The sequence below is a fragment of the Tepidibacter formicigenes DSM 15518 genome (assembly GCF_900142235.1).
Lineage (GTDB): Bacteria > Bacillota > Clostridia > Peptostreptococcales > Peptostreptococcaceae > Tepidibacter > Tepidibacter formicigenes.
The window spans coordinates 1-57,671 of sequence record NZ_FRAE01000004.1 but is presented as its reverse complement, the minus strand read 5'-3'; the positions used below and the strand labels follow the sequence as shown (position 1 = coordinate 57,671).

The 57,671-nt window shown below is 26.9% G+C and carries 63 protein-coding genes, 1 pseudogene and 2 riboswitches (1 of these 66 running past the window's edge); of the genes and pseudogenes, 2 read left to right on the top strand and 62 right to left on the bottom strand.

The features are described from left to right. The 44 genes from BUA77_RS00345 to flgB form a co-directional block, all read right to left on the bottom strand. Window positions 1–480, bottom strand: partial view of a phosphatidate cytidylyltransferase gene (locus BUA77_RS00345; RefSeq protein ID WP_072886421.1) — the 5' portion only. The gene continues 297 nt to the left of window position 1, outside the view; 480 of the gene's 777 nt are visible here — the first part of the coding sequence; it begins with the start codon at window positions 478–480; its stop codon lies beyond the left edge, outside the window. Between the two features lie 10 nt (window positions 481–490). After that, window positions 491–1,225 (bottom strand): isoprenyl transferase, encoded by a 735-nt coding sequence (locus tag BUA77_RS00340; protein WP_072886420.1) that lies wholly within the window; start codon window positions 1,223–1,225, stop codon window positions 491–493. A 33-nt stretch (window positions 1,226–1,258) separates the two neighbouring features. Then, entirely contained in the window at window positions 1,259–1,459 is a 201-nt protein-coding gene (locus BUA77_RS00335; protein WP_072886419.1) for a hypothetical protein, read from the bottom strand. A 1-nt stretch (window position 1,460) separates the two neighbouring features. Then, window positions 1,461–2,018, bottom strand: a complete 558-nt coding sequence (gene frr / locus BUA77_RS00330) for a ribosome recycling factor (protein WP_072886418.1) — start codon at window positions 2,016–2,018, stop codon at window positions 1,461–1,463. A gap of 2 nt (window positions 2,019–2,020) precedes the next feature. Continuing rightward, window positions 2,021–2,734, bottom strand: coding sequence for a UMP kinase (gene pyrH / locus BUA77_RS00325; protein WP_072886417.1), 714 nt, complete (start codon window positions 2,732–2,734; stop codon window positions 2,021–2,023). Between the two features lie 60 nt (window positions 2,735–2,794). Continuing rightward, window positions 2,795–3,709: a translation elongation factor Ts gene (gene tsf, locus BUA77_RS00320; RefSeq protein WP_072886416.1), complete on the bottom strand. Its 915-nt coding sequence runs from the start codon at window positions 3,707–3,709 to the stop codon at window positions 2,795–2,797. A 56-nt stretch (window positions 3,710–3,765) separates the two neighbouring features. Beyond that, window positions 3,766–4,479, bottom strand: a complete 714-nt coding sequence (rpsB, locus tag BUA77_RS00315) for a 30S ribosomal protein S2 (RefSeq protein WP_072886415.1) — start codon at window positions 4,477–4,479, stop codon at window positions 3,766–3,768. Window positions 4,480–4,717: 238 nt separating this feature from the next. Continuing rightward, on the bottom strand, window positions 4,718–5,077 hold the full coding sequence (locus BUA77_RS00310; RefSeq protein WP_072886414.1) for a hypothetical protein: 360 nt from the start codon (window positions 5,075–5,077) through the stop codon (window positions 4,718–4,720). Window positions 5,078–5,091: 14 nt separating this feature from the next. After that, a complete protein-coding gene (locus BUA77_RS00305) occupies window positions 5,092–6,489 on the bottom strand; it encodes a DUF342 domain-containing protein (RefSeq protein WP_072886413.1) in 1,398 nt (465 codons plus the stop codon). A 22-nt stretch (window positions 6,490–6,511) separates the two neighbouring features. Continuing rightward, entirely contained in the window at window positions 6,512–7,255 is a 744-nt protein-coding gene (locus BUA77_RS00300) for a sigma-70 family RNA polymerase sigma factor (protein WP_072886412.1), read from the bottom strand. After that, window positions 7,248–7,565, bottom strand: coding sequence for a hypothetical protein (locus BUA77_RS00295; protein ID WP_072886411.1), 318 nt, complete (start codon window positions 7,563–7,565; stop codon window positions 7,248–7,250). The genes BUA77_RS00300 and BUA77_RS00295 overlap by 8 nt, the downstream gene beginning before the upstream one ends. Before the next feature lie 16 nt (window positions 7,566–7,581). Further along, the gene (locus BUA77_RS00290; RefSeq protein ID WP_072886410.1) at window positions 7,582–8,070 is read right to left on the bottom strand and encodes a chemotaxis protein CheD; all 489 of its coding nucleotides are present in this window, start codon (window positions 8,068–8,070) and stop codon (window positions 7,582–7,584) included. Beyond that, window positions 8,063–8,686: a chemotaxis protein CheC gene (locus tag BUA77_RS00285; protein ID WP_072886409.1), complete on the bottom strand. Its 624-nt coding sequence runs from the start codon at window positions 8,684–8,686 to the stop codon at window positions 8,063–8,065. Before BUA77_RS00285 ends, BUA77_RS00290 begins: the two co-directional genes overlap by 8 nt. 34 nt (window positions 8,687–8,720) lie before the next feature. After that, window positions 8,721–9,152, bottom strand: a complete 432-nt coding sequence (locus BUA77_RS00280; protein ID WP_072886408.1) for a chemotaxis protein CheW — start codon at window positions 9,150–9,152, stop codon at window positions 8,721–8,723. A 14-nt stretch (window positions 9,153–9,166) separates the two neighbouring features. Beyond that, entirely contained in the window at window positions 9,167–11,506 is a 2,340-nt protein-coding gene (locus BUA77_RS00275; RefSeq protein WP_072886407.1) for a chemotaxis protein CheW, read from the bottom strand. 3 nt (window positions 11,507–11,509) lie between these two features. Beyond that, on the bottom strand, window positions 11,510–12,583 hold the full coding sequence (locus BUA77_RS00270) for a protein-glutamate methylesterase/protein-glutamine glutaminase (RefSeq protein ID WP_072886406.1): 1,074 nt from the start codon (window positions 12,581–12,583) through the stop codon (window positions 11,510–11,512). A gap of 1 nt (window position 12,584) precedes the next feature. Then, complete coding sequence (locus BUA77_RS00265; protein ID WP_072886405.1) at window positions 12,585–13,235, bottom strand: flagellar brake protein; 651 nt, start codon at window positions 13,233–13,235, stop codon at window positions 12,585–12,587. 7 nt (window positions 13,236–13,242) lie between these two features. Continuing rightward, a complete protein-coding gene (locus BUA77_RS00260; protein ID WP_159428922.1) occupies window positions 13,243–14,142 on the bottom strand; it encodes a MinD/ParA family protein in 900 nt (299 codons plus the stop codon). A 6-nt stretch (window positions 14,143–14,148) separates the two neighbouring features. Next, window positions 14,149–15,303 (bottom strand): flagellar biosynthesis protein FlhF, encoded by a 1,155-nt coding sequence (flhF, locus tag BUA77_RS00255; protein ID WP_072886403.1) that lies wholly within the window; start codon window positions 15,301–15,303, stop codon window positions 14,149–14,151. A gap of 2 nt (window positions 15,304–15,305) precedes the next feature. Beyond that, on the bottom strand, window positions 15,306–17,345 hold the full coding sequence (flhA, locus tag BUA77_RS00250) for a flagellar biosynthesis protein FlhA (RefSeq protein ID WP_072886402.1): 2,040 nt from the start codon (window positions 17,343–17,345) through the stop codon (window positions 15,306–15,308). A gap of 10 nt (window positions 17,346–17,355) precedes the next feature. After that, a complete protein-coding gene (flhB, locus tag BUA77_RS00245; RefSeq protein ID WP_072886401.1) occupies window positions 17,356–18,444 on the bottom strand; it encodes a flagellar biosynthesis protein FlhB in 1,089 nt (362 codons plus the stop codon). 11 nt (window positions 18,445–18,455) lie between these two features. Then, a complete protein-coding gene (gene fliR, locus BUA77_RS00240) occupies window positions 18,456–19,235 on the bottom strand; it encodes a flagellar biosynthetic protein FliR (protein ID WP_072886400.1) in 780 nt (259 codons plus the stop codon). 12 nt (window positions 19,236–19,247) lie between these two features. Then, window positions 19,248–19,517: a flagellar biosynthesis protein FliQ gene (fliQ, locus tag BUA77_RS00235; RefSeq protein WP_072886399.1), complete on the bottom strand. Its 270-nt coding sequence runs from the start codon at window positions 19,515–19,517 to the stop codon at window positions 19,248–19,250. Window positions 19,518–19,532: 15 nt separating this feature from the next. After that, window positions 19,533–20,282 carry a flagellar type III secretion system pore protein FliP gene (fliP, locus tag BUA77_RS00230; protein WP_330389926.1) on the bottom strand — a complete coding sequence of 250 codons (750 nt, stop codon included), beginning with the start codon at window positions 20,280–20,282 and terminating at the stop codon, window positions 19,533–19,535. Then, window positions 20,269–20,550 carry a flagellar biosynthetic protein FliO gene (locus BUA77_RS00225; protein ID WP_072886398.1) on the bottom strand — a complete coding sequence of 94 codons (282 nt, stop codon included), beginning with the start codon at window positions 20,548–20,550 and terminating at the stop codon, window positions 20,269–20,271. Before BUA77_RS00225 ends, fliP begins: the two co-directional genes overlap by 14 nt. 7 nt (window positions 20,551–20,557) lie before the next feature. Further along, the gene (locus BUA77_RS00220; RefSeq protein ID WP_072886397.1) at window positions 20,558–20,920 is read right to left on the bottom strand and encodes a response regulator; all 363 of its coding nucleotides are present in this window, start codon (window positions 20,918–20,920) and stop codon (window positions 20,558–20,560) included. Window positions 20,921–20,968: 48 nt separating this feature from the next. Next, window positions 20,969–22,132, bottom strand: coding sequence for a flagellar motor switch phosphatase FliY (gene fliY, locus BUA77_RS00215; RefSeq protein WP_072886396.1), 1,164 nt, complete (start codon window positions 22,130–22,132; stop codon window positions 20,969–20,971). Then, entirely contained in the window at window positions 22,122–23,123 is a 1,002-nt protein-coding gene (fliM, locus tag BUA77_RS00210; RefSeq protein WP_072886395.1) for a flagellar motor switch protein FliM, read from the bottom strand. The genes fliY and fliM overlap by 11 nt, the downstream gene beginning before the upstream one ends. 15 nt (window positions 23,124–23,138) lie before the next feature. Continuing rightward, the gene (locus BUA77_RS00205) at window positions 23,139–23,555 is read right to left on the bottom strand and encodes a flagellar basal body-associated FliL family protein (protein WP_072886394.1); all 417 of its coding nucleotides are present in this window, start codon (window positions 23,553–23,555) and stop codon (window positions 23,139–23,141) included. A 3-nt stretch (window positions 23,556–23,558) separates the two neighbouring features. Continuing rightward, window positions 23,559–24,320 carry a flagellar motor protein MotB gene (locus BUA77_RS00200; RefSeq protein ID WP_072886393.1) on the bottom strand — a complete coding sequence of 254 codons (762 nt, stop codon included), beginning with the start codon at window positions 24,318–24,320 and terminating at the stop codon, window positions 23,559–23,561. A 1-nt stretch (window position 24,321) separates the two neighbouring features. Further along, window positions 24,322–25,095 (bottom strand): flagellar motor protein, encoded by a 774-nt coding sequence (locus tag BUA77_RS00195; protein ID WP_072886392.1) that lies wholly within the window; start codon window positions 25,093–25,095, stop codon window positions 24,322–24,324. A gap of 3 nt (window positions 25,096–25,098) precedes the next feature. Next, entirely contained in the window at window positions 25,099–25,308 is a 210-nt protein-coding gene (locus BUA77_RS00190) for a flagellar FlbD family protein (protein ID WP_072886391.1), read from the bottom strand. A 12-nt stretch (window positions 25,309–25,320) separates the two neighbouring features. Next, a complete protein-coding gene (locus BUA77_RS00185; RefSeq protein WP_072886390.1) occupies window positions 25,321–26,838 on the bottom strand; it encodes a flagellar hook protein FlgE in 1,518 nt (505 codons plus the stop codon). Window positions 26,839–26,860: 22 nt separating this feature from the next. Beyond that, window positions 26,861–27,343, bottom strand: coding sequence for a flagellar hook capping FlgD N-terminal domain-containing protein (locus tag BUA77_RS00180; RefSeq protein WP_084605344.1), 483 nt, complete (start codon window positions 27,341–27,343; stop codon window positions 26,861–26,863). 10 nt (window positions 27,344–27,353) lie between these two features. Then, on the bottom strand, window positions 27,354–28,742 hold the full coding sequence (locus tag BUA77_RS00175) for a flagellar hook-length control protein FliK (RefSeq protein WP_072886389.1): 1,389 nt from the start codon (window positions 28,740–28,742) through the stop codon (window positions 27,354–27,356). A gap of 12 nt (window positions 28,743–28,754) precedes the next feature. Then, on the bottom strand, window positions 28,755–30,020 hold the full coding sequence (locus BUA77_RS00170) for a MotE family protein (RefSeq protein ID WP_072886388.1): 1,266 nt from the start codon (window positions 30,018–30,020) through the stop codon (window positions 28,755–28,757). Between the two features lie 9 nt (window positions 30,021–30,029). Then, complete coding sequence (fliJ, locus tag BUA77_RS00165) at window positions 30,030–30,470, bottom strand: flagellar export protein FliJ (protein WP_072886387.1); 441 nt, start codon at window positions 30,468–30,470, stop codon at window positions 30,030–30,032. An 11-nt stretch (window positions 30,471–30,481) separates the two neighbouring features. Beyond that, entirely contained in the window at window positions 30,482–31,798 is a 1,317-nt protein-coding gene (fliI, locus tag BUA77_RS00160; RefSeq protein WP_072886386.1) for a flagellar protein export ATPase FliI, read from the bottom strand. Continuing rightward, a complete protein-coding gene (locus BUA77_RS00155; protein WP_072886385.1) occupies window positions 31,795–32,601 on the bottom strand; it encodes a FliH/SctL family protein in 807 nt (268 codons plus the stop codon). Before BUA77_RS00155 ends, fliI begins: the two co-directional genes overlap by 4 nt. Further along, window positions 32,594–33,586, bottom strand: coding sequence for a flagellar motor switch protein FliG (gene fliG, locus BUA77_RS00150; protein ID WP_242939058.1), 993 nt, complete (start codon window positions 33,584–33,586; stop codon window positions 32,594–32,596). The genes BUA77_RS00155 and fliG overlap by 8 nt, the downstream gene beginning before the upstream one ends. A gap of 43 nt (window positions 33,587–33,629) precedes the next feature. Then, entirely contained in the window at window positions 33,630–35,186 is a 1,557-nt protein-coding gene (gene fliF / locus BUA77_RS00145; protein ID WP_072886383.1) for a flagellar basal-body MS-ring/collar protein FliF, read from the bottom strand. Window positions 35,187–35,217: 31 nt separating this feature from the next. Further along, window positions 35,218–35,517, bottom strand: coding sequence for a flagellar hook-basal body complex protein FliE (gene fliE / locus BUA77_RS00140; RefSeq protein ID WP_072886382.1), 300 nt, complete (start codon window positions 35,515–35,517; stop codon window positions 35,218–35,220). A 14-nt stretch (window positions 35,518–35,531) separates the two neighbouring features. Further along, window positions 35,532–35,969, bottom strand: coding sequence for a flagellar basal body rod protein FlgC (gene flgC / locus BUA77_RS00135; RefSeq protein ID WP_072886381.1), 438 nt, complete (start codon window positions 35,967–35,969; stop codon window positions 35,532–35,534). Between the two features lie 2 nt (window positions 35,970–35,971). Continuing rightward, a complete protein-coding gene (gene flgB, locus BUA77_RS00130; RefSeq protein WP_072886380.1) occupies window positions 35,972–36,370 on the bottom strand; it encodes a flagellar basal body rod protein FlgB in 399 nt (132 codons plus the stop codon). Between the two features lie 339 nt (window positions 36,371–36,709). On the opposite strand from flgB, the gene BUA77_RS00125 reads away from it, so the two are divergent. Further along, window positions 36,710–37,870 carry an MFS transporter gene (locus tag BUA77_RS00125; RefSeq protein ID WP_159428921.1) on the top strand — a complete coding sequence of 387 codons (1,161 nt, stop codon included), beginning with the start codon at window positions 36,710–36,712 and terminating at the stop codon, window positions 37,868–37,870. Window positions 37,871–37,897: 27 nt separating this feature from the next. Here the strand turns inward: BUA77_RS00125 and BUA77_RS00120 are convergent, their stop codons facing one another. Continuing rightward, on the bottom strand, window positions 37,898–38,209 hold the full coding sequence (locus tag BUA77_RS00120; protein ID WP_072886379.1) for a YerC/YecD family TrpR-related protein: 312 nt from the start codon (window positions 38,207–38,209) through the stop codon (window positions 37,898–37,900). A gap of 497 nt (window positions 38,210–38,706) precedes the next feature. Between BUA77_RS00120 and yjeM the strand changes: the two genes are divergently transcribed. Then, window positions 38,707–40,227 carry a glutamate/gamma-aminobutyrate family transporter YjeM gene (yjeM, locus tag BUA77_RS00115; protein WP_072886378.1) on the top strand — a complete coding sequence of 507 codons (1,521 nt, stop codon included), beginning with the start codon at window positions 38,707–38,709 and terminating at the stop codon, window positions 40,225–40,227. A gap of 58 nt (window positions 40,228–40,285) precedes the next feature. Here the strand turns inward: yjeM and BUA77_RS14770 are convergent. The 17 genes and pseudogenes from BUA77_RS14770 to BUA77_RS00030 all read right to left on the bottom strand — a co-directional run. After that, window positions 40,286–40,435, bottom strand: a pseudogene (locus BUA77_RS14770) (cupin domain-containing protein); the annotation flags it as partial. Between the two features lie 168 nt (window positions 40,436–40,603). Next, the gene (gene dapD, locus BUA77_RS00105) at window positions 40,604–41,311 is read right to left on the bottom strand and encodes a 2,3,4,5-tetrahydropyridine-2,6-dicarboxylate N-acetyltransferase (protein ID WP_072886377.1); all 708 of its coding nucleotides are present in this window, start codon (window positions 41,309–41,311) and stop codon (window positions 40,604–40,606) included. 118 nt (window positions 41,312–41,429) lie between these two features. Next, on the bottom strand, window positions 41,430–42,629 hold the full coding sequence (locus BUA77_RS00100) for an aspartate kinase (protein ID WP_330389931.1): 1,200 nt from the start codon (window positions 42,627–42,629) through the stop codon (window positions 41,430–41,432). Window positions 42,630–42,656: 27 nt separating this feature from the next. After that, window positions 42,657–43,958 (bottom strand): diaminopimelate decarboxylase, encoded by a 1,302-nt coding sequence (lysA, locus tag BUA77_RS00095; protein ID WP_072886375.1) that lies wholly within the window; start codon window positions 43,956–43,958, stop codon window positions 42,657–42,659. A gap of 129 nt (window positions 43,959–44,087) precedes the next feature. Then, a riboswitch (Lysine riboswitch) is annotated at window positions 44,088–44,257 on the bottom strand. A gap of 120 nt (window positions 44,258–44,377) precedes the next feature. Next, a riboswitch (Lysine riboswitch) is annotated at window positions 44,378–44,547 on the bottom strand. A gap of 90 nt (window positions 44,548–44,637) precedes the next feature. Beyond that, entirely contained in the window at window positions 44,638–45,537 is a 900-nt protein-coding gene (locus BUA77_RS00090; RefSeq protein WP_072886374.1) for a tRNA 2-thiocytidine biosynthesis TtcA family protein, read from the bottom strand. Window positions 45,538–45,652: 115 nt separating this feature from the next. After that, on the bottom strand, window positions 45,653–46,591 hold the full coding sequence (locus BUA77_RS00085; protein ID WP_072886373.1) for a M15 family metallopeptidase: 939 nt from the start codon (window positions 46,589–46,591) through the stop codon (window positions 45,653–45,655). A 346-nt stretch (window positions 46,592–46,937) separates the two neighbouring features. Beyond that, on the bottom strand, window positions 46,938–47,756 hold the full coding sequence (speD, locus tag BUA77_RS00080; protein WP_200773894.1) for an adenosylmethionine decarboxylase: 819 nt from the start codon (window positions 47,754–47,756) through the stop codon (window positions 46,938–46,940). A gap of 368 nt (window positions 47,757–48,124) precedes the next feature. Continuing rightward, the gene (locus BUA77_RS00075; RefSeq protein WP_072886372.1) at window positions 48,125–50,128 is read right to left on the bottom strand and encodes a DUF6449 domain-containing protein; all 2,004 of its coding nucleotides are present in this window, start codon (window positions 50,126–50,128) and stop codon (window positions 48,125–48,127) included. Further along, window positions 50,103–51,002 carry an ABC transporter ATP-binding protein gene (locus BUA77_RS00070; protein WP_072886371.1) on the bottom strand — a complete coding sequence of 300 codons (900 nt, stop codon included), beginning with the start codon at window positions 51,000–51,002 and terminating at the stop codon, window positions 50,103–50,105. The genes BUA77_RS00075 and BUA77_RS00070 overlap by 26 nt, the downstream gene beginning before the upstream one ends. Window position 51,003: 1 nt before the next feature. Next, complete coding sequence (locus BUA77_RS00065) at window positions 51,004–51,384, bottom strand: GntR family transcriptional regulator (protein ID WP_072886370.1); 381 nt, start codon at window positions 51,382–51,384, stop codon at window positions 51,004–51,006. A 123-nt stretch (window positions 51,385–51,507) separates the two neighbouring features. Beyond that, window positions 51,508–52,155: an alpha/beta fold hydrolase gene (locus BUA77_RS00060; RefSeq protein ID WP_072886369.1), complete on the bottom strand. Its 648-nt coding sequence runs from the start codon at window positions 52,153–52,155 to the stop codon at window positions 51,508–51,510. 240 nt (window positions 52,156–52,395) lie between these two features. Then, window positions 52,396–53,157 carry an ABC transporter permease gene (locus BUA77_RS00055; protein WP_072886368.1) on the bottom strand — a complete coding sequence of 254 codons (762 nt, stop codon included), beginning with the start codon at window positions 53,155–53,157 and terminating at the stop codon, window positions 52,396–52,398. Continuing rightward, window positions 53,147–53,845: an ABC transporter ATP-binding protein gene (locus BUA77_RS00050; protein WP_072886367.1), complete on the bottom strand. Its 699-nt coding sequence runs from the start codon at window positions 53,843–53,845 to the stop codon at window positions 53,147–53,149. The genes BUA77_RS00055 and BUA77_RS00050 overlap by 11 nt, the downstream gene beginning before the upstream one ends. 12 nt (window positions 53,846–53,857) lie before the next feature. Continuing rightward, complete coding sequence (locus BUA77_RS00045) at window positions 53,858–54,217, bottom strand: GntR family transcriptional regulator (RefSeq protein WP_072886366.1); 360 nt, start codon at window positions 54,215–54,217, stop codon at window positions 53,858–53,860. Window positions 54,218–54,330: 113 nt separating this feature from the next. Further along, window positions 54,331–55,950: an ABC-F family ATP-binding cassette domain-containing protein gene (locus BUA77_RS00040; RefSeq protein WP_072886365.1), complete on the bottom strand. Its 1,620-nt coding sequence runs from the start codon at window positions 55,948–55,950 to the stop codon at window positions 54,331–54,333. Between the two features lie 175 nt (window positions 55,951–56,125). Further along, a complete protein-coding gene (locus tag BUA77_RS00035; protein WP_072886364.1) occupies window positions 56,126–57,238 on the bottom strand; it encodes a 4-hydroxybutyrate dehydrogenase in 1,113 nt (370 codons plus the stop codon). 138 nt (window positions 57,239–57,376) lie between these two features. Next, the coding region (locus tag BUA77_RS00030; RefSeq protein ID WP_072886363.1) for a hypothetical protein at window positions 57,377–57,671 on the bottom strand (295 nt) is incomplete at its 5' end.

Here is a 57,671-nt window from a genome sequence, read left to right as displayed (position 1 = left end):
TTCAGGTATTAATTTATTCTTGCCAAAAAAATATCCGCTAAAATATGCAAAAGTGTCAGTCATCCAAGCTATTATAAAAACTAACCAAATATAATTATAATTTTTAAAATTTGTAATTAATGTTATGTGATTTAATAAATATGGTATATATATTACACCTAAAAAAGTTACACTCATATCCATAATATTATATTTTCTTAAAACTACTAATATGCATGCTATGAAAAATAAAATAAAACTTAAACCTAGCATATACTGATTATTAATTTTAAAAGTTGAAAACATAAAAAATAATAAACTTATCATATATCCAACTATGTTAATTGAATTTATTTTTTTTTCTTTAAAAGCATCATAAAATTCCTTAAGAGCTATTAAAGAAACCACTGAAACACCTAAATAGAGGGGAATTCCTCCATTTATCAATATAAATATCAAAACTGGTAATAGTATTATTGATGATAATATTCTAATAAACATACAATTCCCCCTATTTAAGTCCTCCAAATCTTCTTTCTCTATTTTGATAATCTAAAATAACTTTATGTAAATTCTCTTTTTTAAAATCCGGCCAATATATCTCTGAAAACCAAAATTCCGAATAAGCTATTTCCCATAATAAAAAATTGCTAACTCTATACTCTCCACTAGGTCTGATTAAAATATCAGGATCTGGTATATCTCTAGTACTTAAATAATTTTTTATAAAATCTTCATCTATATCTTCTATGCATACATTTCCTTTATCATATTCTTTTAATATATTTATTATAGCATTTTTTATATCATTTCTACTTCCATAGTTTAATGCTAAAGTAAGAACTAATCCATCATTATTTTTTGTAAGTTCTTTAGCTTTTTTTAACTCTTCTTGAGCAATTTTAGGAAGACAAAAAACATCTCCTATTGTATTTAAAATAACATTATTCTTATGAAGTTCTTTAACTTCTTTTCTTAAATATTCAACTAGCAAGTTCATCAAAGCATTTACTTCATCTTTAGGTCTTTTCCAATTTTCTGTTGAAAAAGCATATAGTGTTAAATACTTGACACCTAAACTACTACATTCCTTAACAATCTCTCTTATAGTTTCAACTCCTGCTTTGTGACCAAAAGTTCTAGGTAAAAATCTTTTTTTAGCCCATCTTCCATTTCCATCCATTATTATAGCTATGTGATTTGGAATATTATTTTTATCTATATTTTCTATTTCTCTTTTGTTCATTCTTTTCCTCCAAGTAAATATTTTTCCAACTCCTTATTCTAAGGAGTCGGAAAAATATGTGATAACAAGTTCTATATTATTATCTTTTTCTTTTACCATTATTACTCTAGGAAGTTTTAGTATTTCTTTATCCTTATATCCTTTAGTTTCATTAACAATATATTTTATATTTTTACTTTTAAGTATATTTTCTGCTTTTTCAAGTTCAAGTCCTAATAGCTCATTATAATCCAACTTAAACCTCCATTATTTCTTTTTCTTTCTTAGCTAAAAGTTCATCAACTTTCTTTATATGACTGTCAGTCATTTTTTGAACCTCATCTTGAGCCTTTTTTAAATCATCTTCTGTAATTTCACCATCTTTTTGCATTTTCTTTAGCTTATCATTAGCATCTCTTCTTTCATTTCTCAGAGCTACTTTAGAATTTTCTGCTGTTTTGCTAGCAAGTTTAAATAACTCTTTTCTTCTTTCTTCTGTAAGTTGCGGAATAACTATTCTTATCATTTTTCCATCATTAGTCGGGTTAAATCCTAAGTCTGCTAATTGAATAGCTTTTTCAATACTTCCTAAAGCCGACATATCCCATGGTTGAATTACTAAACATCTTGGTTCTGGAGCAGATACTGTAGCTAATTGCTTAATTGGAGTTGGTGATCCATAATAATCTACAATAACTCTATCTAGCATTCCTGGATTTGCTCTTCCAGCTCTTATAACTCCTAACTCTTCTTTTAAAACTGAAATAGTTTTTTCCATTTTTTCTTCTAAAACCTTATGAACTTCTAATCTCATAATTACTCCTCCTCTACAATAGTTCCAATGTTTTTTCCTAAAACAACATCAATAATATTTTTAGAGTTATTTAACCCAAATACCCTTATAGGTATTTTATTATCCATACACAAAGAAGTTGCTGTTGAATCCATAACTTTTAATCCTCTTTTTAAAACTTCTATGTAAGAAAGTTTATCAAACTTTTTAGCATCAGGATTTACCATAGGGTCACTATCGTACACTCCATCAACTTTTTTAGCTAAAAGTATAACCTCAGCTTCAATTTCAGCTGCTCTTAATGCCGCTGCTGTATCTGTTGAAAAGTATGGATTTCCTGTTCCAGCTGCAAATATAACTACCCTATCTTTTTCTAAATGTCTCATTGCTTTTCTTCTTATATACGGTTCTGCTATTTGTCTCATTTCTATAGCGGTCTGAACTCTAGTTAAAACCCCTATATTTTCTAAAGCGTCCTGCATAGCTAAAGAATTCATTACAGTAGCAAGCATTCCTATATGATCTGCAGTAGTTCTATCCATTCCTTCACTAGTTCTCCCTCTCCAAAAATTACCTCCACCTACTACTATAGCAACCTCTATGCTCATTTTTTGTAATTCCTTTATAGATACAGCAATTTCATTTACAACTTCATTATTTATTCCAAATCCTTTTTCTCCAGCTAAAGCTTCTCCACTTAATTTTAATAATACCCTTTTATATATAGGTTTATCCATAAAAAATCCTCCATTCAATATTCTTCTAAAAAAGAGAACACACAAGTGTTCTCTTTTTTATTATTTAAGTTGCTTAGCAACTTCTTCTGCAAAGTTTTCTTCTTTCTTTTCTATACCTTCTCCAACTTCAAATCTAACTACTTTAGATACTTTAATTTCAGTACCTAATTTACTAGCAGTTTCTTTAACAAGTTTTTCAACTGTTAAATCTGGATTTTTTACGAATGGTTGATCAAGTAAACACACTTCTTTTAATTGCTTATTTAATCTTCCAACTACCATTTTTTCAACTATCTCAGCTGGTTTTCCTTCATTTAATGCTTGTTGCTTTAATATTTCTGTTTCATGAGCTATGTACTCTTGATCTACATCTTCTCTTGAGATATATTTTGGATTCATAGCAGCAACTTGCATAGCAATATCTTTTCCTAAAGTAAGTAATTCGTCACTATCAGATTCTGTTTCCATTGCTACTAATACTCCTATTTTTCCACCAGCATGAATGTATCCTGCAACTTTCCCACTATCAACTACAAATTTTTCAAATCTTCTTACATTCATATTTTCTCCAATTGTAGCTATTTTAGAATTTAGAGCTTCTTGAACAGTTGCATCAGCATCTAAATATTTTTCATTTAATAATTCTTCAACAGTTGTTTTATCTGATTTTAAAATTGTAGTAGCTACATCCTTTACAAAGTTTTTAAAATCTTCATTTTTAGCAACAAAATCAGTTTCAGAATTCACTTCAACTATAGCAGCTTTTTTGCCATCTTCAGTCATACATATATCTACTAACCCTTCAGCTGCTACTCTACCTGATTTTTTAGCAGCTTTTGCTAAACCTTTTTCTCTTAATAAATCTATAGCTTTTTCCATATCTCCATCTACTTCAGTTAATGCTTTTTTACAATCCATCATTCCTGCGCCAGTTTTTTCTCTTAGTTCTTTTACCATTGCAGCTGTAATTGCCATATAATCGCCTCCCTATATATTATTAAAGGTAAGGGATTTTATCCCTTACCAATTTATTATTCTTGTACCTCTTCTACTTCGTCTTCAACGCCTTGCTTACCTTCTGCTACAGCGTTAGCTACTGTACTAGTAATTAGCTTAACCGCTCTTATAGCATCATCATTTCCTGGAATTGCATAATCAACTTCTTCTGGATCACAGTTAGTGTCAACTATAGCAACAACAGGAATACCTAATCTATGAGCCTCTTGTATTGCTATTTTTTCTTTTCTTGGATCTACAATAAATAAAGCTCCTGGTAATTCAGGCATATCCTTAATACCATTTAAATACTTTTCTAATTTTTCTTTTTCATGTCTTAATTTTATAACTTCCTTTTTAGGTAGAACATCAAACGTTCCATCTTCTTCCATTTTTTCTAATTCTCTTAATTTCTGAATTCTGTTTTTGATAGTTTTGTAGTTAGTCAACATACCACCTAACCATCTCTCATTTACATAAAACATTCCACATCTTTCAGCTTCTTCTTTAATAGCATCTTGAGCTTGTTTTTTAGTACCAACAAATAATATTGGTTTTCCAGTTTCAGCAACTTCTTTAATGAATTTGTAAGCTTCTTCAATTTTCTTTACTGTTTTTTGTAAATCAATAATATAAATTCCATTTCTCTCAGTAAATATGTACTGAGCCATTTTTGGATTCCATCTTCTTGTTTGATGTCCAAAATGAACACCTGCTTCTAATAATTGTTTCATTGATATAACTGCCATTTAAAATGCACCTCCTATGGTTTTCCCTCCGATTTGGGCATCTTCTTAAAAGACCCTTTGGCACCATTTTAAGAATTCCAAATCGTGCGTATTATTTTCGCCTCTGATAGTATATCACAAGGAATTTAAATTTACAATATTTTTTTCCATTTTAATTTACTAATATTTTCATTATATTTACAATTTCATTAAAATTGTGTCCATTTTCACCTTTAATATACATAAATTATCTTAATTATTATTCTCTTTTCAATTTTAAAATTAAATCAACTTCACGTATACTTTTATTTGTCATTTTAGCAATTTCTTCTTTTGAATATCCTAATAAACTCAGTCTTTCAATTTCATTTGAATAGGTAACTTTTAAATTTTTAGAATTTATAACACTTGTTTCATTTTTTATATTATTATTTATAATTTTAATATTTTTATCTAATTCATTTAATTTATTTATTACTAAATCATCAGTAAAATTGCTTTTAGATTCATTTGCTATCTTAATTACATGTTCAAATCTAGAAGAAAATTTAACTAAGAAAGATAAACTTATAATACACGTAATAAATCCGATTAAAATGATTACGTAATTTATATTCATACTTTCCTCCTACATTACAACTTTCTCGTAACAATATCTTTATCTTCAATATAAAACTTAACTCTACTTATTTCTTCTCTTATATACTTTGTTAATTTTCCTATATTTATCTTAACTCCAGGATATATTTTTTTCTTAACAGTTAAAATTCCTCCTTTTGAATCTTCAATTTCACTACTAATTTTTTGTATATTAGCATTCAAAAATTCTAATCTTTCAGAAAATTCATTGTATGATTCTAATTTTTTTAAAAACATATCTCTTGTTTCTCTGCTTAATGCTCTTTTTTTCAATAGGTTTTTATAAGAATTTATAGTAACTGTTAAAATTTTTAGTTTTTTTTCAATATCTTTTTTTTCATCCAAAAAATATTTTATCTTAATTTTAAGTTTAGGATCAACACCAATTTCTAAATATGTTCTTGTCCCCATTGGAGATCCTATTATATTTGCAGTTATATTTTGTCCAACATTTAATTCTCCTCCTGCTATTAAACCTTTTTTTCCATTTACTGTTATACTGCCTACGCACATTATATTACTATGAACTATAAAATCTGTAACTATATCTCCTTCACAAATTACTTTAGCATTTTCTATATACTTACAAATCAAATTTCCCTTACAAAATATAACTTCTTTATCACTGCCTTGTATCCCACTTTTTACAATCAAATCTCCCTCTGTTTTTACTGTAGCACTTTCTATTACCCCATTAACCTCTATGTCCCCTTGTGATTCTACAAAAAATCCAGATTTAATATCTCCATAAACTAAAACATCTCCACTAAACCTAATATTTCCAGTAGAAGAATCTACATTTCCTTTTATATCTAAAAGTGTATTAATACTTATTCTTCCATCTTTAAATTCAACTCTTCCCTTACATTTACTTATAACCTTTAATCCATCTTCACTTATTTCTACATTTTTACCTAACTTAAAGTTTATATCTTTACCTTTATTAGCTCTTATTTTCTCACCTTTCAAATTTATTCCGTCTATGCCTTCCTTTGGTGGAATTTTTTCAGCCAAAACCTGTCCTTTTTCTATACTTTCTACAAAATTAAGTTCTTTAAAATCTATTTTCCCATTTTCATCAATTTTAGCTTTCTTTTCTTTGTTATTATTAAAATAATATTTAATAAATGCATTTTCACCAGACACAGGCTTTAATCCTTGTGCTATCTCAACTGGTTTATTTAGATTATTCCCTTTAATAATATCATCTATATATCTTTCATTTATCCCATATACAATATTATTTTTTTTTAAAAATTCTAATATATATTGTTTGCTCAAATTTACCTCTTCTTTACTAGTTTTTATTTTTAAGTAAGCTTTCATGAAATCATTTGTTATATTAAGTATTATCTCTCCATCATCAAATTTTTGATAAATGTCTTTTGCCATTAATCCCACCCCCAATACCTACTTAAAAATTTTCTAGCCTTGCTTTTATTTTCAATATAGATTTGCTGTGAATTTGAGATATTCTTGACTCAGATATATTAAGGATTTTTCCAATTTCTTTATAGGTAAAACCTTCATAATAATACAAACTAACTATAAGTCGTTCTCTTTCATTTAGTGCATCTAAAGATTTCTTTAAGCTTTCTATAATATCTTTTTTTATTAAAGATTCTTCTGGGTTTATATCAGAAGAAGTATCTTCTATTTGAATTTTAAAATTATCATTTAATTCCTCTTCTAAAGAAACTACATTATATATATTTGTTTCCTCTAAAAGCTTTAAAACTTCACTTTCACTTTTATTCAGTTCACTTGCTATTTCACTTGTTGTAGGCTCTCTTCCTAATTTATTTTCTAATTTTGAATAAACATCTTTTATCAATTTGGATTTTTGACGTATAGACCTAGGTATCCAATCTAAATTTCTTATTTCATCAATTATAGCACCTCTTATTCTAACTGACGCATAAGTTTCAAATTTTATATTTTTGCTGTAATCATATTTTTCTATTGCATCTATAAGCCCTATTATTCCATAGCTAACTAAATCATCATATTCTATATTTGACCCATAATAATTATAAAGTCTTCCTGAAATTATTTTAACTAATTTTATATATTTTAAAATAATTTCTTTCTTTAACTCACTTTTCAAATTTTTATCTTTTAGACTTTTATATTTAACCCATATATCTGATTCATTCATCTAAATGCCTCCAATTTAATTCTTCAAATTCATCATTATTTTCTTCTACTTGTCCACTAGGATCATTTAATATGTCTTTTATATCAGACTCTATAGGAGGTATAGCTATATCTATACTATTTTTCACTTTGTTTATATTTTTCAAAATTATATTAAAAAATATAAACAAAGCTATATTTAATGCTATCAATAAAAAGATAGATCTATTAATAAACTCAGAAAAGCTTATTTTTTTTATTATTACACTTAATGTGTATATAAAAAATACTAAATAATTTATTATAAGTGTATATAATATATTTTTCTTCATATTTTAACACCTTAATCTATATTATTTTCTTACCTTTACCTATAGTCTTAATTGATAATTCTCCATTATTACAATTAAACTCTATAGTCCTTCCATGATTACCCAAAACATCTTCTCCTTTAATTGCTATTCTATACTCAGAAAGCTTTTCTTTTACAGCAATTACATTTCTTTTTCCTATATTAAGAGTATTACTCTTTATAGAAATATTAAACATTTGAGCTCCTCCAGCAATTTTAGCTATTAAACTACTTTTTGATGCTCCCATTTTTATCAATTCTTTCAAAAGCTCTTCAAGAGCTGTATCTGCAAATTTTGCCTTATTTGAATTGTTTTTTATTTCTTTACTTGAAGGTAACATTATATGTGCCATTCCTCCAATTTTTCTAAACTTATCGTATAAAACAATGCCAACACACGACCCTAAACCTAATGTTATTAAAACATCATTTTCTTTTCCCGTTTTATATTCTGCCATTCCTACTTTTATAACATTATTATTCATCAATTAACACTCCCAGACTTTTGAATAACACTCTATACGAATCTATGTCTGGCATTAAAAAGAATTTTCCTACAATCTCATTGTTTCCTTCTTTCAATTTATTTTCTATTAATATTATTTTATCACTTATTTGTCCATATTCTATAGCTGGTACACTTAATATAGAACCAGCCATATCTATACTTACAGAAGGAACAGATATATTTATTTTTAAATTAGAAAATGCAGATATAGAGTTTATATACGAACTTGATAGTATATTTCCTATTTCTTGCAAGGCAGAAATTTCCATATCATTATAAAATTCATTTTCTGGTTTTTTCCCAAATAAAATTTTCAATAAATTATCACTAGATTCTTTATCTAAAATTAATAACATGGTTCCATTTATGTCTTTGAAAAAACTAATATACACACCTACTACAATTAACTCTTCTCCTCCTAAAATTTCCACTATTCTCTCTGTATCCAGTATTTCTATAGATGGAACTTCCATATCCACTTTTGTGTTAATCATTTTAGAAAGAGATGTAGCCGCATTACCAGCTCCTATATTTCCTATTTCTTTTAAAACATCTATATATATACCTTTTAAATCATTTATTTGAAAGCCCATAACCTTTCTTTCTCCCTCCGCCCTTAAATTATAGTTAATTATTCATATTTAATATTTTGTACACATCTATTAATATGATAACTCTATCTTCAATTTTGCCTATTCCTTTAATAAAACCTTCATTAAAACTATCATCAACTACATTGTAATCAACATCTTCTTGATTAATATCCTTTACTTCAGAAGCAGAATCTACTATAAACCCTATTAAAACATCATCAATTTTATTAACTATTATTCTAGCATCTTTATCATATTCTTTATCATCAAGATTAAATCTTTTTCTCAAATCAATTACTGGTACTATTTCCCCTCTTAAATTAATAACTCCTTTTATATAACTTTCAGTTTTAGGAACTCTAGTTATTTCTATCATTTTTTCTATAGTTTGAACATAATTTATGTTTATCCCATAAAACTCTTCTTCTAACTTGAATATAACGTATTGATTATCATTATTTTTCAATTCTTTCACTCCCCTTAAAATAGAGAATTTGTATCTATAATTAATGCTACACTACCATTACCTAATATAGTAGCCCCAGCTATAAAATTAATTCCACTCAAATACTTTCCTAATGATTTTATAACTATTTCTTGTTGTCCTATTAGACTATCTACTATTATACCTAAGTCTTTATCTCCTTTTTTTACTATTACAACAGTTACTTCCTCTAAGTTATTTTCTCTTTCTTTTTCTAAGTCAATTACATCTGCTAAATTTATTAGTGGAAGTGTTTTTCCTCTATATAAAACAATATCCTTTCCTTCTACCTTTCTAACTTTGTTTTTTTCTATATTTGTTATTTCTTTAATATTATTTAAAGGTATAGCATATTTTTCACTACCAACCATTACCAATAAAGCTTGTATTATAGCAAGAGTTAGTGGAAGTCTTATTATAAATTTAGTTCCTTTATTTTGTTCAGTTTCTATTTCTACTTCCCCTCCTAGTGCTTCTATCTTTGTTTTTACAACATCAAGACCTACACCTCTTCCGGAGATATCTGATATTTTATCTGCTGTACTAAAACCAGGAGCAAATATTAAATAACTAGCTTCTTTATCGTCTATTAAGGCTCCTTGCTCTTTGCTCATTACTCCTTTTTCTATAGCTTTCTTTTTTATTTTTTCTACGTTAAGTCCAGCCCCATCATCACAAACTTCTATAACAACATTATTTCCATCTGGATAAGCAAGAAGTTTAACTGTTCCTACTTCATTTTTGTTTAGTGATTTTCTTACCTCTGGAGTTTCTATCCCATGATCAATAGAATTTCTAAGAAGATGAATTAGTGGATCTCCAATCTCATCTATAACAGTTCTATCAACTTCTGTTTCTTCACCTTCCATTATTAAATTGATTTCTTTATTTAATTCTTTAGAAAGATCTCTAATCATTCTTGGAAATCTATTAAATACTCTTTCAATAGGAACCATTCTAACTTTAGTAACTGCATCATGAAGATTTGTGGTAATTCTTTCTAAATACTCTATAGCTTCATTCATATTTTGTGTTTTAGAAGATATATCTATATCTTCTAATCTAGTCTTAACTATTATAAGCTCACTTACTAAATTCATAAGATTATCTAATCTGTCAATATCTACTCTAACAGTTTTTCCTGTTTTTCCTTTTCTTTGTTTATTTTGATTTTTCTTATTATTTTCTATTTTTTTTACTTCTTTTTCACTCTTATTCTTTTGTAAACTTAGTTCATTTCCAAAGACTTTATCATCTATATTTTTTTCTGTAAGTGAAACATCCTCTATAAAATCTTCTATAATTACATGATTTATTTCCGATATATTTTTTATTTTTTCTTTCAATACTTCTTTGTCTAGCTTTGTTACAATTATAAGATCAAATTCTTCCCCAAAATTTTCATCCTCAATATCCTCTACAGATGGATTTGAGTATATTACTTCTCCATCTTCTTCTATTGATTTAAATACTAAAAAAGCTCTTGCAGATTTTAGCATACAATTTGAATCCAGCTCTATTTTAAGACTGTATGAATTTAAGCCACCTTCTTTTGCTTTAATAACTACATCATTTATATATTTAAATTCTTCATTATTTAAATTTTTATTAATCTTTTCATTATCTTGAATAAAATCATTTACAATTACTTCATTTATTTCTGATATGTTTTTTATCTTTTCTTGTAAATTTTCTTTTGTTAATTTTGTTACAACTACTATATCAAATTCTTTATCAAAATTCTCATTTTCAATATCCTCTGCCGAAGGATTTGTTTGTATTATTTCTCCATCTTCTTCTATTGATTTAAATACTAAAAAAGCTCTTGCAGATTTTAGCATACAATTTGAATCCAGCTCTATTTTTAAACTATAAGTATTTAGTCCACTTTCATTTGCTTTAGATATTACATCATTTATATATTCTAATCCTTCATTTTTTTCTGCATCTTTTATATTTTCTACATTTTCCAATCTATATATTATATCTTCTATTGATCTATCTGATTCTTTGCCTTCAATCTCTATATTTTTTATAAACTCTTCTAAAATGTCTAATCCTTCAAATAATATATCTATTATATTAGAATCTATTTTTAATTTTCCACCTCTAATATCATCTAAAATATTTTCCATTTTATGTGTAAGATTAGATACTTTTAAGAACCCCATAGTAGATGACATTCCTTTAAGAGTATGTGCAATTCTAAATATTTCATTCACTATTTCCATATTTGAAGTATCATTTTCAAGTTCTAATAAACTTTGGTTTAAATTTTCTAGGTGCTCTTTAGATTCATCTAAAAACATATCTAAATATTGTTCTAAATCAAGCATTAACTACACCCCCATTAACTTATTAATTTCTTTGCTAATAAAATTAACTGGAAGAACTTTATCTGCTAGTCCTAAATTTATAACTGATTTTGGCATTCCGAAAACTACACATGTTGATTCGTCTTCTGCTATTGATATAACATTACTTTTCATTTCTTTCAATTTTTTTAATCCTTTTGTTCCATCAGAACCCATTCCTGTCATTACAACAGCAATCATTTTTTTTAAATCAATCTCACATAAAGAATAAAACATTGCATCTACAGAAGGTTTATGACTTGAAACCTTTTGCCCATCATCTAAAACTATTTTAATACGCTTCCCTTCATTTTTAAATTTAATATGTCTATCACCAGGAGCAATATATGCTACCCCATTTTTTATAATTTCTCCATCTTCAGCCTCTTTTACAAAAATTTGAGAAATATTATTCAATCTTTCTGCTAATGATTTTGTAAAGCCAGGAGGCATATGTTGGACTATTACAATTGGTGCATTAATATTTTTTGATATATTAGTTACAACTTCTTGAAGTGCTCTAGGCCCTCCTGTAGAAGTTCCTATTGCAATTATATATTCTACTGTGTCAGATCTTATGTTTATGTCTTTTTTATTCAAATTTTCCTTATTTATTTTTTTTATTTTTTTCTCTACTGTATAAGGCTTTTTAGAAACTTTAACCCTTGAAGCAATCTTTATTTTATCTGTAATCAAAGATTTTATTTCTTCATCATTTATCTTAAAAATATTTGAAGGTTTAGTTATAAAATCTACAGCACCTAAATTTAAAGCTTGTATTGTCAAATCTGCTCCACTCTTAGTTAAACTGCTTAGCATAACTACAGGAGTTGGTTTTTGATTCATTATTTTTTCTAAAGTTAATATTCCATTCATTATTGGCATTTCAACATCTAGAGTTATTACATCCACTTCATTTGTCATTAGCTTTTCTATTGCTTCTTTTCCATTTTTCGCAACATCTACTACTTGAATTTGTCTATCAGCAGACAGAATATCTCTAATTATTTTTCTTATAAAAGCTGAATCATCAACTATTAATACTTTTATTTTATCCATTCTAAATCAACCCTTTTTGCCTTAATATTCTTTGTTGTTTAAATAAATAACCAACTATATAATTTCTATCCTTTTCTTCTATTTCTAAAAACTTAATGCCAATTTCAAATTGCTTAATATTTTTTTCATATATTTTTGTTCTTATTACTTGAACTTTCATTTCTAATTCTTTTCCTTCTATTGTTATCCTGCACAATACATTTTCATTATCTTCTAATTTTTTATCAGATATTAATTTGAGTCCCCCACCGCTTAAATCTTTTGTATATCCAGTTGTAATAGTTTCATTTTCATTATTGTAAATTTCTACTGGAATACTGACATCTAGTCTAAAATAATTTCTTCTTTGTATAGTTTTTGTCTCAGTTAGCTGCTTTATCATAAAATAAGGAACTCTATTCTTTTTTCTATTCATTAATTTTGCTGTAAAATAAAATATACCCTTGTTATCAACACTATAATACACCAATATTTTACTTCCAATAGATATTGGTACTAAATTTCCTTCATGTATAGGTATTGCTATAAAATACTCATCTTCTGATGCTATTTCAAGGAGTTGACTGATTAAACTTTTATCTTTATCTATATAATCATCAGACACCTGAATTTCTAGTTTATCACCTACTTTAAAATAATTCTTGTACTTCATTTAATTTCTACCCCCTATTGCTGAAAAATAAATTAGATAATTTTTTTACAAAACTAGTAAATACTTTATCTTTCTCTTTTTTTCCTAATAATTTATTACAGATAATATCTATATTTTGACTTGCTAAACTATTAGGAGACCCTAAATAAAATGGTGTTTGCTTTTTTACACAAACTTGAACATTTTTATCATTGTTTATATATCCCAAACATTCTAAGTTTTTATATAAAAATTTTTTAGCTACTAAACTTAGTTTATTGAATGTAATTTCAGCTTCTTGCTTTGTATCAGCTTTATTTATAACTAAATTTATAGTTTTACTAGAAGATTCTTTATTAATAACTTTAATTAAAGCATAGGCATCAGCTATTGATGTAGGTTCAGGAGTTGTAACTACAATTATTTCCTCTGAAGAAGATATAAAGGACATAACTGATTTTGATATACCTGCTCCTGTATCTATTAATATAAAATCTGCATAATTTTTTAGATAAGCTATATTATTTAATATTTTATTTAACTTATACAGTGGTAAATCAACTATATCACTTATTCCTGCTCCTCCTGAAATTATTTTTAACCCCAAAGGTCCTTCTATAATTATATCTTCAATATTTATATCATCTTTTACTAAGTCTATAAGTCCTAATTTCGGGCTAATTCCAAGAAGAATCTCTATATTTGCAAGACCTAAATCAGCATCAATAATTAAAACTTTGTTACCCTTTTTTCTTAAAGCTAAAGCTAAATTCAAAGTGAAGTTACTTTTTCCTACTCCACCTTTTCCACTAGATACGCAAATCACCCTTGGTTCATTTTCACTATTTTGCTGCTTATCTTTCCCATCTGAATAAGTATAACTATTTTTTTTTAGAATGGCACTTCTAAGTTTTGAGGCTTGATCCATAAGCATTTACCTCCTGAGAACTTCATTTACTACTTTTTTAATATCAAATTTTTCTATATCATCTGGTACATTCTGCCCAAAGGTAGTATAAGCTATAGGCTTATTAGAGCTGTTTAAAATATCTAGTACTATACCAATTCTATCTGTTTCATCTAATTTAGTTACTATGATTTTATAATCTTTTAAAAAGCTATATTCATTTATAATATTTTTTATATCATCTATATTCCAATTTGCACTTAATACTAAAAATATTTCTTTATCTTCAAAACAATCTAAAAAAACTTTTAATTCCTTCATATGTTTTTTATTTTTATGACTTCTTCCAGCTGTATCTACAAATATTAAATCTCTATTTTTTAATTTTTCTATACAGTAACTTACATCATTTATATCATACGCTACCTCAATTGGGGCATTCAATATATCTGCATATGTTTTTAGTTGATCAACAGCTGAAATTCTATAAGTGTCTAATGTTAAAAATCCAACCTTCTTATTCTTTTTTAATACAACTTCTGAAGCAAGTTTAGCTAAGGTTGTAGTTTTTCCAACACCAGTTGTTCCAATAAATATATTTACTTTTTTATTAAAATTAAAATTGTCAAAGTTATATATTTTAAATTTATCTAATAAATATTTTTCTACATAAACCTTAAATTCACCATCATCCATTTCTACAGATTCAATGTTACATAAAATATTTTCTATTAATTCATCTGATAGTCCTTTTCTTTTTAATTTTTTATAATAATTTTTAAATTTAATTTTTATACTTTCTTCACTATTAAAATTAATATCTACCTTGTTATTTATTTTTCTTATCATTTTTTTAAGTTCTTGTATTTCTTTATTTAATGCATTCACTTCTTCATTTTCACGTTCAATTTTATCTATTTTGTTTTTTACTTGAGTCTTAAACTCTATTTTCTTTATATATTTATTATCCAAGTTTTGTTCTTCTAAATCAATACTTTTATTTGATAATTGTTGTTTCTCTAAAGCTGCTAATACTTCCACTTTTTCTTTTTTAAAAAGTCCAAATACTCCTCCTGTTTTAATTTTTTTAGTATGAAGTATTACTGCATTATCCCCTAGTTCATTTTTAGCATTTTTGATAGCTTCTTGTGCATTATCTGCAATAAATTTTTTTATTTGCATTACTATATACTCACCATCCCTATAGATTTAATTTTAACTTTAGGGTCTACTTCATTATATGATAATACAATTATATCATCACTAATTTGTTCTATAAAACGTTTAAAATAAAGTCTTATTATTGGAGGTGTAACTATTATAGGTTGTTCTCCTATAGATAAAAGCTTTTCTACTTCCTTACTTAAACTTGAAACGAGTCTTTGAGAAATTTGAGGATCTAATGCTAAGTAATTACCTGTCTCTGTTGGCTGAAGAGAATCCATAATTATTTTTTCTAAATTTGGATCTAGGGTTATAACTTTGGCTTCATTGTTAGGAATAAACTGTTTAGTTATTGTTCTAAATAAAGATTGTCTTACATATTCTGTAAGAGTATCTGTATCTTTTGTTATAGCCCCATAATCTGCTAAAGTTTCCATTATAGTTGATAAATTTCTAATAGTTACTCCTTCTTTTAAAAGATTTGATAATACCTTTTGAATATCTCCTAAGGACAGTAAATTAGGTATTACTTCTTCAACTAGAGCTGGACTACTTTCTTTTAAATTATCAATTAACATTTTCACCTCTTGTCTTCCTAAAAGTTCATGTGAGAATTTCTTTATAACCTCTGTTAAATGAGTAGAAATAATTGAAGGAGGATCAACTACAGTATAGCCTAATATTTCAGCTCTTTCTCTTTCTTTTTCGTCAATCCACTTAGCCGGAAGCCCAAATGCTGGTTCTATAGTATCAATACCGCTTATTTCCCCTTCTGCCATTCCTGGATTCATAGCCAAATAGTGATCAAATACTATTTCTCCTTTAGCTATTTCCACTCCTTTTATCTTGATAATATACTCATTTGCTTCAAGCTGTATGTTATCTCTAAGTCTTATCATAGGAACAATTATTCCCATCTCAATAGCACATTGCCTTCTTATCATGACAAGCCTATCAAATAAATCTCCACCCTGTGACTTGTCAGCTAGAGGTATTATCCCATACCCAAATTCAAGCTCAATAGGATCTACTTGAAGAAGAGGTAATACATTTTCAGGTTTCCTTATTTCTTCTACATCTACATCTGTACCTTCCTTTTCTATTTCTTCTTCTCCTACTTCTGAAATGTCAGCAGATTTTCTAAGATAAAAGCCTAAGATAAGAAAAATTACTGACAAAGCAAAATAAGGAATAAACGGAAGAGGAGTTATAGCTAAAAAGAACAATACTCCTGATATTATAAACATAATTTTGGGCTGTTTAAAAAGCTGATTAATAACATCTTCACCTAAATTTGACTCAGAAGCTGCTCTTGTAACTACTATTCCAGTAGCTGTAGAAATAAGAAGAGCTGGGATTTGAGATACTAAACCATCTCCTACAGTAAGAAGTGTAAATCTAGTAATAGCTTCTTGTATAGAAAGTTTTTGAAAAGCTATTCCCATTATAAATCCAGCTAATATATTAATAACCGCTATAATTATCCCCGCAATAGCATCTCCTTTTACGAATTTAGATGCTCCATCCATTGCTCCATAAAAATCTGCTTCCATTTGTATTTTTTTTCTTCTATCTCTAGCTTCTTTTTCATCTATAAGACCAGAATTTAAATCTGCATCTATTGCCATTTGCTTACCAGGCATAGCATCAAGAGTAAATCTGGCTCCTACTTCTGATACTCTTTCTGCTCCTTTTGTAATAACCATAAATTGAATAATAACAATTATGATAAATACTATAAATCCAACCAAGGCATTTCCACCCATTACAAAGTTGCCAAAAGCTTCAATTACATCTCCAGCACTTCCTGTTCCTAATATATATCTTGTACTTGTTATATTAAGAGCAAGCCTGAACATAGTAGTAATTAGTAATAAAGATGGAAATATAGAAAACTCTAATGCTTCTTTATTATATATTGCAATTAAAAGTATCAATAATGAAAAAGATATATTTAAACTTAAAAGAATATCAAGTGCAAAAAGGGGTACTGGTATTATTATCATTAAAATTATACCTATTATCCCTATAGTTACTATAATATCTCCTGATTTTTTCATTCTCATCCCCCTACTTACTTCCATTTTTTAATGAATACACATAAGCAAGTATTTCTGCTATAGCTTCATAAAGCTGAGGAGGTATTAAATCTCCTATATTTACCAAAGCATATAATTCTCTTGCTAAAGGTTTATTTTCTACTATTGGTATATTGTTTTCTTTAGCTTTTTCTTTAATTTTTAATGCAACTAAATTTTTTCCCTTTGCAATTACATAAGGGGCATCATATTCCATTTCATCATATCGTATGGCAATAGCAAAATGAGTTGGATTTGTAATAACAACATCAGCTTTTGGAATATCCTGCATCATTCTCTTCATTGCAGACTGTCTTTGCTTTTCTTTTATTTTTGATTTTATTTGAGGATCTCCTTCTGATTGCTTAAATTCCTCTTTTATTTCTTGTTTAGACATTTTTAGGTTTTTTTCATGTTCATGCCATTGATACAAATAATCAAAAATAGATAAAATAAAAAGTACAACAGATAATCTTATCCCAAGATTTATAGATAAATCAAATAACGCATAGGAAAATTGAACTTTACCTAAATACATTGGTTTTAGTAAATAAGAGATATTTTTTTTTACATAGCTATAAGATATAATCGTAAGTATTAAAAGCTTAAAACTAGACTTTGAAAATTCAAAAAAAGCTCTTAAAGAAATCAGTTTTTTAAATCCTTCAATAGGATTTAATCTTTCAAATTTAAACTTTAAAGTTTCTGTTGTAAATAATTGTCCTACTTGAATCCGACTACTTAAAATAGCAATTATAGCATTTATTAATACAACTATACTAGCTCCTTTAATTGCAAAATAAAAAATATATATAAAAACTCTGTATCCCACTAAAGTATTTTCAAACTCGGCATCAAAAAAGTTATCTTTAAAAAACAATATACTTTCATATAAATTATTAACTATATGTTTACCAAAATATTTTAAAATTAGTAAAGAAAAAATTAGGGTTACAGAAGAAGTTATTTCTTTACTTTGAAGTACTTGACCTTTTTTTCTAGCTTCTTGTTTCTTTTTAGGAGTTGGTTTTTCTGTTTTTTCATCCCCTGCAAAAAGCTGTAAATTTATATATATATTCATTTATCTCATCCTTAAAATAATTTTATACTTTGAAATATAAATTCATACATGTCTTTAAATATTGTTTTTATTATAGGTATATAATAAGGAAATGTGATAGACATAATAGCAAGTCCAAATATTATTTTAAGAGGCATACCAACTACAAATACATTCATCTGAGGCATAGTTCTAGCTAATACACCCAATATTAAGTTAGTTAAAAATATAGATATAATAACCGGTATAGCAATTTTTAATGAATATATAAAAATATAATCCAATAATTTTATTATTAGTATAAAAAAATTGTCATTAACTTTTATTAAACTATTAACAGGCAATAAATAAAAACTATTGATCATACCCCTTATTAAATAGTGATGTCCATTTAGTATCAAAAAAATCAATGTAGAAAGTATATAAATAAAATTTCCTGAAATAGAAACTTGAGATCCATACTGAGGATCTAAAACATTTGCCATACTAAACCCTAAATCCCTATCTATAAAGGACCCTGCAAGAAAAAATATTGAGAATATCACAAATGCAATAAATCCAATAATTAGTCCTATTATTAATTCTTTAATAGCCAAAAATAATAACTGCAAAAATGGAATATCACTTAAATTCGAAGCACTTATATATGGTAAAATTATATATGCTAATATCATAGAAAACCCTAATTTAAAAATATTCGGAAGGTTCTTCCTTCCGAATACAGGTGATGCTATAAATAGCCCTATACATCTTGATAAAACAATCATATATAAATTTAAATAGGTTACTATTTGACTTAAAGCCTCATTCATATTATCATCTCTTTACTTTATAAACTTCTCTATATTTAAAAATAAATTTTCTGTAAAATTAACAATAGTGGCTATCATCCAATGCCCAAACAATACTAAAGATATAAATGTAACAACAATTTTGGGTACAAAAGATAGTGTAGCTTCTTGTATTTGTGTTGTAGCTTGAAATATACTAACTAAAAGCCCTACTATAAGGCTTAATATAAGTATAGGTGAAGCAATTAATAAAATCATAGTTAATGCTTGCTGCCCTAAATTAATAGCAGAATTAACATCCAATTTTTCACTTCCTTTTTATTTGAAACCCATTACAATAGATTTTATCACTAAATTCCATCCATCTACCAATATAAAAAGTAATATTTTAAATGGAAGAGATATCATTACAGGTGGTAGCATCATCATACCCATAGACATCAATGTACTTGCTACCACCATATCTATTATTATAAACGGAATAAAAATTATAAATCCTATTTGAAATCCTGTTTTGAGTTCGCTTATCAAAAAAGCCGGAATCAAAACTCTATTAGGTATATCTTCTAAAGTTTTAGGCTTTTCTATTTTAGAAATTTCTATGAAAAGAGAAATGTCTTTTTCTCTTGTTTGTCTAAACATAAAACTTCTTACAGGCTCCATGGCTAGGCCAAAAGCTTCCTCTTGAGTTATCTCTTCATTGAAATATGGATTTAGTGCATTATTATAAATCTCATTTCCAACTGGAGCCATTATAAAAAATGTTAGAAATATAGCAAGACCAACTAAAACCTGAGTAGGTGGATTTTGTTGAGTAGCTAAAGCATTTCTTAAGAAAGATAATACTATTATTATTCTAGTAAAAGAAGTCATCATTATTATTATTGTTGGAAGTAATGAAAGTACAGTGAATAACAATATTAGTTCAATTGTACTACTTAAATTCCTAGGGTCTGTAGTTCCATTTAACTCCAAAGAAATATTTGGTACTTGTGGTTGAGCCCATGATAAATTTGTACTAAGTAAGCATATTGTTATAAACAAAAATACTATTTTAAATTTTTTCATTATTATCATCCTTAAGCTTAAAAGTATCTATTTTGGTGAATTTATCTTGAGAAATACCTAGTAAATATTCTTTCTCTTTATATTGTAATAAAATGACTTCTTTATCTTTTCCTAAAAATAGCCTTTCTACAATCTTAATTTTTTTATTTTTATGCAAAAATTCATTTTTTCTTGCTAAATATTTCGATGTCCATTGAGCCAAATATAGTATTATTAGAAAAACACATATATATCCAATTATTTTTAATATTTCTAATAAAATACCCATTTTAAAATTAACCTAAAACTTTTTTAACAGCCTCTAATACCCTATCAGCTTGAAAAGGCTTTACTATAAAATCCTTAGCTCCAGATTGAATAGCTTCAATTACCATTGCTTGTTGTCCCATTGCCGAACACATTATTATATTAGCATTAGGATCCATTTTCTTTATTTCTTTTACTGCTTGTATACCATCAACCTCTGGCATAGTAATGTCCATGACTACAAGATTTGGCTTTAATTCCTTGTACTTTTCTATTGCCTTTGCTCCATTTTCAGCTTCACCAACAACTTCATATCCATTTTTTACTAAAATATCCTTAATCATCATTCTCATAAATGCTGCATCATCAACTAATAATATGCTCTTTGACATTTTGTAATTCCTCCTTATAATTTGAATAAATATTATATTTAAATTTTACTAAATATTTCTTAATCTTCTTTCTGGCTTAATAATATCAGTTATTCTTATGCCATAATTTTCATCTATAACTACTACCTCTCCTTTAGCTACCTTTTTGCCATTAACTAATATATCCAATGGCTCTCCTACTAATTTATCCAACTCTATTATTGTTCCAGGAGCAAATTCTAATATATCATCAATGCTTTTTCTAGTTTTTCCAAGCTCAACTGTTACATTCAAAAGTACATCTTTAATTATATCTATATTTTCAGGCATATTAGTTTTATAAGAATCATTTGTTTCAAAGCTTTCAAATTTCACTGGTTGAACATTTACAGAAGACTCTTGTCTTATCTCTTCCTTTTTACTTGAATAACTAGTATTTTGTGCTACATAATCTGTATCTGTAACTTCTTTTTTCACATCAGAAGGTGGCACTAATTCTTTAGAAGGATAATCTTTTGGTTCCTCATATGAATTAGAATTATTTGACTCCCCATATAACATATTATCAACTAAAGTCTTAGCAAAGTCAATAGGCATAAGTTGCATAATATTACTATCAATTAAATCTCCAATAGTCATTTTAAAAGATATTCTAACTATTTTTTCATCTCTTTTTATAAATTTAAGATCATAATCTTCATTTCCTAAATCAACCTTATAAACATTAGGTGGAAGTATATCTATTTTTTTAGAAATCATATCAGAAAGTGCAGTAGCAGATGATCCTATCATTTGATTCATAGCTTCACTTATAGCACTTAAATGTATTTCATCTAATGTATCAGGTAGATGACTCTTACCATCTCCTCCCATCATTAAAGAAGTTATAATTTTAACATCATCCTCTTTTAAAACGAGTAAATTACTTCCTGTTAATCCTTCTTTATATCCTACTTCTACCGCTACAAATGGTAGGGGATATTCATCAGCCATTTCATTAAGTGTAACTAAGTCCACTCTAGGTGTAGTTATATTAACCTTTTGGCCTAATAATGTAAATAAAGTGGTAGCAGATGTTCCCATGCTTATATTTCCAATTTCACCAATTGCATCTTTTTCTATATCATTTAATAATAAATCCGTGTCATTATCTGAATAATCTGAAGAAAAACCTCCCGAATCTCCTTTCAAAAGAGCATCAATTTCTTCTTGTGACAACATATCATTCATCATACTCATCATCACCCTTTTCAAAGACTTTAGTAATCTTTACAGCATATTTATTTTTTTTACTTCCTGGGTTACCTAAAAACTTAACCTTATTTCCAACTTTTATTTCAAGTCCTTCTTTTATATTTTTATTAAGGCCAATTACGTCTCCCACCTGAAGATTTAAAAATTCTTCAACAGTTATATTTGTTTCCGCAAGTATTACAGATAATTGTATATTTGCTCTTTTAAGCCTTTTTTGTAGCATATTTTTTTCTTCATCTGTAATTGTTTTGTTAGTTGTAGTAGAAAACCAAAACTTAGTGCTTAATTTTGGTAAAATAGGTTCTAATACTATGTGAGGTATACATATATTAATAAGTCCTTCTATTTCACCTATTTTTGCTTTTAATGTAACTAAAGCTACAGTTTCATTAGGAGAAACTATTTGTGCAAATTGAGAATTGGTTTCTATTTTATCAAGTTTTGGTAAAAGCTCTATTACATTCTCCCAAGGTTCAATAAAAAGCTTTATTATTTGCCTAATTAATTTATTTAATATTGTAAGTTCTATTTCTGTAAAACTTCTTATTTCCCCTTGATAGTTTCCATTTCCACCTAATATTCTATCAATTATGCAAAAAGCCAATGAAGTAGAAACCTCAAATATTATTTGTCCTGGCAATGGATTAAAATCAACAATAGAAAGCATTGCTGGATTAGATATCGAATTACTAAACTCATAATATGAAAGTTCCTCAACAGATAATACATCTATTTGAATATAACTTCTCAAATATCCTGATAAAAAAGTATTTAATATTCTTGAATAATTTTCATGTATTATGTGAAGAGTGCGTAATTGATCTTTTGCTAATTTTTTAGGACTTTTAAAATCATATTTTTTTATTTTCTTTTCCTTAGTTTCTTCTTTAATTTCTTGAACATCTACTTCTCCAGTATTCAAAGCTTCTAATAAGGCGTCTATTTCACTTTGAGATAATATTTCAGACAATTACGCCACCTGCCTTTACTGAACTATATAATTAGTAAAATATATATTTCTTATAGATTTAACATTTACAGACTTTGATAATTTAGATATTAATTCTCTTTCTATTTTATCCATTCCTTCATTAGTTGTCATTTGTTTAGGATCTTGAGATATTATAACTTTTAACACTGTATCTCTTACTATAACATTTTTCTCTGTTAATTTTTCAACATCCTTTTTGTCAGTAGTTTCAATTACTATATTTCCTTTAAAGTAATGATTTGAATCCCCCATATTAGTAGAGAATTCTCCTGCATCATAATTATATGTCTTTATATCTTTAGCTTCTTTAGATGAGCTTTTAAAAACAGTTAAATATAGAGTTCCTGCAAATATAAATAAGGATAACACAAATCCTATAATAGAAAAAATCATTATTTTTTTTGTATCCATCTACTAATCCTCCAATCTTGTAGGCTCATCCTTGACGAACTGAGTTTTTAATATAAGTATGTCTACTCTTCTATTTTTAGCTTTATTTTGAGGAGAATCATTTGGTGCTACAGGATGATATTCACTATATCCTGAAGCTGAAATACGTTTAGGATCTATATCTGTGCTTTCAACTAAAAATCTAACTACATTGCTAGATCTGGCAACAGATAATTCCCAGTTTGTAGGATATTTACTATTATATCTTATGGGGTCATTATCAGTATGTCCCTCTATTCTTATAAATTTATCTTTAAATTCATTTTTATTCAAAAGAGTAGAAATATACCTTAAAGTTTTTTGAGAATTTGACTTTAAATCTGCCTTTCCAGAGTCAAATAAAATATTATCTTGAAATCTTAGTAAAAGTCCTACACTCTCATTCATAACAGAAACATCTTTATCTAGTCCATTATTATTTAAATAATCTTTTATTTGTTTTTCTAAGTTATTAAAATTTTCTGTTTCTTGTTTTTGATCTATACTTTTATCATTCCTTAATCCTTTATCTATATACTGTTCTTCAACTAATGTTTTTCCTCCATCAAGAAATCCTAACGATCCATTAAAAGATTGTATAATCGCTTGAAATTTTTGAGCATCAACAGATGACATTGAAAAAAGCAAAACAAAAAAACAAAGCAGTAATGTTACCATGTCTCCATAAGTACCCATCCACTCTGGAGCACCTTGTTTGACCTCTTCTTCTTTTTTCTTTCTAGGCATATTATGCTTCTCCTTCCTGCGCTTCTCTTCTCATTGAAGGAGGTAAAAATGCTTTTAGCTTTTCCTCTATTATTCTTGGATTTTCTCCTGCTTGTATAGACAGTAGTCCTTCTACTACTATTTCTTTTTCCAGTGTTTCTTCTCTACTCTTTAACTTTAACTTATTTGCAATTGGTATAAATATTAAATTTGCAAATAACGACCCATAAAATGTTGTAATTAATGCAACCGCCATGGATGGACCTATACTTGATGGATCATCTAGCTTTTGAAGCATGTTAATAAGCCCAATAAGTGTACCAACCATACCAAAAGCCGGACATAAAGATCCCATAGTTTCAAATAATCCTTGACCACCTTTATGTCTTTCTTCTAAAAATGCTAATTCTGTTTCAAGTAATGTTCTAACAAGTTCTGGATCTGTTCCATCTACAACAAGCATTATACCTTTTTTTATAAAATCATCTTCTAAATTACCTGATGATTCTTCAAGAGCCAAAAGCCCTTCTTTTCTAGCTTTATTTGCAAGTTCTATTATATTATCTATCATATCATTTGGATTATTTGGTCTTTGTTTAAATGCTATTTGTGTTAATTTTATTATCTCTTTAACTTTGGGAAGGGGATATGCAACTAAAGTTGCAGCAATTGTTCCCCCTAACACTATCATTAAAGAAGGAAGATCAAAAAACGAACCCAAACTTCCTCCTAGAAGAATACTTACTATGATTAATACAAACCCCAATACTATACCAATGAGTGTTCCTAAATCCAAGTGCTACACCTCTTTTCTGCGTACTACAATGCTTGCATTTATATCTTTTTTAAATTCCTTTATTTTTTTAATTACTGTATCTACATTATCTATTACTACAAATTTATGTCCTGTAGTTAATGTTATTACTGTATCTGGATTTCCTTCTATAGTTTCTATTAATTCACAATTTATTACAAACTCTTCTCCATTAAACCTCTTAACCTTTATCATAGTTTCACCTTATTATCTCTTTAGATTTACAAGTTCTTCAAGCATTTGATCAGTTGTGGTTATAACTCTTGAATTAGCTTGAAAACCTCTTTGAGTTGTAATCATATTTGTAAATTCCTGACCTAAGTCAACGTTAGACATTTCAAGTGAACCTGGATTAAGCCCTGCAAATCCATCTTGACCAGGTTTTCCAATAACTGCATTACCTGAGTTTCTAGTTTCTAAAAACATATTAGATTGAAATCTTTGAAGCCCAGACGGGTTTTTAAAATTAGCTATTGCAACCCTACCCAAAAGCCTTCTTTGTCCATTATCAAACATACCTATTACTTCACCATTTGGTGCTATAGCATATTCACTAAGTGAACCTTGCTTATATCCTTTTATAAAACTCGCATCAGCATTAGATTTATCTGCAAATTGAGTTAAGTTGCTTAAATCCATGTCAAAGACTAATGCATCAGCACCATCAGTTAAATCCTTACCAATATTGAAAGTCATTTTACTATCCCCAACTACTTTTCCGTTTTTATCGAATTTAAGTATAAATGAATTTCCTCCATTATAGTTAAATCCATTAGAAACATCTGTAGTGTCAGGTTTACCATCTGCAGTATATTTATTTGTAGTATTATTTGCTATCATAGCTCCATCTTGATCCATATATATTGCATCTACTTTCCATACACTTTGATCGTTAGTTGAATCAACACCTATTTTAGTAAATAACATTTTTAATTGATGAACATTCCCAAAATCATCAAAAACTTCTATTGTAGTTTCTCTTGCAAGAGACTGACTTAAATCTTCATTTTTTTGTGCATATATTGGTTTTCCAGCAGCTTTTGAAAGTTCTGTATCAAAGCTGTAGATAGCAGCTCCACCATTCGAGTCTCCCACTATAGCTCCCTTTTCATTTTGGATATTACCACTTGCATCAATTTCTCCAAATGATGTAGTATTAGAATCTAAATTACCTTTAAATGTAACTATTTCCTCACCTGGTATAGGTGGATCTGATGGTCTTGTTGCTTGAGGAGGATATACTAAAGATTTATCTATTTTAAGTCCTTCTAAGCTACTTTTAAGTCTTCCTGTTTCATCAGCCATATATCCAAGTACTTTATATCCATCTTGAGTGACCAAACTACCACCTTCATCAAGCATAAAGTTACCTGCTCTTGTATAATATCTATTTAAAAAGTTAATATCATCAGATACCATAAAATATCCATCTCCATTTATCATTAAATCTGTTGGATTATCAGTTCTCTCAACTGCTCCTCTTCTTTGAATGGTATCAATAGATGCCACGTCTGCTCCAAGTCCTATTTGCATAGGATTTGTTCCTCCACGTCCATCTTGAGCTCCACCTGCTCCTTTTACAGTTTGAGCAAATGTTTCTTTAAATGTAACTCTAGAACCTTTAAACCCTACTGTATTGACATTTGCAATGTTATTTCCTATAACATCCATTTTAGTCTGATGTGCTCTCAAACTTGATACAGCAGAATACATTGATCTCATCATAACGAATTACCTCCCCCAAATTTTATGCTAATTCAATTTTACTTTCACTATTTTCATTAGAAGATTCTGTTTCATCAGTATCTTCTAAAAGTTCTTTTTTTAAAGATTTAATTTCATTTATAAGCTCATCTATTTGTTCTTCTAAATTCTTATTGGCAACTACAAAGTTATTGTTTAGCGATACAATTCCTTTAGATACATCTTGAAATGCAGTATTTAAGTTTTGCATTTGCTCCAATGAACTAAACTGAGCCATTTGAGATATAAATTCTTTATCCTCCATAGGATTTAATGGATCTTGATATTTAAGCTGAGTTGTAAGAAGCTTTAAAAAATCATCTTTTCCCATTTGAGTCTTCATACTTTTTGTTAATGCATTTGATTTATCATTTACACTACTTGTATTTTGTGTTGTAGTAGTTGTTTTCTTTTCATCTTTTGGAATTACTTTCCCTGAGCCTGTATAGTTTGTAAAATTATTAGGCAGTACTCCATTTATGCTCATAATCTCCCTCCTAGGCTAATCCATTGAAATTATCATCAATAGATAAATAAGGATTTTCTTTTTCTTCTTCAATAACATCATTTATGTTTATGTTCTTACTATTTTTTTTATTATAAGCCATGGCTTCTAAAATATTTTTGTGTCTACTTAAATCACCTTGACTATCAACAGATACGCTTAAGCTTTGTATATTGAGTCCTTGTTCTAAAAGGTTATTTTTAAGTTCCTCCATGTTATTTTCTATTACTGATTTTACATCATCATTTTCAGCTATAAACTTTGCACTTAAAATACCTCGTTCAAGAACTACCTTTAAAGTTAATTTCCCTAAATGCTCTGGTTCTAACTTTATTTCCATACTAGAATTATCTTTATCAATAATTAATTTACTTTTTTTGGTTATTTGTTCTAATATATCATTAGGATTTATATTACTTACTTGTTTTAAGTTTAAAGAAGAAGATATATTCTTAATACCTTGTGATGATTTTAATACATTAAAATTTTGTAAGTTTATGCTTGACCCATTTTCATTCATTTCGTTCATACCAAAAAACTCTTTTTCTAGCTTTTGCAAATCTTCATCTTCATATTGAGTAAAATCTAAGTTTAAATTTTCTTCTAAGCTAGAATTTTTATTAACCTTTTGTACTTTTGAAAATTCAATTTCTATGTTTTCTTGGTTTATCCTATCTTCTTTTATTTCTATTATATTTTTTTTATGTGTATCTAAATTATTGTCATTATTTATATCATTTTTATTTAAAGAAATATTACCAGCTATTTTTCCATCATTAATTCTTTTAATATCATTTAATATTTTATTTTTTATATCTTCTGGTATAAAATCAGCCTCTTCTAACTTTACAAAAAGTTTTTCAATTTCTTCATTATTTAAATTATTATTAGATATGTCATTATATATTTTTGTTAAAATTTCTTTTACTTTATTAACTTCATTTTGATTGTTAATTCCTTCTAAATCTATATCCTGTAAAAAAACTATTATCGATTCTAATTTTTTTATTAATTCATCTTTGTTATAATCCTCTTTTAATTCTACATCTAATGTTTGTTCTTCTTTTTTCATTCTTTTACTTACTTTTACTTCATCTACAACATCATGTTCTTCAACTTTTGTTTCATTTTCTCCTTGATTATAATCTTTATTTTTTATATTCTCTTGATTTTCAATATTTCTATCTTTTTCATATTCTTTTTTATTACTAATATTTTTATTTTTTTTGTTTTTATTTCTTATTTTATCATTACTATCATTTTTAGAGAATTTATCTATTGCTTTTTTAAAACTATCTGCATTTTGTGTTTTTAAAAACTTTTCCCTCTTTACAGAAAAAGAACTTTGCAAATTAAAATTTATAGGCAACAAGTTATTCAATAATCTCCCCCCTTAATTTTGCTGCTTTGGCAAACCTATTTTTCTGCTTATTTCAGCTCCTTTTTCATCATCTAAGTTTGCTATTACTTGAGATAATAATTTTGGCTTTAACCTTTTTAAAATTTCTATCATAAGTTCTTCTTCACTTATGGTAAAGCTTTTTCCTTCATCAATTTTATATTCCTTAAATTTTGGCTTACTACTAGTCATTTGGTTTACTAAATTTACTATCTCTCTTGGAGTCATTTTTTCGTAAGAGCTTTTTAAAGTATCTAAATCTCTTTTGTACATATCTAAAATTTTTAAAGTATTGTTTATATCACTAAATATATTTGTAAAGTTTTCATTATCTTTATTCAACTGCTCTACATCTTTTATTTGACTTAAAACAGAATTTAGATGCTCTCTATCTTGAAATTCTGAAAGTATCTTAGCTGCTGTTAAGTAGTCCATATTTGCAAATATTATTCCTAAATCCTCTGATGAATACATATCTTTATTTTGTAGTTGCGTTGCAGATTCTTCTTGTTTTTTATTTTTATAAATTGCAGCTAACTTTTCTTTTTCTTTTACATATTCTTCATATTTAATTATTTCTTTTTCTAATTCCTTATTGTATGTTTTAGAAATGTTTTCTTTTATTGTTAATGCTATATTTTCGTCCATATAATAAAATACTTTAGCAGCATATTCAGGTTTAAAGTTTTCCATAATTTTAGCAGCATCTTCAAAATCTAATTTTAAATCAATTATATCTTCTTCTAAATTATTTATCGTACCAACTAAACCTAATTTTAAATAATTATTTGATATATCTTTAATTTCATTTAATTTTTCTTCATTCATAGTATCTATTTCTCTTTGAAGAATATCTTTTTTAAGTTCCTTGTTTCTTATTTCTTCTAATATAGTTTTTGTATTAGACAAATCTATTTTATTCATCTGTAAAACTACATCATCATATAATTTTTTATCTTCTTTCTTTAAAATCATAAGCTTGTCTACAGTTCTATCATTATCTAAAGATAAATAATACTTAGCAAGAACTCTTTTTCTTTCTTCATTTTCCTCTTCAGATGGAATACCTTCAAAAGTAGTTCCTACTATTGGAGCTTTTTTAAGTAAATTATTAGTCATTGTATTTATATCTGAGTTTGTAAAGTAGAGGATAATAAAAGCTATACATAATATTGAAATTATAAATAATATAATTTTAAATTTTTTCTTTTTTGGTTTAACTTCATTTTCCTCTATACTTTCATTTATATTCTCCTTCATATTCTCCTCCTAGTTACTAATGCTATGTTTAAATGTAACTATTTGATCTACAAACTGCTCTTCTTGCTTTTTTAATTTCTCATTGAATTTTTGAATATCCTTTTCTTTAAGTTTTTCAAATGTTTTTTTCTCCTTCATTACTTCTATATATTCTTTTTTCTTTATTTCTAATTCTCTTTCTAATAAATTTAGTTTTTTAGTTATACTTTTTATCTTTAAATCAATAGAATATATAAATTCATTCATAGATTTTATTGTATTTATATTTGTACCTACTGTCATAACATTTTTTATTTCCATATTCTTAGATTCTTTACTTTTACTTAAATACTCTAGTTCCTCTTTTACTTTATTTACATCATTAAGAATATTACTTATTTCCATTTTCTTATTTTCTTCTAATTTATCTTTTATATCTAAAATTTTTTGAAATCTGAATTTATACTTCAAAATATACACCTCTAATCTTCAAATATTTTGAATAGAGTTTGTATAACTTCTTCATACTCAAACTTGTCATGAGTCCACTGTCTTAAAAAAGAGTTAATTTCATCTATTTTTTCTATAGCTAAATCTATTTTAGGATTAGACCCCTTTGCATAAGCTCCTATATTTATTAAATCTTCAGCTTCTCTATAGGTAGCCAAAAGATCTTTTAATTTGTTAGCTGTTTCTACATGCTTTCTATCTGTAATATTTGCCATTACCCTACTTGCACTAGATAATACTTCAATAGCAGGATAGTGATTTTTATTTGCAAGATTTCTTGATAGAACAATATGTCCATCAAGTATACCTCTTACTGCATCGGCTATAGGCTCATTCATGTCGTCTCCATCTACAAGAACTGTGTATAATCCTGTAATAGAGCCTTTATCTGAATTTCCAGCTCTTTCTAAAAGTTTTGGTAATACTGCAAATACAGAAGGTGTATATCCTTTTGTAACAGGAGGTTCTCCTATTGCAAGTCCTACTTCTCTTTGAGCCATAGAAAAACGAGTTAAAGAATCCATCATTAATATAACATTTTTTCCCGCATCTCTGAAATATTCTGCTATTGACGTTGCAAGCAGTGCTCCTTTCATTCTAACTAAGGGTGGTTGGTCTGATGTTGCTATAACTAGAACAGATTTTTTTAATCCTTCTTCCTGAAGATCATTTTCAATAAATTCTCTAACTTCTCTTCCCCTTTCTCCAATTAAAGCAATTACATTTATATCAGCTTTTGTGTTTCTTGCAATCATTCCTAAAAGTGTAGATTTTCCTACCCCTGAACCTGCAAATATTCCTATTCTTTGACCTCTTCCACAAGTTAAAATTCCATCTAATGCTTTTACTCCCAAAGGTAGCGGCTCAACTATTTTATCTCTTTTCAATGGATCTGGAGGTTGATTCATTACTGGATATGATTCTTTAAGATTTAAATCTTCTCCACCATCTATAGGATTTCCTAATCCATCTAAAACTCTTCCTAAGAGCTCTTCTCCAACTTTAACTTCTAAGCCATGGCTACTTGCTACAACTTTGCTTCCTGGTCCTATCCCATCCATTTCTCCAAGTGGCATTAAAAGAACTTTTTCTTCTTTAAATCCAACAACTTCAGCTAATATTGGTGTATCTGATTTTATTGGATATATAAAGCACATTTCACCTAACTTTACAGCAGGTCCTTTTGACTCAATTGTAAGTCCTACTACTTGAGATACCCTTCCTGTATATTGAATTAAGTTCATTTCTCTTAATTTGTGAAAATATCTACCTATGTCTATAGCCTTCATATTTCATCATCACCTTGAATTAGGTTTAAAAACTCTTCCTTTAATATTTCTAGTTGATTTTTAATACTTGGATTTATACTTCCTGAATTAGTATCAATAATTACTTCTCCTTTTCCTAGAGAATTATCTACTTTTATTTCCATATCATCTATATGAGCTGCCATGGCAAGTATTTTACCCTTTGAAAAGTTAACTGTATCAAAATCATTAGAGCTCACTCTAATAATAAGCTTTTCTGTGAAAGTAAACTTGTCTAATCCTTCTTTTAGAACATTTAAAATTAATTCATCATCTTCTTCTAATTTAATCCGAATTATTTTTTCTATAGATTGTATAACTAAATTTATTACATCTTTCTCAAGTCTATTTATTTCAGATTTTTTCCAATTCAAGACAGAATTTTTAACACTTAACGCTTCCTGTATTATAGAATTATACTCTTCTATACTTTTTTTGTATCCATCTTCATATCCTTGTTTATATCCTTCTTCTCTTCTATCATTAAATAATATTTGAGATTCCTCTTGTGCCCTTTTTATTATATTTTCATATTCTGATTTTGCCTTGTTTACTATTTCTTCTTTTTCTCTTTGTGCAATTTCCTTTTCCCTTTGGATTTGATTATTTATTTCTTCTTTTTTTATTAATAACTGCTCAATTTGAGCAGTTATTTTATCAATATCTATATTTTTTTCAATATCTACATTATAAGAATTGCTTTGCTGTGCTCCTTTTGTTGAATCGAATTTTACTACCTTTTGCTCAACAAGTTTAACTTGATTAGATTTTATTACTCTAGACAATCAATTCATCTCCTCCACCTCTTGAGATTACTATTTCTCCTGATTCCTCTAGTTTTCTTATTATATTAACAATTTTTTGCTGAGCTTCCTCAACATCCTTAAGTCTAACAGGCCCCATAAACTCCATATCTTCCTTAATCATTTCAGCTAAACGCTTAGACATATTAGAAAATATAATATCTGCAACCTCTTGCGTTGCTCCTTTAAGAGAAATCGCTAAATCGTTATTATCAATTTCTCTAATGAATCTTTGTATAGATACATTATCAAGAGTGATAATATCTTCAAATACAAACATTCTCTTCTTAATTTCTTCAGCAAGTTCTGGATCTGACATTTCAAGATCTTCCATAATATATTTTTCAGTACCTCTATCCACTGAGTTTAATATATCAACTATAGATTGAACTCCTCCAACAGTTGTATAGTCTTGTGTTACTAAATTAGATAATTTATTTTCAAGAACCAACTCAACTTCTTTTATTACTTCTGGATAAGTTCTATCCATTGTAGCTATTCTTTTTGCAACCTCAGCTTGTTTATCATTAGGAAGACTTGACAATATCTGACCTGATTTTTGAGAGTCTAAATACGATAATATAAGTGCTATTGTTTGAGGATGTTCATTCTGTATAAAGTTTACTATTTGAGCTGCATCAGCTTTTCTGGCAAAATCAAAAGGCTTAACTTGTAGTGATGCTGTAAGTCTATTAATAATTTCAATTGCTTTATCAGTTCCTAAAGCTTTTTCTAATACATCTTTTGCATATCCTATTCCGCCTTCCGAAATTACTTCTTGTGCTAAACAAATTTCATAAAATTCTTGTAAAATTTTATCCTTAACTTCTGGTTCAACTTTTTTCATATTAGCAATTTCTAAAGTAATTTCTTCAATTTCTTCTTCTGATAAATATTGAAACATCTTAGCAGAATACTCTGGACCTAAAGTAATTAAAAGTATAGCTGCTTTTTGCTTTCCTGTCATTTCATTTTTATTTTTAGACCCTTTTGGCAATATAATCACCTCTTTAATTCTCATCTAGCCAACTTTTTAGTAATTGAGATACAATTTCTGGATTTTTATTAACGAGATTTTCGATACTCTTTTTATACCCTGACTCTTTTATATCTAACTCTAACTCTTCTATTTCTTGTTCCATATTATTTATACTCTCAGCTTCTGTTTTAGTTACATTTTGATTTTTCTCTTTTTCTTTTCTATTTCTTATAATAATATAAATGATAAATCCTAATATTGGTATTAAAACAAGTATTATTAATAAAATAATCATCCACATAGGTAAAATAGTTCCTTGATCTTTAGAAGCATCATTAAGCGCATCAGCTATATCAGTATTAAATGATTGAGCATATACTTCAACCCTTTTTGTATCTAGTCCTGTAGCACTTGAAACTAAATTAGATATTTCTTTTTTCTTATCATCACTAAGCTCTTTTCCTTCTAATACCTCACTGTTTAATATTACAGCAACTGTAATATCTTGTATCTGCCCTTTTGATCTTTCAACTTTTCTTACTATCTCATTCATTTCATAATTTACTATCTTATTAGATTTATCATAAGCAGACTGAGTATTTTCCTCTTGCTGATACTGAGTAATCTCTTCTGTATTACTATCAGTTCCTGGAACTCCTCCATTTTGATTATCTCTTACAGATTCATTAGATTGTTGTAAACTTCTTATTATTCCATTTTCTTCTCCTTCTATTGGAGGCTCATATTCTTTACTTTCCATAATATCAGTATCAAAATTAAGTTTAACACTTGCCATTACAGAAACATTTCCATAACCATAAACCGGAGATAAAAGCTTTATTAAATTTTCTTCAATATCTTCTTTTACCTTATTTTGAAGTTCTAATTGATTTGAAGATGCAAAGGTTTCATTTTTATCTTTTGAATTTAATACTCTTCCAGTAGAGTCATGTATGGTTACATTTTCTGAATTAAGTCCTTCTACAGAATTTGAAACTAAAGTTGCAATTCCATCTATACTCTGCTTATCTAAAACAGCTCCTTCTTTTAATTCTATAAATACAGATGCCTTTGAGTCTTGTTTATTCTCATCAAGTATAAAACTTGAGGTTTTGGGAATGCTAAGATTAACTAAAGCCTTTTTTACAGATGGAATTTCTTCTATAACTGAAGCTATTTGATTTTGAAGAGCATAGTTAAAAGCTCTTTCTTTTTCATCTTCACTCATGAACATAGTGTTTTTATTTAATAAATCTTCGTAAGAAAATTTAGCTGCAGGAATACCTTTTGTTGATAAATCCATTTTTATTTTATTTATATTTTCTTTTCTAACAAGAATAATTCCTTCATCTTTTATCTTATAATCTACTTTTAACTCGTCTAAATTTTTTGCAATTTGAGCTGACTCTTTTAAATCTAAATCTTTATATAAAACTACATATTCTGGCCTAGTAATATATAAAATAGATCCTGTTGTTATTGAAACTATTAAAAAAGCCCCTACAGCCATACTAATTTTTTGTTTTTTATTGTATTTAGAAAAAAAGTTATTTGTAAAATCTTTTAGTTTAGAAAAAATATCACCCATTTATACACCTCATTTCAAACTAGGTATATTACTATATTTGTATTCTCATTATTTCTTTATAAGCATCCATAATTTTATTTTTAACCTGTATAAAGGCTTGAATTGATATATCCGCCTTTTGACTTGCAATCATTACATCATGAATATTTTCAACTTCACCACTCATAAATTTTAAATTCATATCATTAGCTTGCTTTTCCATATCACTTACAAAATATATATTTTCTTTTAAAAAATCTTTGAAGCTAATACTTTTTTCTTTTTGATTATTATTTTGTTTTTCAATACTACCGATAGTTAGATTGTGATTTCTTATATCATTTATATTCATAATGTTCTACTCCTTTATTTTCCTATTTCTAAAGCCTTCATCATCATACTTTTACTAGCATTTAAAGCAGTAACATTTGCTTCATACGAACGGGTTGCAGATATCATATTTACCATTTCAGTAACTATATTAACATTAGGCATTAATACATATCCATCCTTATCTGCATCTGGATGACCTGGATCATATACTCTTTTAAATGCACTATTATCCTCCTTTATAGATTCAACTTCCACTCCTTGAGCAATGTTTTTATTTAAGGAGTTATTCAGATGTTCTTTAAATGAACTATTTTCAGCAGTCTTAAATGTAACTACTTGTCTTCTGTAAGGTGTCCCATTAGCTGTTCTAGTTGTATTAGCATTTGCTATATTCTTAGAAATAATATCCATTCTAAGTCTTTCAGCAGTTAATCCTGAAGAACTTATATTAATAGAATTAAACATTGACATAATTATCTGCTCCCTTCACTTATTGCATTCTTAATTCTCCTAAATAAACCTGATATTTGTTGGCTGATTACACTATATTTAATATAGTTTTTTGTTAGTTGTGCCATTTCCACATCAATGTCTACATTATTTCCATCAAGTCTTGATTTAGTGTTTTGGCTAGTTATAATTTTAGGTTTTATACTGTCACTATTCATTTTAATATGTTTTTGATTTGTAGTACATAACTCTACAGATTTATTGTTTTGTAAAGATTTTTTTAAAATTTCGTCAAATTGTACATCTTTTCTTTTATAGTTTGGAGTATTTGCATTTGATATATTATTTGTTATAACTTCATGTTTAAGGGAATAAGCATTAAGCCCTTTACTAAGCAATTCTATATTGTTAGTTATTTTCATAATTTCTACCTCACATTCCGACAATATTCTACCTATATTTTATCACACTTAAAATATTCTAACAATTCTACTTTATATTTTGTAAACAAAATTTAAACTCTTTTTTCAATTATTATATTTATATAATACATACACGTTCTTATATAAGCATTATATTTATATCACTTATACATTTTACATAATCAGCCAATTAATAGCAATATTCTACGTGTAAAATAATTCTATTTTACTAATTATAAATATAAATTTCAGTTCATTATAATTAAATATAGACTTTATAAAATAATTATGATAGTCTATTGTTGCTTTAAATTAACATTTAGAAAGGATTTATTTTATATGTTAAAAGAACTAAAACATAAAAGTAGCATTTTATTTATATTTGTAAATATGATGGTTATTGGATTTGCAGAAAGTATGAGAGGATTATTTGTCCCTCAATTCAAGCAAGCTTTCAGTATTACAGATTCTTTAATTGGGTTTATGTTTTCTCTAGCTATATTAGGTTATATAATTTCTACATATTTAGGAGGAATACTTTGCTCTAAATTTGGTCAAAAAAAAGTAATTATTTTATCTATAGGTTTAATAACCATATCTTATTTAATTAATTCTATTTCTTATAACTTTGCTACGTTACTATTTGCTGTATTTTTAACAAATATAGGAACAGGACTTCATGGTATATCAGTAAACTCTATTTCACCTATTTTATTTATAACATACCAAGCTGTACTTATAAATTTAACACATTTTTTCTATGGTTTTGGAGTAACTATAAGTCAACGTTTTTCAGGTATAATGATATCAAAAGGCTTTACATTTAAACAAATATACTTGTGGAACACTATATTGTTTTTAGTATTTTTTATTTATTCATTTTTTATAAAGTTTCCTATAACTAAAACCGAAAAAACAAAGTTAAGTATTTCTCAAACTTTTAAAAACAAACTAGTAATATTTTTCATATTAGCTCTAGGCTTCTATGTTTTTTCTGAAGTAGGTTTTACAAATTGGTTTATTAATTTTGCTCAAACATCTTATAATTTTACGATAAATGAAGCTTCTTATTATTCATCTTTGTTTTTTTTAGTTTTTACAATAGGAAGATTGACTGGTGGATTTATAGTAGAAAAACTTGGAGTAAAAAAATCAATAGTACTTTATTTAATTGTATCATTATTATTTTTTAGTAGCGGATATTTACTAAAATATAAGTTTACAATATTAATTTCCTTATCTGGATTTTTCTTCTCCATAGTATTTCCTACAACTATAACCATAATAGGAAAGACTTTTAATGAAAATACATCATATATTATGGGAACTATACTTGCTTTTGTTTCAGGAGTAAATATGATATTAAATAGTCTAATGGGTGCTTTAAGTAAAACACTATCACCTTATACTGCTTTTTCTTTAATTCCAATTTCTCTATCTCTATCTCTTTCTTTTTACATTTTAATATTTAAAAGTATCAAAAAAGAGACCTTAAAGTAAAAATAAGGTCTTTATTTAAATTTAATATTATTTGCTACTTTCTTTTTTATATCCCATTCTATCTAATATTAACTTATAGCCATCAGCCCCATAGTTTAAACATCTACTAATTCTACTTATAGTAGCAGTACTAGCTCCTGTTTTTTCTTCTATTTCACTATATGTTTTATTCTCTATTAGCAATATAGCAACTTGAAGTCTTTGTGCTATTGACTTTATTTCTTTTATAGTGCAAATATCTTCAAAAAATCTATAACATTCTTCTATATTTTCAAGTTTTAATATAGCTTTAAACAATTCATCAACTTGATCATCTTTAAGTTTCGAATTATAAGACACAAAATTACCTCCTTAGATAACTATATATTCTCATTTATTTGCAACATTTTTCTAGATGCTTTAAATTTATTTTAATATTTATATTAACTTTTGCCAATACTATGTAATGTAATAAATTATTATTTTAGCAAAATTTTATCATTATTTTATTCTACTTATCACTAAACATATACATGTAAAATAAGTTTCGTAAACCATTTTGAAATCACTATACAAAAATATGAACAATCCTTCCTTTTTATAATTTTTATTGCGTTTCAATTATATCCCCTTATATAGCTATAAAGAATCCTATTTTTATATAATAATGAAAGAATATAAATTTATATATCACAATTAACATTATTCTGATTTTATAAAAGAATGTGAAAATTATTAATTTTTGTAGAGTTATTGCCTTTCTTGTATATTCATATATAATTATATTATGATTTTTTTTTATATAATTATATTTATATAGTCTAAAAAACAAATTAATTTTAACAAGGAGGCATAGTATGTCATCAAATTTAAAAAGTAACAAAAAATTAACTTTAGTATCATTAGTATTAATGATTTTCACTTCAGTATTTGGATTTGCAAATATGCCTAGATCATTCTACTTAATGGGTTATGGTGCAATTCCTTGGTACATTTTATCTGCAATAACATTCTTCATACCATTTGCATTTATGATGGCAGAGTATGGTGCTGCATTTAAAAGTGAAAAGGGTGGTATTTATTCTTGGATGTCAAAATCTGTAGGTCCTAAATATGCTTTTATTGGAACATTTATGTGGTATGCTTCATATATAATATGGATGGTTAACGTTGGATCTGCAATATGGGTTGTTTTCTCAACGGCTATATTCGGTACAGATACAACTTCAACATGGTCATTATTTGGATTAAGCTCAACACAAACGTTAGGTATATTAGGAGTTTGTTGGATAGCATTTGTAACAATAGTATCAACTAAAGGTTTAGATAAAATACAAAAAATAACTTCTGTAGGTGGTACTGCAGTTGCATTATTAAACGTAGTATTAATAGTAGGATCAATAGCTATATTAATAGGAAATGGTGGAGAATTAGCTCAACCTATAATTGGTTCTCAATCATTTATACAATCTCCTAATCCATCGTTCCAAAATCCTGTAGCAATATTAGGATTCTTAGTTTTTGCTATATTTGCTTATGGTGGAACAGAAGTTGCTGGTGGTTTGGTTGACCAAACTGAAAATGCAGAAGTAACTTTCCCTAAAGGTATAACTATATCAGCAATAGTAATATCTGTAGGATATGCAATTGGTATATTCTTATGTGGTGTGTTCGTAAATTGGAATGAAGTATTATCTACAGACAACGTACACATGGGTAACGTTGCATATATAATGATGAACAACATGGGATTTGAATTAGGACAAGCATTTGGATTAAGTGAATCTATATCAATATCATTAGGTAACTGGATAGCTAGATATGTTGGTATATCAATGTTACTTGCATTAACTGGTGCATTTTTCACATTAACATATGCTCCATTAAAACAAATAATAACAGGTACTCCAAAAGAGTTATGGCCAGGTAAAATGGGTGAATTAAACGAAGATGGAATGCCTGTAAACGCTATGAAAATCCAAGCTATAACTGTTATAGCTATGATACTAATGGTATCATTCGGTGGAGACGCTGCTGCTGCATTCTTTTCTAAGTTAGTATTAATGACTAATGTTGCAATGACACTTCCATATATGTTTATAGCAGGTGCATTCGCTCCATTTAAGAAGAAAGAAGAAATTGAAAAACCATTCGTAGTATTCAAGAGTTATAAGAGTGGATTAATAGCTACTATAGTAGTTGTATTTACTGTTGGATTTGCTAACTTCTTCACAATAATAGATCCAGCAATGAATGGAGATATATCATCTACTCTCTGGAGTATAGGTGGTCCTGTATTCTTCTCAGGAGTTGCTTTAGTAATGTATAGCAACTACGAAAAGAAAATTAATGAACAAAAAGAAGAAAAATCTGCTTAGTATAACAAGTTTTCGCTCGTGACTAAAACAGTAGGATATATATATCCTACTGTTTTTTTTATAGAACAATTTTACTTTTTATAAACAATACTCTAACATTTTTTTCAGTTTCATTTCTAAATTTATGCTTTCTGTGAGAAAGTATTCTAACTGTATCACCTTCTTTTAAAAGAAACTCTTCTTCAAAAACTAAGTATACTTCTCCTTCTACTACAAATCTATTTCTTCATCTTCATGTTCTGTAAACTCCTTGCCAGTTTCACTATTAGCATTCAAATTCATTAAAAGCATATTTTAAAACCATCTAAAACAAATTGTAGTACAAAATAAAATAAGCAGGTATGTTGTTCAATGACTTCATACCTGCTATACCTTATTATCCTCTTAAATCTTCCATTAATTTTGTTTTTTCTTTTGTTTTATCATCTTTCATTTTAACTATTTTAGCAGGAGACCCAGCTACAACTGCATTTTCTGGAACATCTTTAGTTACAATAGCACCCGCTGCGACAATAGCTCCTTTACCTATTTTAACTCCTTCGAGTATTACTGCATTAGCTCCAATAACTACATCGTCTTCTATAATAACCGGAGTAGCTGAAGGAGGTTCAAGCACTCCTGCAACAACAGCTCCAGCTCCAAGATGAACATTCTTACCTATAGTTCCTCTTGCACCTATAACTGCATTCATATCTATCATTGAACCTTCTCCAATTTCCGCTCCTATATTTATAACTGCCCCCATCATTATAACTGCATTTTTCCCAATTGAAACCATATCTCTTATAATTGCACCTGGTTCAATTCTAGCATCTTTATGTAAGTAATTGTACATAGGTATAGCTGAGTTTCTTCTATCAAACTCTATATGATAATCAATAATATTATCTTTATTTTCTTCTAGTATATTATTTATAATGCTATATTCTCCAATAAGTATATATGAATTTTCACATCCAAATATTTTTACATTTTCGTATTCTTCACTATTCAATTTTCCTTTTAAGTACACTTTAACAGGTGTTTTTTTAGTTGAGTTTTTTATAAATTTTGCTATTTCATATGGATCTGTTAGTTTCATCATTTGTAAAATACCTCCTATGTTTTTTTGCATAAACTTAATACATCTTTCATATTATAATACCCATTTTCCTTAATTTCAATAAATTTGACTACTTTTAATTAAATTTATAATTTATTTTTTATAAATCAAATTCCTTTGCTATTGAAATTATAGCCTTTTGTTTATCCATGACATTTATTGCATAAGATATACTTATCTCAGAAGTTGTCACCTGCTTAAATTCAATACCATTTTCTGAAAATATTTTAAAAACTCTAGCTGCAACTCCTGATTGATTCATCATACCTATACCAACAACAGATAATTTTGTTATATTTGACTCTTTAGATATTTCTATATCTTTCATTTCATTTTTAAGTTCTTCTATTATATCATCAACAGCATACATATCTTCTTTAGATGTAGTAAAAGAAACATTAACATATCCATCATGTGGAGCAGTTTGACTTATCATATCTACATTAATATTATTTTCAGATAGTTTTTCAAATATTAAAGCTATATTTTTGCAACTATATAAAACATTATTTATAGTAATCATTAAAACATCATCACTAGTTGTTAATCCTGTTATCACTTTTTGTTCCATATTTTCATCATACTCCTTTATATAAGTTCCTTTTATATTTCCTCTATTTAACGCAACATAAATAGGTATATTATATTTACAACCTATCTCAACTGCTCTTGTTTCCATAACTCCAGCACCTAAACTTGATAATTCCATCATTTCTTCGTAACTTATATAATCCAATTTTTTTGCCTCAGTATAGACTCTAGGATCAACAGTATAAATTCCCTCTACATCTGTATATATTTCACAATTACATCCAAGTTTTGCAGCTATAGCAACTGCAGTAGTATCAGATCCACCTCTTCCTAATGTTGTAATATCACCATTTTTATTTATCCCCTGAAAACCAGCTACAACTACTATTTTTCCATCATTCAAATGCTTTTTTATTATTTCAATATCAATATCTGATATTCGATTTTTAGTATGAAATCCTTCAGTCTTTATTCCTGCTTGAAAGCCTGTTAAAGATATTGAATCATATCCATATTCTTTAAGTATCATTGATAACAATGCAACAGATACTTGTTCTCCAGTAGACATAAGCATGTCTAATTCTCTCTTACATGGATTGTCAGAAATTTTTTTAGCCATTTGTATAAGCTTATCAGTAGCTTTACCCATGGCAGAAACTACAACTACTACATCATTACCCTTTTCTTTTTCCTTTAATACATTTTTTACTACACCCTTCATTCTTTCTATACTTCCTACAGAAGTTCCTCCATATTTTTGAACTATCATTGGCAACTTAATCTCCCCCTTATTTTATTAAAACAATATATCATTTTTAATAATATCTTCATAAGTTTCTCTTCTAACAGCAAGCCTTGCTTCTCCATCTCTAACAAATACTACTGCTGGTCTTGGAATTCTATTATAGTTACTAGACATACTGTAATTATATGCCCCAGTACTAAATACTGCTAATATGTCATTTTTCTCAACTTTTGGTAATTGAATATCTTTTATTATAATATCTCCAGATTCACAACACTTTCCTGCAACAGTATATATTTGACTATTTTCTAAGTTTATTTTATTAGCAACAACAGCTTCATATTTTGCACCATATAATGCTGTTCTTGGATTGTCAGTCATACCTCCATCAACAAATATATAATGCTTACCTCCATAGGTATTTTTAGTTCCACCTATTTCATAAAGAGTTATTCCCGCATTAGCAATTATAGCTCTTCCTGGTTCTATCATTATCTTTGGAGTCTTTATATTCATATTACTTGTTGTTTCTTTTATTAATAAAATCATTTTTTTAAGACAAGTCTTTAAATCTATTGTATTATCTTCTTCTGTGTAACGTACCCCAAATCCTCCACCTATATTTAATTCTTCAGTAATAAAATTACATTTCCTTTCAATTTTACTTACAAACTCAAGCATTACTAAAATACTTGAATAAAATGATTTTTCCTCAAATATTTGTGACCCTATATGGCAATGAAAGCCTTTTAAATTTAATCTATTGCTTCTTTGAAACCTATCTATTATCCAGAAAATATCCCTACTATATATTGATTCACCAAACTTTGAATCATTTTTAGAAGTTTGAATATACTCATGAGTATAAGCATCTATACCTGGATTTACTCTTAATAAAACATTCACTTCTTCACCTAATTCTTCACATAAATACTCTACTAATTCTAACTCCTGTCTATTATCTACAACTATCCTTCCTACACCCGACTCAATAGCTAATATTAATTCATCTTGTGTTTTATTATTTCCATGCATATAAATTCTATTAGAAGGGAAATTTGCCTTTAAAGCTGTATATAACTCTCCTCCAGATACAACATCTAAAGACAATCCCTCCTCTTCTATAATCTTACACATAGCTAAATTTAAAAAAGCTTTAGATGCATATATTACTTCAGTGTCAATATCTTCAATTTTAAAACTATCTTTAAATAATTTACAATTATATCTAACTAATTCTTCGTCTACTACATACAAAGGAGTTCCAAATTCTTTTGCCAATTCCACAGTGTCACAATTTCCTATTTCTAAATTTCCTAGATTGTTTATATTCATAGTTTCAAATAGTCTCATATTTAATCCCCTCTCCCGCTTATATAATTAATTTTTAATAAAAAACAGTCATGAGCAAAAGGTACTCATGACTGTTTTTTACAAAACAAAATATAGTCTTATACAAAAACAATAACTCCTTTTGCCCCAACATGATATAGCTCCCCTTTAGAAAATTGGGCTATAATCTAAAGACAGTACTATGCTTATTCAACATAGTCCCAATACATAAGTTTATGTATTTCGGCGGTTGCACCTTTCCTATATACTAACTATTTAAGTATTTAGTACTCTTTACACCCGCGGCCTCTATATCACATTGTTTATATCATTATTTATTTTTTCAAATTAAAAAACAGCCATGAGCAAAAGGTGCTCATGACTGTTTTTTACAAAACAAAATATAGTCTTATACAAAAACAACAACGCCTTTTGCCCCAACATGATATAGCTCCCCTTTAGAAAATTGGGCTATAATCTAAAGACAGTACTATGCTTATTCAACATAGTCCCAATACATAAGTTTATGTATTTCGGCGGTTGCACCTTTCCTATATACTAACTATTTAAGTATTTAGTACTCTTTACACCCGCGGCCTCTATATCACATTGTTTATGTTATTTCGTTTTTAATTATTAAATAGAATTTTAACAAATATTATATAAATAGTCAATAACAAATTACCCTAAAAATATAATTTTATTCTTCATCATAAAAATCTAAATAAGAATATTTGTTTCCATTTTTCTGCCATCCTAATATGGCATCTATATTTACATTTTCAGCTGCTTTAAAAATAGATTTGTCCACATCTTCAAAATTTTCCTTTAATTTCTTTATTAATTCTTTAATCTCGTGTCTTTTATTTGATGTTTTTTTTGCAGCTACCATACATGCACAATTTAAAGGCCAAATTCCGCTATTTTGTATAAATCTTTCAATATACTGCTCTCTAATATGATACATTGGTCTAATTAATTCTAAGCCTTCATAATTTTGTGACTTTAATTTTGGAAGCATAGTTTTAAAATTTCCTGCATAAAACATATTTATTAAAGTTGTTTCAATAACATCATTAAAGTGATGTCCAAGAGCAAGCTTATTGCATCCAAGTTCTTGAGCCTTTGAATATAATGCACCTCTACGCATTTTAGCACACATATAACAAGGGTAATCCTTTGCAATATTATCAACTATTTTAAAAATACCTGATTCAAAAATATGAATTGGTATATTTAAATAATTGCAGTTATCAATAAGTAACTCTTTTATACTTTCATGATATCCTGGGTCCATTGCAATAAACTCTAACTCAAAATTAATTTGGCCATGGCGCTTTAATTCCTGAAATAATTTAGCCATAAGCATACTATCTTTTCCACCTGATATAGCTACAGCAATTTTGTCCCCATCTTCTACTAGGTTATAGTCTTTTATGCCCTTAATAAACTTTGACCATATATTTTTTCTATATTTTTTTATAATACTACGCTCAATTTCCTCAAGAGGCCTTCTTTCATTAAATGGAACTAATATCTCACATCCGCTTCCTGCAATACTATTTTCATCATTATTAATAATTTTTTCCTTATTATTCATTTTACCACCTCACTTTTTCCCAAAATATTATAACATCTTTTAATTATTTTGTCTTTAAAAGCAAATAGAAAATTATAGGCTGTTGACAATTTGCCAACAGCCTATACGCAGATTTTTATTTTAATTTTGTATTAATTAGTTGAATATACTTTTGCACATTTTCATCTATAGAAGGAAGTCCATCATGCCATGGCTTTCCATTAATAGGCTTATTAGAAAAATATCTAGATTTTAGAATGAATTCAGGTCTGTATTCAAAGTGTAATATGTCAAAATGATTCCATTTTCCACCCCAAATAAAATTATTTTTCTCAAAAATATGAATAATTTCCCTTGGATATTTGTTTAACCTTTTTTCACCATCTTCTTTTGAAGTCCACTTCCAATAATCTCTTTTATCTCTTGCAAGATCAATTGCTATTCCAAAAGAATGAGCACTTAATCGATTTGTTCCTGAAATTAATCGGTAGTTAAAAGTCCCACTTGTTGGAAAAACACATGAATAGATATCACTTCGCTTTTGAGCAAGAGGTATAAGTTCTTTCATTACTGCCTTTAAAGACTCTGCTGCTTTGTTATTATTATTAAATAAGCAATATTTATAACCAACTTTTATATTGGTGAGGTTTGATTGTATTTGTTCTTTAGTGCTGCCATATATCTCTTTAAGTAATTTATAATGTCTAATACGTCCTGGATCAAAATCTTCCTTCATAATATTCTTAATATCAGTATTAGGATAAATTTGTTCCAACATATCTTGTAAGTCTGGATTTGATAATTTTTCTTTAAAGTTTTTTACCTTTTTGTCATCGTAAATTATTTTATCTCCTGATTTCATTACTATATATACATACCCATCTTTTCCATGTTCTATATCAGTAATATGCTCAGGATAAGCCATCATCAAACACAATAAATCTCTTTTCATAGTTATATTATAATTTATTGTATCAGAACTGTTGAAACTAATATTGTTTATTACTTCTTTATTTTTACACCCAGTAAATAATAACATCAATAGAACCATAAAAAAAATACTTATTTTTTTCATATATCATTTCATCCCTTCGCAAATATTAATATTTATAACTTTTAAGTTATTTAATAATTTTTTTAGTATATAAACATTAATGGCTCTTGTTAGTTTTATTATTTACTATAATTAACTTACTATTTACAATAATAATTTCCATATGTAATAATAAAAATTCTTTTTTCAATAACAAAATTAATATTATTATCCATATAACTTCTCTCTACCAAACTTTTCTTTTAACTATATGTATAAATAATTATTTATTATTATTCTAAAAGTCAGTATATATAATCTACATAATTATGTAAATTTTTAAAAAATAAGGGGCTGTTTTTTAAAAAACAGCCCCTTATTTTTTATTCTATATATTAGGAAGGTTTATACCATAGAATATTTCTGTCATTTCTTTATCTAACTTATTAATGATATTTTGTCTTTCTTCTTTAGTTAAATCTTCCTCTTCAATTTCAAACAAATAATTATCAAGCTTTATATCTTTTAACTTCATCTTTGTGTGGAATATATTAGATTGATATATATTCATATCAATCAAATTGTATCTATCTAATGTTTCTTTAGCAATAAAATTTTGTATAGAGTTAATTTTATGATCTATATAATGTTTTTCACCTTTAACATCTCTAGTAAATCCTCTAACTCTGTAATCTACAGTAATAATATCTGAATCAAAGCTATCTATTAAATAATTTAAAGCTTTTAGTGGCGATATTTCCCCACAAGTTGAAACATCTATATCTACCCTGAATGTACTAATATCATTTTCAGGATGAGTTTCAGGATAAGTATGAACCGTTACATGACTTTTGTCTAAGTGTCCTACTATATTTTCACGTATTGGAGTTATAATTCCTCTATTACAAGATGGATCAAGTACATATAAAGGTACTTCTTCTTCTGAAATAAGTAATGTTACACTTGCTCCTTGAGGATCGTAGTCTTGTTTTGCAACATTTAATACACTTGCTCCTATCATATTTGTAACATTAGTTAAAATTTTTGTTAATCTTTCTGAATTATATTGTTCATCAATATATTCAATATATTTTTTACGATCTTCTTCTGTTTTTGTATAACAAATGTCATAAATGTTAAAACTTAATGATTTTGTTAAATTATTAAATCCGTATAATTTTAATTTATCTTTGATAATTTTCGGCAATTTTATTCCCCATTTCTAAAATATTTTCTACAAAAAAATTATATATTTTTTAGCCATATTGTCAATACATAAAATCTTCTAAACATAATTTTTTTACTAACTTTTTTATTTTATAATTTAGGAAAATTTTATTTATATTAATATTTATTTATAATTCAGCATAATTTTATATATTTTTTGATTCCATAGCAATAACATGATTTTCTTTTCTAAAATATTTTACAATATATAAATATATTACTTACTATAGTTTTTCTCAAATTTGTTTGATTATTTATATTATAAACAGTTTATTTTTTTAATGCACTTATTTGTATTTGATATTAATTCCAAAGAATCCTCTTTTATTTTGGATTCCTTTTATTTTTCTATTTAAAATATTCTTTAATAAAATCAGGAGCATTATTCTCATCAAAAGTTCCATAATTAATAGAATTTTTATCTTCTGAATAAAACCCTATTATATATTTTACATCTTCATCAGATTTACTTTCATAATTTCTTAAGCAAATTTCAATTTTATTTTTATCAAATATATCTAATCTCTTTACATTCTTATTTTTTTCATCTATATAAAGATTATCTCTCTCTTTTCCTTCTCTTTTCTCAACAACAGCGTATGCAATATCTTTTGGCATAGTTCTAGCGTTTTCAATATATCCTTCTTTCTTTAGCCATTTTTCAAATTGAGTAAAAGATTTTTCCCATCCAAAATACATTGTATGGTCATATTTATCTTCTTCATCAGCTTTTTTGTTATCTGCTAATAAAATATTTATATCTGCCCAATCTATTCTTTCGTCTATCATATCCTCATATTTTTGATTTAATGTTTCACTTTTTAAAATTTCTAAAGCTTCTTTAATATCTTCTGAATCAGTTATAACTGCTTTTTTATTTACATTTTCTATAGGATAAATTGTAATTTTTTCAATATCTATATGTTTAACATTAAAAATATCGAAATTTATTTTTTTATACTCTTTTGATTCGTAGATAGGCTTAAAGTATTTTGAATAATCCTCTTTTTTAATATAATATCCTCTTGCTACTTTTTTTCCATTTTTTAAATTATATACAAGTGCTATTCTTTGATTTGAATTTTTGTCATTTTTATTTTCTTTATGCTGTATAATTTTTTTATGTAACTCTTGAATATTTTTTAAATTTTCTTTTTCATAATAAAAGACTACTTTTTCTTTAGGTTCTCTTAATTTATAAAAACCTGTATCAAAATATATACTTTCTACTTTTTTTAAATCTGGAACATATCCTTCATATCCTATAATATCAAATTTGACTCCTAATAACAGTATCACAACTACTATAGAATAAATAAAATATCCCTTTATATTTCTAAAAACTCTTAATGACTTGTTTATAACTATTTCTGCAACAAAGTATCCAATTAAAGATGATATGAAATATCCGAAAAATATCCAATAAATACTTTCTTGAGTTTCCCCAAAATAAAATCCACCAAAAAGCATACTGCAAAATGTTACCCCATATTTAAATACAGGTTTTAATTTGCTAAAAGCAATGGATTGAGATGCCGATTCTAAATTTCTTTTATTATATATAAATCTTGATACAAAATATAAAATAATACAAATAATTATATATACTAATACTTCCTTTGTACTCATTGGCATATTTTCATTTCTGACTTCAAATACTCTTGTCAAAGGTGACAATATAAATATTTTATCCCTTAAATAATATTCCATGTTAAAACCATAAATAAATTCTTGAATATTAAAAAATATCAACCCACTAAAACCTACAGGTAAAAATAAAAATATATAAGTAAGTACACCTTGTACAACTGATATTCCTGTAAGCATACCTATACAAACACTAAACATAAAAATTACTATATCCATAAGAATGCTTATACCAGCCCATCTTAAAATGTCTATTGTTTTTAAAATATCTTTTGTATAGTATTCATTAAAATTTAGTGTTGAGTTTAGTATAATAGCTGTAATACAAGTAATAATTACTGGCAGTATTAAAAATGTTATTCCAATTAATATTTGATTATTATATAAGTTTTTTCTTTTTATTGGAAGAGAGTGAATCATATCTGTTGACTTTTTAACCTGCATATATCTAAATAAAAATATAGCAAGTAAAACAGGTATAACTACTGTTAATAATATTGGCTCTTCAGCTCTAAAATCAAATATTCTTTTTATAGGATTATTTTCTATATAATAGTAATTGTTTTGTATATCACTATAAGTCATTAACATTCTTAAAGGTATAGCGAAAAATAAACCTAATAAATATATTATCCCTATCCAAGAGAATCTTTTTAAATCATTTATTAATATTCCTTTATTAAAAAATGATGTTTTGAATTTCATATCCAACATCCCCCATTTCATAAATAAATATTTCTTCTAAAGTAAGAGGTAGCACATCTAAAATAGCCGGTTGATACTTTGTAAATTTAGAAATAACCTCTTCTTTATTACCTCTAACAATAAAAAGCATTATACTTCCTCTTTCTTCTTTATAAAGAACATCTAAATTATTCAAAAAATCTTTAGGAATTTCTGTTTTGAAGGCAACTTGTATTTTATGAATATCTGATTTTAAATCATCTAAATCTTTTTGAATTATAATACTTCCTTTATGTAAAATCCCTATATGGTCACATATATCTTCAAGCTCTCTTAGATTATGGGAAGAAATAAATACTGTCATTTCTCTTTGAGCAACATCTTGAATTATTAAATTTTTTACTTTCTGCCTCATAACTGGATCTAATCCATCAACTGGCTCATCCAAAATCATAATATTTGGCATTGTAGATAAAGCAATCCAAAATGCTACTTGTCTTTGCATTCCTTTAGATAAACTATTTATTCTCTTTTTTACATCTATATTAAATACATTTTTTAATTTTTCAAATCTTTCACTGTTCCAATTAGAATAAATACTTTTATAAAAATTAGCCATCTCTTTTATTGTGTATTGTGGAAAAAAGTAAAGAGCATCAGGCATAAATACCATTTCTGATTTTATATTGATATTTTCAAATATAGGTTCATTATTTATGAATATTTCCCCTCTATCTTGTTTATATAATCCTGCCAAAAGTTTTAAAAGAGTTGTTTTTCCTGCTCCATTTGACCCTACTAACCCATAAATTGAGCCTTTATTAACAGTTAAATTTACATTTTTTAGAGCGTGTGCATCCTCAAAGGATTTGCTTATATTTTTTACCTCAATCATATTATTCTCCTCCTCTAAGTCCATCTTCTATTTCTGAGAGCATTTGTATAATATCTTCTTTTTTCATTCCTAAATATAATGCTTCTGATAAGATTTTTACTAATTCTTTTTTTATTTTTAATAATTTTTCATGATTTGATATTTGTTCTGATGGATTTACAAAGCTTCCTTTTCCCTTTATTGAATAAATATATCCTTGTCTTTCTAATTCTCTATATGCTTTTTGAATTGTATTAGGATTAATAGTAAGATTTCTTGCAAGCATTCGTACTGAAGGTAGTTTTTCATCAGTCTTTAAAACTTCATTAATTATAAGCTCTTTGAATTTTTCTACTAACTGTTCATAAATAGGCAGCCTACTTCTTAAATCTAGCTCAAACATTTTTACACTCCTCCCGTGCTACCTGTATTATTATTCATAGTACAGTTTGATTATATATATCTTTTTTTGTTTTGTAAAGAAAAAAATAAAAAAACTTAGACTTTTGTAATCTAAGTTTTCTAGCTATTTAAATTTTCCAGTTTTTAAGAACTTATCAACTAATCTTGCTGTTTCAAGTTTATAATGAATTTCTTTATGTCCGTATGGAAGCATTATTATATCCTTTAATCCATCATAAATAACAGAATTAACCTCAATTCTTCCATCATTTTCACCTTTTAAAAATCGTCCTAAAAATAAGTTGCTTTTATTTCCTGCAATTGCTCCTATATCTATATTTTCTATATTTTTTAATTTCATATTTTTAACATTATTAGTTTGAAGGGATTTTAATGTTTTGAAAATATTAGCAAGTATTCTAAATGGTATTTTATCAGTAATATCAGCTAATTTACTTCCATTATTCGGAGTAGATATTAAAACACATCTTCCTATTCGGTTTATAAGATTTGTATTAGATAAAAAAGTTCTTATTACTAATCCTCCTGTACTGTGTCCTACAAGATTTATTTTTTCATCTTCTGTTAAGTCAATTATAAGCTTTTCTAATTCTCTTTTAAAAACATCTGTTCCAAATTCAATTTCTTTAAAAGTTAGTGGTAAGTTTGCTAAAAAACATTCATAACCCAATTTTTCTAAATTTTTTTTAAGAACCAGCATATCTTTTTTAGTTTTGCTATACCCATGTATTAGAATTACTTTTTTATCCATATTATATCACCTTTATATTAAACATTATTTTATATTATATATCATGAATAACATTTTTAATCCATTTATTTGATATAAGTCTTGTTATTCCTATTGCGCACTTAACTATTTCTTCAACAGTAACTAAAGCACATACCTAATAAACAGAAAGCTTAAATAAAAAAAACAAAAATAAAACCACCTTGAAACTTTTTCAAAGTGGTTAACTTCTTCACTTTTTATAAATTTCTATAAATCAACTTAAATTTCTATTTTTTTATCATAAATTCTACATATTATGAAATAAATTGCAGAAGTTACAAATAATATTATTAATGAAATTAAAAGCATTTCATAACCTAACTTATGCAAAATTTGTATTTGAGTTTCTATATTATTAGGTAATGAAATATGTACTTTTTCCAACATATTCATCATAAAACCTATAATTTTTCCACCTATATATAACACAAGAAAAAAAGAACCGAAACTAATTAATTTTGAATATTTTTTAAATGTTTTTCCTATTATAGATGATAAAAATACAGTACTTACTATATATATAAGTCCAACTATTGAAAAAATATAAAAACATATCGCTGCACTAAAAATTCTTATATCAAGTAACGTTTTAATTTCTTGTATATAAGATGTTCTATTAAGAAAAATTATAAATTGTATCCCAGTAAAAATAATTATCGACAAGCTAGATACAATATATTGAGTTATTACAGCTAAAAATTTACTTAAAAATATTTTTTGGCTAGATACAGGAAGACTCATTAAAAGATATATAGTGTTATTCTTAAATTCCTGATTTATAAGTTTAGATTCTGATAATATTAATGGTATTAAAAATGCTGCTGGAAGTAAAAACATATTTATGAAAAATCCTGCTTCTAAATTCCATCCATTATAAGTTTTATAAAGAAAAAATATATTTATAATTAAAGCTAATCCTAAAAATATAATAGTTTCTTTTTTTAATTTATTTACTTCCTTTTTGTATAAATTAAATAACATTTTTATATACCTCCTTCATAACTTCACTTAAAGACATATTATATTTCATCTTTATATCATCAACATTTCCTGAAAGTTTTACTTTTCCATCTCCTACAAATACAACATCTTCAAATATATTCTCTGTTTCTAATATTTCATGTGTAGATAAAATTATAGTTTGTTCTCCTTCTTTATAATCTCTTATTATAGTTTCTATTATTTCTTCTCTAGTTAATATATCAATCCCTGATAAAGGTTCATCTAAAAGTACAATTTTTGAATTTCTTGAAAAAGTAAGTAATAATTTTATTTTTGCTCTCATTCCTTTAGATACTTTACCTATTATCATATCTTCTTCTAAATTTAAAAATTTGAGTATCTCTTTATATTTATTAAAATCCCAATCAGAATAAAATACAGATATAAAATCTGATATCTGTTTTATGTTCATATTTGAATATAGATAATCTATTTCAGGAAGATAAGCAATATCCCTTTTAGTTTGTATGCAAGGCTCGTTTCCAAATACTAATACCTTCCCACTATCAGGTTTATTAAGTCCTGCAATCATTTTTAATGAAGTTGATTTACCTGATCCATTAGGCCCTAAAAGTCCTATTATTTTTCCCTGTTCTATTTTTAAATTAAAATCATCTAAAGCTTTTACTTTTTGAAAAGTTTTATTAACATTTATAAATTCTATCATTCTTATCACTCCTTATATTTTTTCCTGCCATGATTTTATTAAGTTTATAACTTCATCATCTTTGAATCCTAAAGATCTCATTTCTTGAATAAATTTAATTAGAACTTCACTTGCCATTTCCTTTTTTATTTCATTTAAAAGCTCTTCTTCATCAGATATAAATGTACCTTGACCTCTTAATGTCTTTACCAAACCCATACTTTCCATCTCCCTATATGCTCTTTGAACTGTATTTGGATTAACCTTTATATTTTTTGCAAGTTCTCTTTGAGAAGGTATTTTATCTCCTGGTTTTATCTCTTTTCTAATCAACTTCTTTTTTATATCTTCTATTATTTGAAGATATATAGGTTTACTATTATTAAATTCCATTCTAAACTCTCCTAACTATTCCAGTAATATATTAGTGCTCTAATTAACTATTACACTATTATAGTATTATTTACTATCCATTTTGTCAACCCTTTTTAAAAAATAATTTATTTTTAAACTGCATACATCTCTTCTAATTTACTTTGTATTTCTTTATTTTCTAAATACTCATCAAAAGACATTTTTCTATCCATTACTCCTTTTGGAGTTATTTCTATTACTCTATTTGCTATAGTTTGAATAAATTGATGGTCATGTGAAGTAAATAAAACACTTCCATTAAAATTTATTAATCCCTTATTTACAGAAGTTATAGATTCTAAGTCTAAATGGTTAGTTGGTTCATCTAATATCAATACATTTGCATTAGAAAGCATTAATTTAGATAACATACATCTAACCTTTTCTCCTCCAGATAAAACATCAGCTTTTTTAAGAGCCTCTTCTCCTGAGAACAACATTCTTCCTAAAAATCCTCTTATAAAACTTTCAGACTTTTCTTCAGAATATTGTCTTAACCAGTCAACTAACGATAACTCAACTCCATCAAAATATTTATTGTGATTTTTAGGTAAATAATCCCTAGAAGTTGTTATTCCCCATTTAAAACTACCTTCATCAGGCTCTATTTCTCCCATTAAAATTTCAAATAAAGTAGTCTTAGCTATTTCATCTCCTAAAAATATTACTTTATCATCCTTTTCTAATCTAAAACTTACATTATCTAATACTTTAACCCCATCTACAATTTTAGATAATCCCTCTACTGTTAATAGTTCATTTCCTATTTCTCTTTCTGGACTAAACCCAACAAAAGGATATCTTCTTCTAGAAGGTTGAATATCCTCTATTGTTAATTTTTCTAATTGTTTCTTTCTAGAAGTTGCCTGCTTAGCTTTAGAAGCATTAGAACTAAATCTTGCTATAAATTCCTTTAATTGCTTAACTTTTTCTTCCGTTTTCTTGTTTTGATCTTTAGCCAATTGTAATGCCAATTGGCTTGATTCATACCAAAAATCATAATTACCTACATACATCTGAATCTTTCCAAAGTCAACATCAGCCATGTGAGTACATACCTTATTTAAAAAATGTCTATCATGCGAAACTACTATTACAACAGAATCTTCTAAATCCATTATGAAATTTTCTAACCAATTTATCGATTTAAAATCTAAGTGGTTAGTAGGCTCATCCATAAGTAATATATCTGGCTTTCCAAATAAAGCCTGAGCTAGTAATACTTTTACTTTTTCTGCCCCAGTTAATTCTTTCATCTGTTTATGATGTAAATCCTTGCTTATACCAAGTCCCATTAAAATTATTTCTGCTTCAGTTTCTGCTTCCCATCCATTTAATTCAGCAAATTCGCCTTCAAGTTCAGCAGCTTTTATACCGTCTTCATCGGTAAAATTAGCTTTCATATATAATGCGTCTTTTTCTCTTATTATCTCATATAATCTTTTGTGTCCCATTATTACAGTATCAAGAACTTTTTCATTATCAAATTGGAAGTGATCTTGTCTTAATACAGATAATCTTTCTCCTGGAGTTATAAATACATCTCCTTCATTAGCTTCTACTTCTCCAGATAGAATTTTTAAAAAAGTAGATTTTCCTGCTCCATTAGCACCTATTACTCCGTAACAATTTCCCTTAGTGAATTTTATATTAACATCCTTGAATAATTGCTTATCTCCATACCTTAATCCTACACCAGTAACTTGTAACATTTTTTTCCTCCATTTCATCCTTCATCTTATTAAAACGTACTTTATACATTCTACCTTTTTAACATTGTATTTTCAATAGTTTTTACTTATTTAATTAAATTCATAAGAAATTACAATAGATGTAACAAAAAATTATTTGTCAAAGTTTGTATATTTTAAAAATATAACTTAAAAACTAATATAAACTTCTATAAATTGATATAATATCTTCTTTTGACAGTTCAATATAATTATTTACTAATAGCCTTTTCTGTCCTTTAATAATACTATCTGTAAAGGTTTCTATTTCTTCTTTCTTCATTCCATATTCTCTTAAAGGCTTTCTATATAATAATTTATCTAATATATTTTCTAGATTTTCATAAACATCTTCATAATTTCCTAAAACTTTTGAAAAAATCTCATTCAACTTACTTATTTTCCCATTTGGATTTTTATAATAATACTTTCTAAATACAGCCAAGAAAAATTGATAATTCGCTTCTCCATGAGGAACATGATACTTCCCTCCTAAAGGATATGAAAGAGCATGTACAGCACCCACTCCAGTATTACCAAATGCTATACCAGCATAGTTACTTGCCATTATAAAATTTTCTATAATTTCATTTCTGTAATTTTTCCCTTTGTTAATAATCTCTATATATCCATTAAGAATCATTTCAATAGCTTTCACACTAAATAATTCGGTATATACATTAGATTTTGGTGATACAAAAGATTCTACAGCATGTATTAATGCATCTACAGAACTAGTTACAAAAAATTTATCTGGAAGTTCTTTCATTAATTCAGGAATCAAAACAGCATAATCTGGATATAATTCATCTACAGCTAATCCCATTTTAGTTTGTTTTTCTTTTATTTGAACAATTGATATGTTTGTAACTTCACTTCCTGTTCCACATGTTGTTGGTAGTACAACTAACTCTTTTTCTTTTATTATAGGTATATTTTTTTCAAATAAATCTAAAACATTTCCTGAAAATTTTAAAGTTAGAAGTTTTGCTATATCTATTATAGATCCTCCTCCAATAGCAATTATCCTAGAATAATTCTTAGATTTTAAATCATCTATAATATTATCAATCATATCATCAGATGGCTCCCCTTTTCCATATTTATCTTTCAATATAAAATCTGAATTCAACTTTAATTTTTTCATATATCTTTCATATAAAAATTTACTTGTAAAAATTAAATCTTTATCTTCTATGTTGAATTCTTCAATAAAACTTTTAAAATAATCATATTTTCTAATTTCTGTTTTAATATTTAATAATTTCATTTGTAAAATCCCCCCAAAAACACATTTTATTTTTAATTCTATTTTTTTATGTGCAATCCTTCAAACTTTAGTATATCCTCTGTTTTTTTTTAACAGAACAAAATATCACTTCGTGATACTCTCAGATGAGTAGCAGAGCTACTCATCTGTATTTTTTGAAACTAATTCACCATTACATTTTGGACATATAAGTATAGGCATTTTTACTTCAAAATTCTCAATATCACAACCAGAAGCAAAAAAGTCATCTTCAATAAATTCATCAATAATAAACCTAGGTACATCTTCTTCAAATCTACACTCCAAACATTGATATCTGTAAGTCTTCTCGTCTGTTTCTATCCCAAAGGGATACGCTTCCTCGTCCTCTCCCATATCTAGGAAGTTCTCTTTCTCTAAATCTTTCATTATCGGGTATCTCCTCTCTATTACG

What these genes read in the sequence shown, in the direction of transcription:
- BUA77_RS00055 (WP_072886368.1), bottom strand. Translation starts at nt 53,157, where the DNA reads ATGTTATTTAATTTATACAAAAAGGAAGTAAATAAATTAAAAAAAGAA.
- BUA77_RS00260 (WP_159428922.1), bottom strand. Translation starts at nt 14,142, where the DNA reads ATGGATCAAGCCTCAAAACTTAGAAGTGCCATTCTAAAAAAAAATAGT.
- BUA77_RS00200 (WP_072886393.1), bottom strand. Translation starts at nt 24,320, where the DNA reads ATGCCTAGAAAGAAAAAAGAAGAAGAGGTCAAACAAGGTGCTCCAGAG.
- BUA77_RS00085 (WP_072886373.1), bottom strand. Translation starts at nt 46,591, where the DNA reads ATGAAAAAAATAAGTATTTTTTTTATGGTTCTATTGATGTTATTATTT.
- rpsB (WP_072886415.1), bottom strand. Translation starts at nt 4,479, where the DNA reads ATGGCAGTTATATCAATGAAACAATTATTAGAAGCAGGTGTTCATTTT.
- BUA77_RS00270 (WP_072886406.1), bottom strand. Translation starts at nt 12,583, where the DNA reads ATGGATAAAATAAAAGTATTAATAGTTGATGATTCAGCTTTTATAAGA.
- BUA77_RS00340 (WP_072886420.1), bottom strand. Translation starts at nt 1,225, where the DNA reads ATGAACAAAAGAGAAATAGAAAATATAGATAAAAATAATATTCCAAAT.
- BUA77_RS00285 (WP_072886409.1), bottom strand. Translation starts at nt 8,686, where the DNA reads ATGGGCTTTCAAATAAATGATTTAAAAGGTATATATATAGATGTTTTA.
- flhF (WP_072886403.1), bottom strand. Translation starts at nt 15,303, where the DNA reads ATGCAAATAAAAAAATTTATTGCAGATAATGCACAAGAAGCTATCAAA.
- BUA77_RS00220 (WP_072886397.1), bottom strand. Translation starts at nt 20,920, where the DNA reads ATGTCAAAGAGCATATTATTAGTTGATGATGCAGCATTTATGAGAATG.
- fliG (WP_242939058.1), bottom strand. Translation starts at nt 33,586, where the DNA reads ATGACAGGAAAGCAAAAAGCAGCTATACTTTTAATTACTTTAGGTCCA.
- fliR (WP_072886400.1), bottom strand. Translation starts at nt 19,235, where the DNA reads ATGAATGAGGCTTTAAGTCAAATAGTAACCTATTTAAATTTATATATG.
- flhA (WP_072886402.1), bottom strand. Translation starts at nt 17,345, where the DNA reads ATGAAAAAATCAGGAGATATTATAGTAACTATAGGGATAATAGGTATA.
- fliE (WP_072886382.1), bottom strand. Translation starts at nt 35,517, where the DNA reads ATGAATATAAATGATATAAGAAATCACAATCTAACTATCGGTAGTATT.
- BUA77_RS00065 (WP_072886370.1), bottom strand. Translation starts at nt 51,384, where the DNA reads ATGTTTGAGCTAGATTTAAGAAGTAGGCTGCCTATTTATGAACAGTTA.
- flgC (WP_072886381.1), bottom strand. Translation starts at nt 35,969, where the DNA reads ATGTCAATGTTTAATTCTATTAATATAAGTTCTTCAGGATTAACTGCT.
- BUA77_RS00305 (WP_072886413.1), bottom strand. Translation starts at nt 6,489, where the DNA reads ATGGCAAAAGACATTTATCAAAAATTTGATGATGGAGAGATAATACTT.
- BUA77_RS00290 (WP_072886410.1), bottom strand. Translation starts at nt 8,070, where the DNA reads ATGAATAATAATGTTATAAAAGTAGGAATGGCAGAATATAAAACGGGA.
- pyrH (WP_072886417.1), bottom strand. Translation starts at nt 2,734, where the DNA reads ATGGATAAACCTATATATAAAAGGGTATTATTAAAATTAAGTGGAGAA.
- yjeM (WP_072886378.1), top strand. Translation starts at nt 38,707, where the DNA reads ATGTCATCAAATTTAAAAAGTAACAAAAAATTAACTTTAGTATCATTA.
- BUA77_RS00225 (WP_072886398.1), bottom strand. Translation starts at nt 20,550, where the DNA reads ATGGGTATTTTATTAGAAATATTAAAAATAATTGGATATATATGTGTT.
- BUA77_RS00300 (WP_072886412.1), bottom strand. Translation starts at nt 7,255, where the DNA reads ATGAATGAATCAGATATATGGGTTAAATATAAAAGTCTAAAAGATAAA.
- frr (WP_072886418.1), bottom strand. Translation starts at nt 2,018, where the DNA reads ATGAGATTAGAAGTTCATAAGGTTTTAGAAGAAAAAATGGAAAAAACT.
- lysA (WP_072886375.1), bottom strand. Translation starts at nt 43,958, where the DNA reads ATGAGACTATTTGAAACTATGAATATAAACAATCTAGGAAATTTAGAA.
- BUA77_RS00265 (WP_072886405.1), bottom strand. Translation starts at nt 13,235, where the DNA reads ATGAAGTACAAGAATTATTTTAAAGTAGGTGATAAACTAGAAATTCAG.
- BUA77_RS00275 (WP_072886407.1), bottom strand. Translation starts at nt 11,506, where the DNA reads ATGCTTGATTTAGAACAATATTTAGATATGTTTTTAGATGAATCTAAA.
- BUA77_RS00180 (WP_084605344.1), bottom strand. Translation starts at nt 27,343, where the DNA reads ATGAGCATAAATGGAGTACTGCCTAATAATTTTACAAACTATACAGGC.
- BUA77_RS00075 (WP_072886372.1), bottom strand. Translation starts at nt 50,128, where the DNA reads ATGAAATTCAAAACATCATTTTTTAATAAAGGAATATTAATAAATGAT.
- fliP (WP_330389926.1), bottom strand. Translation starts at nt 20,282, where the DNA reads ATGAAAAAATTTAAAATAGTATTTTTGTTTATAACAATATGCTTACTT.
- BUA77_RS00310 (WP_072886414.1), bottom strand. Translation starts at nt 5,077, where the DNA reads ATGAATATAAATTACGTAATCATTTTAATCGGATTTATTACGTGTATT.
- flhB (WP_072886401.1), bottom strand. Translation starts at nt 18,444, where the DNA reads ATGAATATATATATAAATTTACAGCTTTTTGCAGGGGATGAAAAAACA.
- BUA77_RS00050 (WP_072886367.1), bottom strand. Translation starts at nt 53,845, where the DNA reads ATGATAGAATTTATAAATGTTAATAAAACTTTTCAAAAAGTAAAAGCT.
- BUA77_RS00190 (WP_072886391.1), bottom strand. Translation starts at nt 25,308, where the DNA reads ATGATAAAGGTTAAGAGGTTTAATGGAGAAGAGTTTGTAATAAATTGT.
- flgB (WP_072886380.1), bottom strand. Translation starts at nt 36,370, where the DNA reads ATGAAAATAACTAACAATATAGAATTGCTTAGTAAAGGGCTTAATGCT.
- BUA77_RS00090 (WP_072886374.1), bottom strand. Translation starts at nt 45,537, where the DNA reads ATGAATAATAAGGAAAAAATTATTAATAATGATGAAAATAGTATTGCA.
- BUA77_RS00045 (WP_072886366.1), bottom strand. Translation starts at nt 54,217, where the DNA reads ATGGAATTTAATAATAGTAAACCTATATATCTTCAAATAATAGAAGAT.
- BUA77_RS00070 (WP_072886371.1), bottom strand. Translation starts at nt 51,002, where the DNA reads ATGATTGAGGTAAAAAATATAAGCAAATCCTTTGAGGATGCACACGCT.
- fliF (WP_072886383.1), bottom strand. Translation starts at nt 35,186, where the DNA reads ATGGGTGATATTTTTTCTAAACTAAAAGATTTTACAAATAACTTTTTT.
- BUA77_RS00100 (WP_330389931.1), bottom strand. Translation starts at nt 42,629, where the DNA reads ATGATAGTTCAAAAATATGGAGGAACTTCTGTAGGAAGTATAGAAAGA.
- fliY (WP_072886396.1), bottom strand. Translation starts at nt 22,132, where the DNA reads ATGATGAATGATATGTTGTCACAAGAAGAAATTGATGCTCTTTTGAAA.
- tsf (WP_072886416.1), bottom strand. Translation starts at nt 3,709, where the DNA reads ATGGCAATTACAGCTGCAATGGTAAAAGAACTAAGAGAAAAAACTGGC.
- BUA77_RS00035 (WP_072886364.1), bottom strand. Translation starts at nt 57,238, where the DNA reads ATGAAATTATTAAATATTAAAACAGAAATTAGAAAATATGATTATTTT.
- BUA77_RS00125 (WP_159428921.1), top strand. Translation starts at nt 36,710, where the DNA reads ATGTTAAAAGAACTAAAACATAAAAGTAGCATTTTATTTATATTTGTA.
- fliI (WP_072886386.1), bottom strand. Translation starts at nt 31,798, where the DNA reads ATGAAGGCTATAGACATAGGTAGATATTTTCACAAATTAAGAGAAATG.
- BUA77_RS00170 (WP_072886388.1), bottom strand. Translation starts at nt 30,020, where the DNA reads ATGAAGGAGAATATAAATGAAAGTATAGAGGAAAATGAAGTTAAACCA.
- BUA77_RS00060 (WP_072886369.1), bottom strand. Translation starts at nt 52,155, where the DNA reads ATGGATAAAAAAGTAATTCTAATACATGGGTATAGCAAAACTAAAAAA.
- dapD (WP_072886377.1), bottom strand. Translation starts at nt 41,311, where the DNA reads ATGATGAAACTAACAGATCCATATGAAATAGCAAAATTTATAAAAAAC.
- BUA77_RS00295 (WP_072886411.1), bottom strand. Translation starts at nt 7,565, where the DNA reads ATGAAGAAAAATATATTATATACACTTATAATAAATTATTTAGTATTT.
- BUA77_RS00185 (WP_072886390.1), bottom strand. Translation starts at nt 26,838, where the DNA reads ATGATGAGATCAATGTATTCTGCTGTATCAAGTTTGAGAGCACATCAG.
- BUA77_RS00040 (WP_072886365.1), bottom strand. Translation starts at nt 55,950, where the DNA reads ATGTTACAAGTTACTGGTGTAGGATTAAGGTATGGAGATAAGCAATTA.
- BUA77_RS00205 (WP_072886394.1), bottom strand. Translation starts at nt 23,555, where the DNA reads ATGGATACAAAAAAAATAATGATTTTTTCTATTATAGGATTTGTGTTA.